Below are 57,671 nucleotides of genomic sequence, written 5' to 3' on the forward strand. Positions count from 1 at the left end.
GGGCTCGGGCTCGGGGGGCGCGGCGGAGGGTGGGGCGGGCTCGGGCTCCGGGGGCGGTTCGGGGACGGAAGACGGAGGCGGGGCAGGGGCGGGCGACGAGGACGGCGGCGTGGGGCCCGGTGCCCGCAGCCCGGGCGGGGTGAGGGTCCGTAGCGCCGAAGCCACCCGCTCGTCCAGGCTGTCCCCCGCCGTGCACGCCCCGGCGTCAAGGACCGCCCCGGCGTCCGCCCCCTCCTCTCCGACCCCTCCGTCCCCTCCCTCCCCGTACAACTGCCGCCACCACCTGTCCTCCTGGCCGCGCCGTGCCCCCTGGTCGGTCATGGCCCGTATTGTCCCGGGCGGGGCGCCGTGGAAACAGGGCGCGCGGGCGGGTTCCGGACGGTCCGGAGGCGTTCGCCGGAGCGCGCGTCCGGGCGGCTTCCGGCAGGCTTGGGCCATGAACGAGCGCAGCGCGGGGGCCTCCCCGGCCGTAGCCCCCCGGCCAACGCTGGGAGGTGCCCCCAGGGGGAGCGCCGTCACATGAGTGTGTGGCAGCTGGTCGCCGTCGGCCTGGTCCTGCTGCTCGGACTGGTCGGGGTGCTGGTCCCCGGTGTTCCCGGCCCGCCGATCGTCTGGGCCGGTGTGCTGTGGTGGGCGATGACGGCACAGACCCGCACCGCCTGGACGGTACTGATCGCCGCCACCCTCGTCCTGCTCCTCAACCAGGCCCTCAAATGGCTGCTCCCGGCCCGCAGTCTGCACACCGTCGGCACGCCGTACCGCATCCTGTTCCTGGCCGGGACGGCCGGCATCGTCGGCTTCTTCCTCCTCCCGGTCGTCGGCGCCCCGCTCGGTGCGGTCGGCGGCCTCTACGTCCTCGAACGCCTCCGGCTCGGCAGCCACGGCGACGCCTGGGCCTCCACCCGTACGGTCATGCGGGCGGTCGGCCTGAGTGTGCTGGCCGAACTGTTCGCGTGTCTGCTCGTGGTGGGGGCGTGGGTGGGCGCGGTCATCGCGGGCTGAGCCGAGCCGCCGCGCCGTCCGTGTGCCGTACGGCCCCCGGGATGTCGCCCTGCGGCCGTATCCCGGCACGCCACAGATGGTGCAGCGCATACGCTCCCCAGGGCCGCCAGGCGTCCGCCACGCCGGCCGCCACGTCCGGGTCGCCCATCCCCCGCATCCGGATGTACGCGGCGGCCCGCGGCCCGACGCCGGGGAGCGCGGCCAGCGCCCGTTCGGCGGCGGTCCGGTCGGCGCCCGCGTCCAGGACCAGCGTCCCGTCGGCGAGCACGGTGCACAGCGCCCGCACCGGCTCCGGGACGTCCGCACCGGCCAGCTCGGCGGGCGCCGGGAAGACATGGGCGAGCCCGCCGTCCGGCGTGTCCAGCGGCTTTCCGTACGCCCGTACCAGCCCGGCGGCGCGCTCCGGCGGCCCACCGAGCACCGTGCGCACGGCCAGCTCCTCCGGATCCGCGGCCCCCGGGGAGCGCAGTCCGGGGCACTGCGCCACCAGGCGCGCAAGCAGCGGATCGGCGCCCAGCCGCTCGGCGACGGCGTAGGGGTCCGCGTCCAGGTCGAAGAGGCGGCGCAGTCGCTGTACGGCCGTCGACAGGTCCCGCAGATCGGTCAGCCGCAGTCGGCACTCCAGCCAGCCGCCGTCCCCGCCCCGGTCGGCCGGGCACACCAGCCCCGCGGGCGAGATGCGCCGCATACGGGCGCCACCGCACTCGTCGACCTCGGCGATCGCGGTGCCGTGGGCGAGCCGCAGCGTACGGCGGTAGGTGCGGCCGCCGCGCGGTCCCGGTACCTCCTCGACGCCGGGCACCGCCCGTACGGCCAGGAAGTCGAACATCTCGGCCTCGGCGCACGGGCCCCGGTAGGCCAGCCGCAGCGGGATCCCGCCGGCCGCGTTGCGCGCAGCGCCATCGGCCGCATGGCGCGCAGCGCCGCGGGTCGCGGTGCGGGCGGTGCCGCGGGATGCCGCCGCCCGCAGTTCGCTCGGTGTGCCGGCGTAGATCTCCCGCATGGTCTCGTTGAACTGCCGGATGCTGGCGAACCCGGCGGCGAACGCCGGCTCGGTGACCGGCAGCTCGGTGGTCTGCAACAGGACCCGCGCGGTCTGCACACCACCTCGTACCGGGTCTCGTCATCCATCGTTGTCCATCGTTCTCGACGCCACGGGCCCAGTGTGCGCCGTACGCGTCCGCATCACTGGCGGGATACGGACGCGACACTGAACGGCGCGGGCTGCTCCGCTACTTGGTTACTCCCTCACTCCCCACCGCCCCCGCCCCTCTTCCGCTCCATCATGTGCCGCCCGAGGGCCTGCTTCTGCTTCCAGTCCCGCCGCAGCACGGCCCGCGCCCGGGCGTCCGTCTTGGCCACGATGCGCAGATTCTCGCGCTGGAGCTTGCGGTAACTCTCCAGCCGGCGCGGGGACAACGCGCCGCTGTCGACGGCCTCCATGACCGCGCAGCCGGGCTCCGCCCCATGCGCACAGTCGGCGAACCGGCACCGCTCGGCCAGCGCCTCCACATCCGAGAACGTCCGCGCCAGCCCTTCCTCGGCGTCCCACATCCCCACGCCCCGCAGACCGGGCGTATCGATCAGCACGCCGCCGCCCGGCAGCACCAGCAGATCCCGTGTGGTCGTGGTGTGCCGCCCCTTGCCGTCCCGGTCGCGAATCGCCCGTACGTCCTGGACGTCGGCCCCGACCAACGCATTGGCCAGTGTGGACTTGCCCGCGCCGGACCGCCCGAGCAACACCGACGTACCCCCCGCGACGACCGCGGCCAGCACCTCGACCCCCTCCCCGGCGGCCGCACTGACCGCCAGCACCTGCACACCGGGAGCCGCGTCGGCCACATCCGCGACCAGATGCCCGAGCCCCGCCGGATCCGCCACCAGGTCCGATTTGGTCAGCACCACCACCGGCTGGGCGCCGCTCTCCCAGCCCAGCGAGACGAAGCGCTCGATACGCCCCAGGTCCAGCGCCTCCGCCAGCGATACCGCGATCACCGCATGATCGACGTTCGCCGCGAGAATCTGTCCCTCGGACCGCTTGGACGACGTGGACCGCACCATCGCCGTACGCCGCGGCAGCAACGCCCGTACGACACCGTCGAGATGGTCGCCCACGCGGCCGTTCTCGACGTCGATGACGGCCCAGTCACCGGTGCACGGCACCCGCATCGGGTCACTGGTCGCCACCAGCGCGGTGTCCGCCAGTGCGGTCCGGACACCGTCGCCTTCGGCCACGACCGCATCCACCCGCCCGCGGTCCACGCGGACGATACGGCCGGGCACGAACCCCTGCCCGGCAAAGGGGGTGAAGCTCTCCGCGAACCCGTCGTCCCAGCCATAGGCGGTCAGCGGGTGCGCAGCAGCAGAGATATTGGCGTTGAACAACGCAAGGGCCCTTCGAGAAGGAGCGGCCCCGGCTGCGCGCGCCATGCGCGGCACACTGAAGGAAAGTCGAGTCAGCCGGAGACCACGGGAATGGAATTGATGATCTTCTGGATGCGGGCAGCGCCCATCGCCATGACAGTCATCAGTACTCACCTCCCGGATTGCTCAACAGCAGACGAAGACGGCGTACGACCGCCGTCCCCAATGACAACGACCCTAGACCGGCCTCGCGCTGCGGCGCCAATGATTTTCCGCGCCGGCTAGTCCAGCGCTGCCCGGCAAGCGGACACCAGCCTCTGGCCGTCCGAGTCGGTCAGCCCGGCGTTGAGTGACAGCCGCACCATGGAGCGCCGCCGCACCGTCGCAGGAGGGCAGAACACCGAACCGAACACCCCATGCCGCTCCAGTTCGTCACGCAGCTTCATGACCTCCCGCTCCCCGCCCGCTTCGACGGCGATGATCTGGCTGCGTGAACCACGGAGGTTCAGCCCCGCGTCCGTCAGCCCGTCGCGCACCAGAGCCGAGACCGCGTGCAGCTGATCACGCCGCCACTGCTCGCCCCGTACGACATCGAGGGCTGCGGCGAGCCCGGCCACGTCGTGGGGCAGCAGGGTGGAGCTGAAAATCGCGGGGTACGAGGCCATCTTGAAGTAACGCGTGAATTCCGGCTCGCCGGAAGCGATGAATCCGGCCCGTCCGGCAAACGCCTTGGAAAGGCTCGCGGTGATGAAGTGCACCCGGTCGGAGATACGGAGTTCCGCCGTCATTCCCGCGCCTCGCGGACCGCAGGTGCCCAATGAGTGCGATTCGTCGACCACCAGAACGCAGTCGTCGGCAGACGCGATTCCCGCCACCTCGGCGAGCGGGCAGACACTGCCGTCGGTGCTGTAGATCGAGTCGACCAGGATCACCCCACGGCCGTATCGGGCGATCATCCGTGCCAGGTGGTCCGGATCGTTGTGGCGGAAGGGGTGCAGCGGAGCCTTTGCCGAACGGGCCCCGGACCACAGGGACATATGGGCGAGCATGTCGATGTAGACGGGGGTGTCCGGCCCCGCGATCGTCTGGAGCAGTCCGGTGTTGGCCGCCCAGCCCGACTGGCACAGGATTCCGGCCCGATAGCCCACATGGCCGGCCAAGCTCTGTTCGAGCGCCAGCTGCGGATCACCGTCGTCCAGCAGCGTGCCCGACATCAAGGTGGTGTTACCGCACGCTGTCAGGGCTTGCGTCATCGCTCCGGTGATCCGCGGGTCGCGCGCCAGTGCCAGGTAGTCGTTACTCATCACGCGCAGCGCGTCCGCACCCGGCACCGCCCCGGCGAAAATCCATCTGCCGTCCCATGTGTCCCGCACCCGGGCCGAAGAGAAATGCTCCATGCGTTCCCGGAATCCAGCCGGAAGCCGAGGATTTTCGCTCATTCTTTCCCTTTGTCAACTAGCCAGAGAGTCGTTCCGCCGTCCGGACGATGAGATACACGCCCCACACGCGGCATCATTCTTCCCGGCGCGCTCTTCAACAGCGCCCAGCCGACGGTGGATTCGACCTTCGAGGTGAGATGCATGACAACAGTTGACGGAGTTCTGGACCGAAAGTTGGACCGGGTGTACGCGATGCTCGCCGCCGACCGTGAAGGCGGGATCGTCGAGAGCGAAGTGCTGTCTCTGGCCGACAATTTGGGTGCCGCCTTCGGCCTGCCCACGGACGCTCCCAAGGTCAGCCGACTTCGGTCCGCCTTGGCGGAGCTCTGGCAAGCGGACGTGCGGCACATGGACACCGACGGCAACGGCCTTGTGGACCGCGAGGAGTTCATCGTCGGCATGCGCCGCTCGGCCGCCCACGACCAGGAGAGCTACCTTCGGCGGCTCGGCGCAATGGTCGACGCATGGATGAGCATTTGCGACGCCGACGACAACGGCGTCATCGACCAGCAGGAGTTCACCACCATGTACGCCCGCACCCTGGGCGCTTCTCCTGCCGACCTCGCAGTGGCCTTCGCCAAACTGGACCTGGACGGTAACGGCACGCTCGACAGCCAGGAAATCCGCAAGGCCACCGAGGAGTACTACACAAGCGAGGACCCCGAGGCTCCGGGCAACTGGCTCTTCGGCCCCTTCTGATCGGACTCAAGGTCCTTGCGCCACCACTCCCGGCCGCTCCGGCTCCTGGCCCGCTTGCCCGGGACGGATCCGAGGGCGCTTCCCTCGGCAGGGAACAGCGGATCCACCGGGGACTCCGTCCTGACCTCGCAGCAGGCGACGGAGACGGGAAGAATTCGCCGGAGCCCCCCTCCCCCGGCCGGGCCGTCGCTTCCCGTCTCCGTTCCATGGGGCTAGACCTGCGGGGGGAGGGTGAGCCAGAGGGCCTCGGTGCGCGCGCACAGCTCACCGTCGCGGGTGGCTATCGCGCTTCCCACCATGTGCTTGCGGCCCGATTTCGAGATGACCCAGCCGAAGGTGACATGGTCCTCGCCCAGGACGACGGGCTTGGTGACGGTCGTGGCCATGTAGGCGGTCACCGTCTCGTGCGGTGCGTCGCTGAACAGTCGGCAGGCCCAGCCGCCGGGACAGTCCAGTGCCCCCCATACCTGTTCGGCGGCCAACGTCGCACCGCCCTGGCCGAGTTCGGGATCCGGCGTCCAGGGGGCGACCACCATGCGTCGCTCGGGAAGCTGCGAGAAGTTCTGCCGCAGCCCCTGGCCCGGCGCCCGGTCTCCGCCGCATCCGTAGCAGTCGCGGGTGGTGAACGGGGAGTCCGTCAGGGGATGCCGCTTCGCGGCCGCGACCGCGTCGTCCCAGGAGGGAACGGACGGCGGCAGGGCCACCTCGTCGCATTCCTGGGCCGTGAGAAACACCCCCTCCGCATCGGCCAGTTCGTACCCCTTGTCCTCGGTGCTGCGCAGGGGCACGGGAGAACCTAGCGGCATCGGCCGGCGGAAACTCACTTTCACCGAAGCGGCGGAAAGATTCCGCGAGAGGATCCCTGCCGCATAGCCGCCGAACCCCACGCCCGGAAAACCGTAGACGTGCGGGGGTATCACCACTTCCACCGAATCCTGCGGTCGGTCGTGCGCCACTGGTTGACTCCTTATGTCGCTGTGCCTCGTGTTCGCTGACGTGCTGGGAGCATGCCGGAAGTTCCGGGGCCAGCGGCCGAAAACGCGCTCAACATAAGTGCGCGGAGCGCGTAAAGGCAGGGACGACCGACGGCACTCATGGGGAGATGAGCACAACTCATCGCGGTTGACCGGCAGTTCGGCACATGGTCGGCTGAACTCCGCCCGGCATGGGGACGAGGGACAGCCCCCTCGCCCGTGCCGCCGGGTCCTGCCGGTCGGCCCCCCGGAACATCCTGGCTGCCGCCGTCGAGGGCTCCCAGGTGGACTTCGCCACCGCGCAGACCATCGAGGCGCGCCCGCATGGACCGGCGGTGTCCTCCAGTACGTCAACGGATACCAGGGTGGGCCAGGGTCGGAGGACCGCGTCGGGCTCCCCGGCTTCGTGGCACGGGCACGCGCGCTCGCCGCCACCTACGGCGAACGGTTCACGCCGCCCGCCCTGCTGGTCGAGAAGGCCGAGAAGGGCGAGCGGTTCGGAGACGGCTGACGTAGCGCGCTTCGGTACGTCGGGGTCATGTGCCGGGTCGGACGCCGGGTCATGCGCCGGGTCAGACGAAGATCACCACCAGCGCGATCAGTACCAGTACGGCGATCACCACGACGAAGGCCCCCACCACACAGCCGGGATGGTCCGTCAGCCCACCGAATCGGGACGGGAAGGCGGGGGGTTGTGGTGGCATGGCCAGGGACTCCGAGGGAGCGAGGGGCACCGGGTCGGCGTGGGCCGGCCGGGGAGCGGCGGGTGGCTCGGCGTCTCTCCGGCTGATGACGTCGCGCAGAATCTGCTGCCACAGGGCGGGCGGGAAGTCCGGGGCCCGGCCGTTGCGGGGCGCGATCACGCTCTCCCGGAGCCACTCGCTCGCGGCGGGGCGGCGGTCCAGGCACATGCGGTGCAACAGCTCCTGCACCTCGCGCAGATGGCGTTCGTGACCGGCCACCGGGGCGACGGCCCAGCCGAAGAGGTCGGCCGCCCGACCGGCCGGGGCCGTCCTCGAAGCGAGCCCCGCGCCCTGCCCGTTCAGGGTGAAGTACTGGCCGTTGCGGAGCACCTCCGTGCACAGCTCATGCCGCATGGCCATCGGGCGCACCTCCACGCGGCGCTCGTCCCCGAGCTCGTCCAGCAGCAGTTCCTCGGAGTCCGGCGACAGCTCGCGGGAGCGCAACTCGTCCAGGAGCAGATCGTCGGACAGTGCCCGCAGGCGCTCCGCCAGCCGCCTGCGCTGCGTGAGGTCCCCGCGCCGGTACAGGCACAGGTCCCCGTGGAGTGCGCGTGCGTCGTGGGGCGCCGCCGCGGGATGGCCGGCGTCGGGCGCCGGTCCCCAGGTGGGGGACGAGTGCGGGGAGCGCGGAGGTGTCAGGGACGGCTCGGGCGCGGGTGGCGCCGGGGGCGGAGACGGCGGTACGGGCGCAGACGGCGGTACGGGCGCAGACGGCGGTACGGGCGCAGACGGCGGTACGGGCGCGGCCATCGGCGCGGGAGAGGCCGGCTCGGGTGGGGGCGTGGTCCGCCGGTCCGTGAGCGGGACGGCCGTGGGCGGGGCGGCCACCGGCGGGGCGGCTGGGGGCTGGGCCCGCTGCGGCTCCGGATCCGGAAGGCGAGGCAGGCCCAGCTGCGGCTCCGGATCCGAAAGGCGGGGCGGGCCCGACTGCGGCTCCGGATCCGAAAGGCGAGGCGGGCCCGACTGCGGCTCCGGATCCGAAAGGCGGGACAGGCCCGACTGCGGCTCCGGATCCGGAAGGCGGGGCGGGGAGGCCACCGGGGCGGTGCCGGCCCGGCGGTCGGCGTCCAGGATCTCCTTGAGCAGAGTCCGCCGCCGCGCCCAGTCCAGCCCCGCCCCGCCCCTGAGCCGCTCGACCAGCTGCGGCACACCGGGGTCGTCCTCCGGGTGCGCCAGCAGGTGTTCGACCAGCAGGTTCGCGGCCCGGTGCTCGAACTGCGGCTGGGCCGGCCGGCGGACCATGACCCGGGCCAGCGGGCTCGGCCCGCCCGCGTCCGGTTCCCAGCGCGGTACGCACATCAGCCGCAGCGGATGGGTGTCGACCGTGTCGTACGTGGCGAACGTCCACTCGTGCCCCAGCCAGGAGCCGAAGAGCAGGAACAGGCCCAGGTAGACCAGCGGTGCGGGGTCCCGGCCCGGCCGGCCGGACGGCTCGTCCTCGTCCTCGTCCATGAGCAGCGATATCCGCCGGGACGGATCGCGCAGCCACTCCGCGGTGACCAGGATCAGCGGGTGCTGGACCGTCGGCAGCCGCTCCGCCATCTCCGGCAGCCACCGGCGGGCCAGCGCGTCGAGCTCCGCGCACTGCACCGGCCGCAGTTCCCCGGTGGCCTCCTCGGCGGACTCCCTGTACCCCCAGCCGCCGTACGCGAGTCCGAGGCACTGGCGGGTCTTCAGGGTCCCCGCTTCGCCGATCAGGACGTGGCTGACCGTGCTGGGGCGGCCGCCCCGGTCGGTGGTCGGCCAGCGCTGGACGAGCATCACCTCACCGTCGCGGGAGACCGTGCGCACCACGCTCGGCCGGGGGGCGGCCGCACCGGACACCCACAGCAACGGCCCCAGTTCCCGGCCCAGTTCCTCGGCGCGCTCGGCCGCGCAGGAGTGGGCGACGGCCTTCATGCCGGTGCCCTGGCGGCCCTGGTTGCCGTCCCAGCGGAAGACCACCTGGTGCACCTCGTCCATGGGTCCGCCGGTGTCGACCGGCGGCCGGTGGAACGGTCTGCGCTCCTGGAAGTCCCTCATGTCGCTTCCCCTCCCCCGGATCCCCCGGGTCCCACGGCGAACGCCTCGGCGCCGCCCGGCACTTCGATCAGCCCGTGCATGGCCAGCAGCGACAGCAGCGGCTCCAGTACGCGCCGGGGCCCCGCGCCGGCCGGATAGCGGCCGTGGTCCTCCTGGCCGCCGGTGGCCGATGCGATGTGCAGGGTGCAGCGGCGGATCGCGTCGAAGGGGCGCAGCCACGCCTGGCCCGCGTGCCGGCGCAGCAGCCCGTAGACGTCCCGGCTCTCCGCGCGCACCCGCGCGGGGTCGAGCGAGGCGGGCGGCGCCTCGCCCAGCCACCGGTCGACGGGCGGCTGGAACCGCAGCAGGTCGGCCTTGCCGAGCACCATCGCGGCCGCCACCTCCAGATACGGCCCGGACTTGGGCAGCCGGTCCAGGACCGTGCCGAAGGCCAGATCGCCGTCCCGGTTCACCTCCAGGCCCCAGCGTTCCCGGGCGTGGTCCAGCTGTGGCAGCGGCAGCGCCAGCGCCGGGTCGACGACGAAGACCATGGCGTCGACGCCGAGCAGGAAGCGCAGCGCCGCATCGGTCCGTACGAGGTCCTCGCCGCCGAGGTCGAAGAAGGCGACCGGCCGGGTCTGCCCGCGGGCGTCGGTGAGCAGAAGGGACTCCACGAAGCGCGCGAAGCCGTCCAGGCCGAGGCCACCGGTGTGGTCCAGCACCCTGCCGTTGCGCAGCGGCTGCACGCGTTCCCGTACGAACCGCGCGTGCTGCTCCGGGTTGACGGACTGCCACTTCAGGCCGAACGGCTCCAGACCGCCGTCGGTGATCTCGGCGATCATCTGGGTCAGCAGATGGCTCTTGCCGGTGGAGGACTGGCCGACCATCGCGACCGTCAGCGGACGGCCGTAGGTGAGGTAGGGCACCGGGATGAAGTGCTCGGGGAAGTCCGGGTCCGCGGTGCACTTCTGGACGGCGGAGCGCATGACGTCCTGGCGCCGCAGGGCGTTGCCCAGGCCCGAGACGTCCAGCGGCTGGTACTGCATCTTGCTGTCGGTGACGAACAGCGAGGTGAGGTCGAGCTGGAGGGGCTCCAGGCAGTACGGGCAGAGCGTCTCGGCGTTGCCCCGCTTCTGGCCCGCCCCGGTATCGCCGGGCGGCTCGGCGGCGGCCGCCTTCCGCTTGAGGCGCAGCGCGTTCTCGTACGCCTTGTGGTGCGGGCGTGTGTCGTCGGCGGCGGGGGTGAGTGTGAGGCGTTCGGCGGCGCCCGGAGCCAACAGGTCGAGCAGCCGGGCGGGCGTCGGCCGGTCGGCCGCGAGCGGGGCGAACGCGCCCGGCAGCGTCCCGGCGAGCACCCGGTGCCCGGCCAGGTCGGCGGGCGCCCGGTCGGCGGGGCCGGGCCGGCCGGTCACCAGCTGGTAGAGCACCTGGGCGGCGCTCCACACCGCGTCCCGGGAGTCGACCAGGCCCTCGCCCCGGCGCTGTTCGGGCGAGCAGTAGGGCGCCCGGCCCCACCGGACCCTCGGCCGTCCGGCGCGGGCCACCCCCTCCAGCCCCCACAGCTGGACCGAGGTCCCGTCCCAGAGCACGGTGGCGGGCGAGATACCGCGCAGGACCAGGCCCTGGCCGTCCAGCACGCTCAGCGCCAGCAGCAGATCGCGGGCGAAGACCCGCTGATCGCTCGCGGACATCACATGGGTGCGCGCGGCGGCGGTGCCGCGGGGCGCGGCGTAGAGCAGGAACGGCTCGGCGGCGTCGAGTTCGTAGCCGATGATCTCCGGGAAGAGCGCGGCGAACTCCGTGTCGTCGAGCACCCGGTGCAGATGCAGGGCGGTGCCCGCCTCCGCGTCCAGCAGGGCGCGCGCCGCGGGGTTCGCCGCGTCGGCGGCGGTCAGCCGCACCTGGACGAACTGCTGCCCCTCGTCGTCGAGCAGGCCGTTGCGGATCCGCTGGGGCAGCAGCGGATCGCGGCGGGATTCGCGGCCCAGGCGGACCGGGGCGGTGCGGCGCCGTCCCGAGGGGGCGGTGAAGGCGAGCGTGGTCCGCTGCGCGCTGCCCGGCTCGGCCACGTCGGAATGCGAGGTGCTGGTCACCAGCGGTCGCCGTCCCTTCGCTCGTACGCGTCCACGGGGTCGGGGCTCTGGCGGGGCCGGACGGTGTCCACCACGCCCATGCGCAGTGGGGTGAGCCGGATCAGCCCGGCGTAGCGCCCCGACGCCGTCCACAGCGCCTCGTGCGGCTGGCCCGACCCGCTGGTCCGCCAGGCTTTTTCGACCTCGCCGCGCACGGCTTCGGGGGCGAATCTGAGCCACACCGCCGCCGCCGGATCGCGGTTGAGCAGCGTGCCCTGCTCGGGTGAGGACAGCTGCACCACGGCCTGCCGGTCGGCCTCCGCGCCGACGAGTTCGGCCACCCGCTGCGGGTCGGTGCCCAGCAGGCTCGCCGAGGTGGCGCGGGTGCGGTGGGCGGCGGCGAACGGGGGCGGGGCGAGCACCCCGTTGCGCTGGAGGTGCAGGCGGGCCGTCGAGAGCAGTTCGTGGACCCGTTCCTCGGTGCGCCGGACGGCGTGGGCGCCGGCCTGGCCGCGTTCGACGGCACCCCAGTAGGGCGCCATCGCGACCACGGCGGCGTCCGTCAGATCACCGGCCAGGGTGGCGACCAGCTCCGGTCCGCCCTCGCCGCTTTCGCGGTCCAGCCAGCGCGGGGTCCCGGCGGTGCGGTCCGCCCACGGGTCGGCGGGCCGGGCGGTCTCCTTTTGTTCGGCGGACTCGTCCCAGGAGGGCCCGTCGTCCCAGGCGTAGGCGCCGGCCCAGTCGCCGTCGGCGTCGTCGGAGGCGGGGAGGGACTCCGTCTCCAGGGCCGAGGCGCTGGAGAGCCAGTCGTCCGCGGCGGGCGGCTCGGTGCCGGACGTGCCGGGGACCGTGGGCCGCTCCGGCTCGGGCACCGCCTCGGCGTCCGCGGCGGCGGCGGTCGCCCGCAGCATGCCGGCCACGGACCGGGCGGCGTCGGCGCAGTACAGGCGCTCGTCGGCGGCCCAGTGCTCGCGGACCGCCTCGGCCAGCAGGGCGTCCAGGCCGTCGAGCGCCCGGCGCAGCACGGCCGTTCCGTGGCCCTCGGCCCAGGCGTCGGCCGCCATGCACCACAGACGGCGCGCCGTCTCCGCCGCGGCGCACAGGGCCACCGGCCATGCGGTGCCGCTCAGCCAGAGCGGCGGATCGGTCGCGTAGGCCACCGCCACTCCGGCCACCGCGCCGCCGAGCGCCGCGGCCCAGGGGCCCACGCCCCAGCGGCCCGGCCGTCCCGCGCCACGCAGCCGGGCCGCGCCGAGCGCCGCCAGACCGAAGAACACCAGCGGAACGACCAGCGCCAGGGGCAGAAAGGGGCCCTGCCACAGCGCGCCCAGAAGCCCCGTCAGGGCGGCCACCGGCAGCGCGGCCGCGGGTTGTGGCAGCGGGCCGTCGGCCGCCGCGGACCGCCGGGCCACCGCGTCGGCGGAGTGTTCGGCGAGCCTGGGCAGCAGCGCCGAACCCGGTACCGGCTCCACCCGTCCGGCCAGCCCGGTGAAGCGCTGGGCGACCGCGCGCAGCGCGAGCCCCTGCCCCAGCAGCTTCCCGGCGAACTCCCGCAGGCCCTCGCCGATCCGCTCGCCCACGCCCTCGGCCGAGGGCACCCGCAGGCCGAGGGCCGCGAGCCGGGCCGCCGTCTCGGCGGCCGACGGTACGGTGCCGGAGCCGGAGCCGCTGTGCAGCGCCGTGCCGACGAGGTCCCGGTAGTCGTCCAGCGCCTGGCGCGCCCGGTCGAGGTCCGCCTCGAACGCGATCCGGCGGCCGGGCCGCAGCAGCCCCGGGACGGCCCGCAGTCCGGCGAGCGCGTCCTCGGCCTCCACCAGGGCGTCGGCGCAGGCGCGATACGCGTCCTCGGCCACCCCGGCCGTCTCCCGGTGCCGCACACCGCGGCCGCCCCGGCCGGCCACCAGCCCGCGCAGCGGCTCGGGCAGATCCGCGGCGGACCAGCCGGCCGCCGGCAGATCCGGGCCGAGGGCGGTGTCCTCGCCCGCGAACCGGGTGAGCGCGTCGCGCCAGGCCCGGTCGCGCACCTCCGGCGGCAGGTCCTGCTCCAGCAGCCGCACGCCGGGCGCGGCGACGGCCTCGGGCAGCGACCCGAGGTCGTCGAGCACCCGCAGGAAGACGTCCGGGACCGACAGCAGGTCCACCAGGACCGCCAGTGCCGCCGGGTCGTCGGGTTCGGGCCGCTCCAGCGCCGTGGCGGCGGAGCGCAGATCGCCCGCCCACAGCAGGGCGGTGCCGGAGGCCCGCAGCATCGCGGGCCGCACCAGCCGCCGGTCCGGCTCGTACGCCTCGTCCTGGCCGGCGTACGCTCCGGGCGCGCTGCCCACCAGCAGGACCAGCATCCTGACCTCGCCCAACGCGCGGTAGGAGGCGAGCAGTTCGTACTGCCGCTGGTGGTCGGTCAGCCCGGCCGGGGTGTCGACCACCAGGAACAGCGGGTGGTCGGGTTCCGGCAGTCCGGCCCGGCCCAGCTGCCGGGCGACCTTGGCGCGCAGGGCCGGGGCGGTGTCGAGGGCCGCCGCCCCGCTGCGCAGGTCCAGGTGGACGACGGCGCCGATCTCCTCGGGCGGGATCACTCCGCATCACCGTCCCAGGGGTTGCGGCCCGAGCGGTCGCGGTCGCGGTCGCGGTCACCGTGCGGGCCGGGGTCGCCGGGGTCGTCCCACGGTGCCCACGGCCGGTCGGCGCCGGCGGAATCGGCGGAGTCGGCGTGGCCGTTGACCCGGTCCCGGTCCGCGAGGGGCCGCCGGGCGCCGTCACCGGACGCCTCGCGGTCGCGGTCGCGGTCGCGGTAAGCGTCACCGTGAGCGTCGTTGCGGGCATCGCTGCGGGCGTCGTTGCGGGCATCGCTGCGGATGTCGCTACGGGCGTCGCTGTAGGCACCGTTGTAGCCGTCATCGTCGCCATCGCCATCGCCATCGCCATCGCCGTCGCCGTGCCCGGCCCGCGGCGCGGTGCCCCAGTCGTCTTCCTTCGGCGCGGCCCGCCGGGGCTCCCGCAGCTCCTTGCGCAGGCGCGGCTTCGGCGCGCCGCCGCGTACGTGCTCCAGCAGCGTACGCAGGGTCGGCTGAATGGCGCGCTGGTCCCCGAACTCGGTGTCCAGTGCGGCCGGCAGGGTCTCGGCCCAGAACTCCCACAGCGGCCGCACCCAGCCCTCGACCCGCTCGCCGCCGCGCTCGCGGCGCTCCTCCAGCAGCTCCAGCTGGCGCGGGGCGATCTTCTCGACCAGCTCGACGAAGAGCGGATGCGGATCGCTGCCGCTCCTGGCGAGCCCCACCGGCTGAGTCCCCATCAGTTCGCGGCAGTAGTCCTCGACGATCCGCTCGTCGTCGAGGACCGTCCAGCGTTCGTACGAGCGCAGCAGCTCCGCCCAGCTGGAGACGCCGCCGGGGAAGTCGCCCAGCCGCAGCCGGACGCCGGGCACGTTCTCGCCCGTCTCGGGGAACAGCCGCAGCCGCACCCGGTCGGGCGAGGCGGTGTCGCCGTCCACCACGTCCACCTGGCCGTTCCACATACAGCACAGCAGCCGGTGCAGGATCGCGCGCCGGTCCTCCTCGCAGCTGACCATCCAGCTGTCCCGGAAGCCGAGCCGCTGGCGCCACCGCAGGACGTCCTGGGCCTGCTCGGAGTCCTTCGCCCTGGCCCACTGGCGCAGCACCTTGCGGGCCTCGGGCACCTGGGTGAGGCTCATCTCGCTGCGGAAGAGGACCACGGTGATCGAATCGCTCTCCACCCCCCGGTATTCCACCGAGTTCTTGGCGTCGGAGGGCAGCCGCAGCGCCTTGCCGAGGTACTCCTGCACCTCGTCGACCGCCTGGACGCGCGGGTAGGTGACGAGCACCCGCAGCGGTCCGGTGCCCTCCGGGGTGAAGCCCACCGGCAGCAGCCCGGTCAGCTTGCGGCCGAAGAGGTCGAGCGCTTCCTTGCTGACCTGTTCGGTGGCGTCCGCATCGCCCGCCGCGGCGGCCAGCAGGGTGCTCATGGACGGCAACAGCGGGCGCTCCTCCAGGTGTTCGCCGCTCTCCGCGAACAGTCGGGTGATACGGCCCTCCAGCTGTGCCTTGACGACCGCCACCGCGCTGTCCGGGTTACGGCGGCTCTGCGCATGCACCGAGCGCCAGGTGTCCCCGTCGATCATCTTGAGCAGCAGCGTGGCCTCGTCGTCGTGCTCGCGCAGCCCCTCCCGGCGGATCAGCCGGGTGACCAGGTCCTCGTAGAAGTGGTTGAGGGTGCGCTGCGGCGGCAGCAGGTACGAGATCCCGGTGCGGTCCTCGTAGAGCTCCAGGCCCTTTTGCGCGGAGACCTTGCGTTCCTGGTCGGAATGCTTGCGGAAGCCGTTCACCAGCCTCCCGAGGTCCATCCCGGCCGCATCCGCCTGGGACTGCCAGCGCTGCTGCTGCTCCCGCCACGCCTCGTGCCACACGATCCGGCTGCGCCACTGGTACCAGAGGTCCTGCTGCTGGAGGGCGGCCTGCACGTCGTCGTCGCCCCAGCGGGCCGGGGACATCCCCGCCATCCGGCCCTTGATCCGCGGCGTCTTGGGCGGCTGGTCGCTGATCCCCGGGGGCCGCTGGGGGGCGACGGAGCGGCTGGCGAGCATGCCCAGGAAGCCGAGCCGGGCGATCGCGTCGTCGCTGTCCGGGACGCCGCGCACGACGCGCTCGGCGAGGAAGGGGTCCACGCTCTGGAGGAGCTTGTCGATGGCCGGGCGCGGCGCGAACCGGTCGGCCATGGAGGCGGCCTGACGGTCGGCGAGGGACTGGAGGTCGGTCAGCAGCCGCTGCATGTCCGCTATCCGTTCGCCCAGCGCCTGCTCGATGGCCTTGCTGCCGCGCGGCAGCGGATCGGGCTCCGGTACGGGCAACTGGCGGCGTTCCCAGAGCTCTTCGAGGTGGGAGTCGGCGAACAGCTGCCGGATCAGCGGCACCGCGGACTCCCGCAGCGTGGTGCGCGGCCGCTCCACGAGATCGGTGACCGCCTCCCGCAGCAGCCGGCCGGCCACCAGGTCGGCCAGCTGGTCCATGGGGGCGGTCATGGAGGCCACCAGGCTGGTGGAGACGCCCTGCCGGCCGATGCCGGTGGGCGACATGGCGCTGCGGTGCACCCCGCGGTTGATGAAGCTCGCGGCGAACGTCTGGAAGTCGTCGTCGGCCGCCGTCATCCGGCCCCGGGAGCGGCCGTCGCCCAGCTCGGTGCCGATCAGCGACATCACCAGGGAGACGATGGATCGGCGCAGGTCGTCCTGGCGGATGCCGGCGGTCGGGCTGAAGAGGAACGCGGTGGGCAGAATGCCGGTCCGCAGCCGGATCGGGGTGGTGCCCGGGTAGCGGATGCCGAGCCCGGAGTCATGGTCCAGGTCGCCGATCTCCGCCCCCTCCGTCGGCGCGTTCTGCCCGTCCACCAGCCGGAACAGGTCCACCAGTGCACGTGCCGCGTTGAGGTCCGCCTCCCGTCCGCCGCCGGCCGACGAGGAGAACGAGGACGGCATCACGACCAGCGGATAGATCTTCACCCCGTCGAACCGGCGCATTTTGAACGCCTGGTTGATCAGGTGCAGATAGTCCAGGAAGATCCCGGCGCCGGTGCCGCCGGCCACCGAGAAGGCGACGAACACATCGCAGCCGTTGACCTTGCCGCCGCCGAGTTCGCTCAGCTCACCGGCCGACTTGGCGATGGCGTCGATCGCCTGCAACAGCGGCTCCAGGACCGGGGCGAGGCTGTGCCGGAGCGTGGCGAACAGGGCGGCGCGCCCGACGGTGGGCAGCTGGCCCGCGCCGTTGTGGAGCGGGGTGACCTTGGGCTCGTCGATGCGCGGCGGCAGCCAGTCGGCGACCTCGTCGCGCAGGCTCGCCCGGAGCATCTTGGTCACTTCCGGTGAACTGTCGAAGTTCGGCAGCAGGTTGTGGGTGGCCCGGGAGGTACGGGCGTAGGCGGCCCGCAGCGAGGGGTCCACGTTGAACTGCGGCAGCCGCTGGAGGTCGGATTCGCTGTAGTCCGCGTACACGAACTGGAGGCAGTCGGGGAGCTGGTAGGGAGCGTGGCCGCTCAGATGGCTGAGGGCGACGCCGTCCGGACCGCACAACTCGGCGCGCAGCTTGCGTTCCAGTTCGGCGCCGACCAGGCCGCCGGTGCCGCCCAGGCCGACGAAGAGCATCGGCTGGAAGATTTTCATGGGGTGCCTCCCGCTTGCGGCCGTATCGGCGGCCGGTTCGTCCTCGGTCCGTCTGTGGATTGCCCGCGGCACGGCGGCCGCGGCGCTGTGTGCGGGGCGGGCCGGTGACCGTACCGGCCCGCCCTTCGCCTCACCGGTACGACTCGTAGGCGCTCGCGCCGCCGCCCTCGGGGGCCACGGGCGCGGTGGGGGTCGTGGTGGTCCGGCTCCCGGGCCGGGAGGGCCGTGGGCGGCGGCCCTTGGGGGTGCGGGTCTCCTCGCCGAGCGAGAGGCTCAGCGCATCGGTCAGCGGGGCACTGCCGTGGGCGGGCAGCCGGGTCCGGCCGCCGCCGCGCTTGCGCAGCCACGCGCCGCCCTCGGGGCTGCGCTGGACCGCGTACGGGCCGTGGCTGCGCCGTTCGATGCGCGGGCTGTGGTGCGGTTCGACGACGGCGAACTCGTACCACTGCTTGTGCCCGTGCCCGGCCGGGTGCGTGGCGAGGACGTCGCCCTTTTCGGAGACCAGCTGGAGCACCAGGCCGTACGGGTCGCGGCGGCTGCGGCGCTGCCGCAGCCAGGCGAGGGCCGCCGCGACGGCCGACGCGAGCACCGCGGCGGCGGTCACGAACGCCCACCAGTACTCCTCCCAGACGCCGGGCTCCGGCGTCACCTGCACGCTGAGCGGGGAGCGCACCAGGGGCCGGTCGTGGTCGGTGGTGTCGACGACCGTGACGGTGCCGCCGAGCCGCAGGCCGTCGCCGAGGTGGTCGCCGAAGGCGGTTGCGGGGGCGACGGCGAGCGTCACGTTCCGGGTGCCGGACTCGCCGGGCTTGACGGTGATCTCGGCGGGGCTGATCGAGAGCAGGCCGGGTTGGAGGTCGGCAACGGACAGCCGCAGGGTGTGCGGGCTGTTGCCGGTGTTGTGGACGGCCAGCGTGCCGGCGACCGTGGTGCCCGGGTGGGTCGTCGCCGGGTGCAGGGTGAGCGCGGTGGTGACGGGCAGCACGCCCGGTGCGACCTGGCCGCTCTCGCTGCGGGTGTCGGCGCTCAGCCCGGAGGCGGTCAGCGTGCCGCTCACCTTCAGCGTGCCCTTGGCGCTCTTGGGGATCGTCACGGAACCGGTGAAGGAGCCGTCGCTGCCCTTGGGGTCGGGCCCCTTGCCGTCGTCGGTGAGCCGCAGCATCTGCGGGGCGAAGCCGTCACCAGTCAGTTCGCTGCGGACCCGCAGTCCCGCGTAGTCGGCCGGGTCCTTGATCTCGTAGCCCTCGCGGGTCTGGAGCCGCATGGTGACCGTGGCGCGCTGGCCGGCCTGCGGCGACGGCGGGTCCATGGTGAGGGAGCCGCGCAGTTCGCCCTGCCACAGCACGCTGACCCCGACGGGCAGCGAGCGGTGTCCTTCGGGGGCCTCGGCCTTCACCTTCCAGACGCCGGGCACCGGGTCGGTGATCTTCAGCGCCTCGACGGCGTCATCGGCACCCGCCAGCTCGAACCGCGACTTGTGGTACGTCCCCGAGGTGGGGACCTGGTGGCCGCTCGGGTCGAAGTAGGTGATCGACACCGCGGGGTCGCTCTTGTCGACGACGATGCTGCCCACGGTCGCCAGCGGCGAGATGCCGACCTCCAGTGTCGCGGGCGGCAGTTGGCTGGTGCCCTGGTCGTAGCGCAGGCAGTGCGCGGCGGCGAAGATCTTCTCCAGCACCGGGCCGACGTCCTTGGCGCCCGAGACCTTGTCGGCCTGGGGGCGGGCGGAGGGCAGTTCGACACAGCCCTTCTGGTAGCCGCCGGCGGCCATGTGGTCGAGCTGTGCCTTGTCGGGGGCGGGTCCGAAGCCCAGCGGCCAGATCTGCACCCCGTGCGCGGCGGCGTCCTTGAGCTCCAGGTCCAGCTGCCGCTGCCCCTCGTCCTTGCGGTGCGCGGGGTCGCCGTACTGGGGGCTGCCGGTGACGTCCAGCTCCCCGTCGGTGAGCAGGAACAGCACCCGGGGCGCCGACGGGTCGGTGCCGGTGCTCAGTTCGTGCACACCCTGGCGTATCGCGCTGGGGAAGTCGGTGCCGGTGCCCTCGCCCTTCTTGCGGCTGCGCAGCTTGCCGACGCATCCGCCGATCGACTCGCGCCCGGCCGCATCCAGCGCGGTCCGCCGGCACACCGGGTCCACCGCGTGCTGGTCACCGGATTCGGCGGCGGCGAAGCCGAAGACCGTGACATGGGAGGCCGAGGAGACATCACCCACCGCGATGCGCGCCGCGGCGGCCTTCTCGGCCGTCATGTCCTCGGCCGCAAGGCTGGCCGACTCGTCCACGGCGACCGCGTAGTTGACCGACTTGAAGGCCGGTGCGGACGCCGCCACCGGCACCGGTTCCTGGCCGGCGGGTGCCAGCAGGGATATCAGCACCACGGCGCCGCCCAGCACACGGACCGCACCGCGGCGCGCCCGGCCCCTTCGTTCCCGCCGTCTTCTCCTGACTGTTCCCACGGCCGTCCCCTTATTTCGTCTTGTGCGTTGTGTGCGTTGTGCCGCGCCGTCGCCGACGGCGCGGGCCGGCCACCGGTCAGCGCGTGGTCAGACTCCAGGCCAGTGCCAGCGCCGCCGACGGGGCCAGTGCGCCCACCGCCCAGCGGATGGCCCGGTATTTGGCGGACAGGATCGCGCTGACGTCCACGGCCTGGACGAGCAGCCAGCGGGCCGGATCGCGCCCGGCCTCGGCGACCTCGGCGGACAGCCGCGCCAGATCGTGGGGAGGCAGCAGATCGCCGAAGAACGTCACCCCGTCCTGCGTGCGGATCGTCGTGGTGCGCGGCATCAGCGCCCGGACCAGCGCGGTCACCGCGACCGCCCAGAGCACTCCCGCGACGATCAGCGGAATGTCGGCGGGCCCGCGCCAGTCGGGCGCGCCGTGCCCTCCGATCAGGAAGGCGGGCAGCGCCAGCGCCCCGGAGAGCAGGACCGCCGCCTTCGAGTCGGCCCGGCCGAGGTCCTCCCGGACGGTGTTCAGCAGCCGTTCGGCGATGCGCTCCCCCGTCCGGTCGTGGCCGTGCTGACCCCCGTCCGGCACCGTCACGACCGGATCGGGGGAGGTCGGTGCCCCGCCGTCGGCGGTCATCAGTCCTCCTCCGCCCAGGACCATCCGTCGTCGCGGCTGCGGCTGCGGCGGCGGGGCGGCTCCGGTTCGGCGTCCTCGTCCTCGTGCGACGGGGAGTCCTTGTGCAGCGGGGAGGGGCGCCCGGCCCGGGTGGGCGGTTCGTCGGCCACCCAGTCCGGGACGAACGGCTCGGGCTCGCCCGGCTCCAGCTGCGGGGTGTTCCGGCGCGCGGGCAGCGCGCCGATGGGGCCCTGGACGCTGTGGCGGCCCCGGTTGAGCAGCTGGAGCGCCTGCGTCTCCACGTCGGTGGAGTGGATCTGGCCGCTCTCGACCATGGCGAAGAGCCGGTCGACCCGTTCCTTCTCGTCCGCTCTGCCCTCCTGGCGGATCTTCTCCAGGAACTCCTTGGCAGCCTCGGGTTCGGCCGCCAGCATGTAGCTGAGCTGGTCCAGCTCCCCGCCCTGCAACATCGTCCGGAACGTGTTCTGGTGCACCCGGGTCACCTCCGCCGAGGCGTGTGCATCGCGGATGCCGTCCATGTGATGGATCGTCTTGTCGTCCACCCGCAGGCGGACGTACAGCCGCACCCGCAGGCCGAGGTCGGCGCCCAGGTCGTCCCAGCGCCCGCTGGCGCAGTTGCGGGTGATGGCGCGGTCGGCCTGTTCGGCCTTGGCCACCGGGAACTCCGCACTGACCTCGCGCAGCCGCTCCAGGGTGGGGGCGGTGAGCCGCTTGGCGACATCCGTCACCACCTCCGTCGCGGCCAGATGCGGGTCGCTGACGGTCCAGTGGATGTCCACCTCGGCCTTGAAGAACGTGGTGCCCCCGGCGGCCGGCAGTTCCATGTGGAGCGTCGTCTCGAAGGTGCCGAGCGCGATCTCGCAGACGGTGTGCGGCCGGGCCAACGCCCGTTTGTCGTGGTGCCGGATGCCGGAGACGGTGGCCACGCTGTAGCCGCCGTTCCGGTAGAACAGCACCGAGGCCGTCCGGGCGCTCGTATGCCGGAAGGGGCCCGCCGGCGCGTACTCCCGCAGGAACGGGCCCGCCGGCCCGGTGCCGGCCGCTTCCCCGGCCACCGCCGCGTCCTCGTGCTCAATCATGGCTCTCCTCCTGGTCCCTCTCGCCCGTCCGGTCCCGCTCCCCGACGGCGAGCCACCACAAGGAGCGCGCCTGCGCATCGGGGAGCGGATTGTCCGGATCGTTCATCATGCGGCGCAGCAGCCAGTCCAGCCGCCGGCGGTCGTGCGCTTCGGGCATCAGCACGGGCAGCAGCGCCGCCAGACCCGGCTGCGTCCACGGCGTGCCGTCCTTGCGCACGGCGGAGCGCAGCAGGGCCTCCAGCGCGTCCATCGCCACCTCCTGTGACCGCGCGGTGTTGAGCGCGGTCCACATCAAGTCGGCCATCGGACGCACGAGTTCGGGCCGCGCGGCGGCGAGCGCGAGCGGCAGCGGCCAGTCGCCGCGGTCGCCCGGCGTGGGGGCGGGTTCGTCGTGCAGCACCTCGTCCACATCGGTCACGGCGAGCCGGACGGTGGTCACCAGACCGAGGTCCTGGTACGCCTCGCGCTTGTGGTGGGTCCACTCGGCCATCCGCCGCAGCACCCTCGCACTGTCCGGGAGCGCCAGCAGGCGGACGACGTTGAACGCGGCGACGGCCAGCTGTTCGCCGTCGTCGCGCACCCCGATCCGGGCCAGCGCGTCGAGGGCGTCGTCGGTGGTGGCCGCGGCGTTGCCGTAGCCGAGCGCCATCGCCGCGGTCCAGCGCAGGGACTTGGTCCCGTACCGGCTCCAGTCGTCGACGAGTTTGCGCACCGCCTTGTGGTGCGAGGCGTGGCCGGCGGCCTGGTCGATCGTGGTGGCCGCGAAGATCTTCCGTCGCTGGGTGGACGCCTCGGCGAGCGGGCGGATCAGCTCCGCGTACCCGTGGTCGAAGTCCCGTACGCACAGCTCCCCGGCGGCCACCGCGGCGCGCATCCACACCTGGGGCCGGGGGTCGTCGGCCAGCAGCCGCAGCCAGCGGACGACCGGTGCCCGGACGGGGAAGTGACGGTCCCAGATCTCGGCCAGCACCGCCGACGGCAGCGCGGCACCGCGGTACCAGATCAGCTGGGCGGCCACCTCGGCGCCGGCCACCTCGACCCGGCCGTCGGTCAGTTCGGCCCGCGAGAGCGCCCGGTCGGATTCCGGGTCGTCGCAGAACAGCGGGCGGGCGGGGGTGGTGTCCGGATCGCTCTGTACGGACAGCTCCCAGGTCAGCAGGTGCGCGGCGGCGGCGACGGCGCTGTGCGAGGCCCCGCCCAGTACGGCGAGGGCGATACGGAACGCCACCGGGTGGAACAGGGCCGCCGTCCCGGGCCGCCGTACCGTGCTCCCGTCCGTGGCGGGCGGGGGCACGGCCAGCGCCCGGTCCACGCCGGCGAACCACTCATGGGCCTGTGCCGCGGCGAGGCTGCGGCAGCCGGCCAGCAACTCCTCGTAGGAGACGTCCTCCAGCAGATGCCCGGCCAGCAGCGAGGCCAGCAGCTCGGCCTCGGCGGGGCGCAGGTCCGTCAGCCCGACCGCGTCCCTGACCTCCTTGCGGTCCGCCAGCTCCTCCGCGCGGCTCAGCAGTTCCGCGATCCGCGCACCGCCGTCCGGCGCGCCGGGCCCGGCCGCGGCGGCATGGTCCTCCAGCCGCTCCCGCAGCCGGGTGGTCAGCAACTCCTGGGTGGGCACCGGCGGGCAGAGCATCCCGTACCGCCCGGCCAGCAGCGGGTTCGCCGTCGATCCGACCGTCACGACGATCACCGCGAACGAGGCGCGCTCGTCCAGTGCCGCGGCCAGCCGGTCCAGATCCATCGCGTCCGGCGGCTGCGCACCGGGGGTGGTGAGGGCGAGTTCGAGCAGGTACCCGGTGCCGTGCCGCTTCTCCAGCGAGCCGGCCAGCCCGCGTACCCCGCCGTCCGAGCCGTTCCCGCCGTCCGGATCGACCCGCAGCACCCGGGGGCCGGCGCCGGACTCGGTGCCCTCCTCCGCGGGCGCGGTGACCTCGTCGAGGAGGGACAGCGCGGTGCTGGTGCGTCCGGTGCCGGGGGCGGCGCCGAGCACCAGCAGCCGACGGGCCCGGAGCGCGGTGCGCAGCCGCAGGTACCCCTCCGGCTCCACATGGACCCGGCGCAGCCTGCGCAGTTCCTCGTCGGGCACCGGGCCGCTGCGCAGCCCCGCGGTGGACTGCCGGGCGTCCATCCGCAGATGGATGTCGCCGATATGGGCGCTCTGGATGAACGAGCGGTCGAAGCTGTTCAGGTCGCGGCCGGTGTCGAACAGCATCCGGGTGGAGCGCCGGGCCCGCGAGGCGGCGGCGAGGTCGGTGGGCCCGTCCTCGCTCTCCTCCCCGGCGAGCGGGTCGCGGGTGTGCTCCTTGAACCGCCCCGCGGCGCGCTCCCGTTCGTTCTCCTTCTCCGCCGCCTCGCTGTCGGCGGACTCCCCGCCGCCGTCCCCCTTGCCCTCTTCCGCGCGCTCCTTGCCGTCCCGCTCCTCGCCCCTGGCCTTGTTGCCGGCCTCGGGGGACGGTCCGTCGGACGCCTTGTGCGGTGCGGGGTCGGCGGAGCCGCCCGCCTGCTGTTCGTCGGCCATCTGCCTCAGCCCTTCCGCCGCTCGGCGTCGCCGGTGGTCCGTCCGATGTGTACGGGCTGGTGGTAGACGTTCTCCCGGTGCTGGGACATGTCGCCGTGCACGGTGTAGCGGGCTCCGGAGGCGCCGGGTCCCTCGCCCGCGTCCTCGTCCTCGTCCGAGCCCGCGTCCTCGTCGCCGAACGGGTCGGCGCCCTCGTCCTGCGCACCCCTCCCGGACGTCTCCGGCCCGCCCGACTGCGGCCCGGGATCCTGCGGATGGGATCTCCCGGACGTCTCCGCGGCCGGCGGCGGATCACCGGCGCCGGGATCCGCACCGTCGGGGATCGCCGGCGCGGCCCGGCCGGGCAGGTGGAACCAGGCGGTGACCTCGCCTTCCTTGAGCGCCAGCCGGGCGGACGCATAGCGCGCGGGTTCGATGAACTTGCCGCCGCTGCTGACCACGTCCTCGTACAGCGCCTGGGAGACCACCAGTACGAGGTCGGCCCGCTCGGCGTCCAGCAGCTGCCGGGCGACGGGCGAGTCGGCCAGCCGGCAGGCGAGGTCGACCGCGCGCCCGCAGATGCCCCGGGGGTCGTGCCGGACCGGGCCGACATGCATGCCCACCCGCAGACCCAGCGGTACCCGCAGGGCGCGGTTCTCGTCCCGCAGGTTCTCGTGCACCTCGACCATCCACAGGCCGAGCAGCCGGGTCACCGCGATCCGGCCGGCCACCGACAGCAGCACCCCGTCGCCGCGGTCCTCCATGTGGACGGCGTCCCGCACGACCTTGGCGTGGGCGAGCGCCGCTTCCAGGACCCGGTAGATCCGGGCGCGCATCCGCGGCTTGTCCACGTCGTCGTACTCCCCGGACCGCCGGGCGTCGACGCTGATCACCAACTCGTAGCGCGCTTCGGCGACATCCATCGCGTCGTGGTCCACCTCGTGCCCCCTGTCCTGTTCACTTGCCGTCCCCCCTCAGCTTCGGGCCCGGGACGAAGGCCGTCTGTAGCCGTTTACACACGGCAGGGCGGGGAGTTACCCCTGATGGCCGTCCGCGAGGAGGGCGAGCAGCGTGGGGTCGAGGACCTCCACCATCCGGTTGCCGGTGCGCACGATGTGCTGGGCGCGCAGCAGCCGCAGGGCCTTGGCGACGGCTTCCCGGGTGGCGCCGACGGTGGCGGCCAGCTCGTCCTGGGCCAGGTGGACAACGGTGCCGGTGTGCAACGGGCCCGGCCGGGAAGTGGCGTAGGGGCCGTCGGGCTCGGGCCCGGACAATTCGGCGAGCCGGCTGGCCAGTCGCTGCAACACGGTGAGCGAGGCGAGCGCGGACCGCTCCTGGTCGGCGCTGCGGAGCCGGAAGGTGAGCTGACGGATCACCAGACCGCTGACCCGGGGGTGCAGGGCGAGAAAGCGACGGAATGCGTCGCCGGGTATGAGCTGGGCCTCCACCGGGCCCAGCGCCCGCACGGTGGCGCTGCGCGGATGACTGTCCAACGCGGCCATTTCACCGAGCAGTTCGCCCGGCCCCCGCAGTCCGAGAATCAGCCGGGTGGCACCGCGGTCCGTCGATACGGAGACGGTCGCCCATCCCCGAAGGACGATCAGGACGTGGCTGGACCGGTCGCCCTCCGCCAGAAGATGGGCATCGGCGGCATAGCGCTTACGGATCCCGAGGGCCATCACGCTCTCGTTTTCCTGAGCTGTCAGAGCCCGCGCGAACGCCAGCTCATCGCCGAGCAACCCCATCCCCACTCCCCCCACGGCAGTCAGAACGGCTGATTTTCGTAGGTGTTGATGCTCCCAGAACGGGACTCCAAGTGGCTTGAATCGCGCCACTTTGGACATACCGGTCGGTAGTCAGCGAACTGCCAGCTGGCCCACGTGCACGCCCCGCGCGGTCGACGCCTTATTGCCACTTCATCCCCACCCGCACCAGCTCAGGGGGGCCACCGGGCGACAGGCTTGGCGAAAACTCAGGTTTCCGCCAACGCGGTTCGCGCGGCGTCCGATCAATCGCAACGCAGGCCACACCAAAGGGAGTCGGCCATTCCGCAATGCCCCCGTACCGCCCCAAAACCGGCCACCCCACGGCGCGCCGACGGACCGAGTCCGAAGGGCGAGTCCGAAGGAGGGGGCAGGGGCGGCCGCGGCGGCCGTCACCCCTTGGCGGGGCCCAACTGGACGCAGCGTTCCCCGGGTTGCGGGGCGAGGAGCGCCGCTACTCCGCCGACCTTCAGGCCCTCCAGGTAGCCGGAGTTGAAGGCGTGGTTCATGGCGCACACCAGCTCGGGAGCCTTGGCCGCCAGGGGGTGGAACGGGCAGTTGTGCAGCCGGAGTTGGGTGGGGGGGCGGACCGGTTCGAAGCCGTGGTCGCCGGACACGGCCTCTTCGCCGTCGTCACGGTGGTCCCGGTCCTGCTCACCGCTCTCGGCATCGGCGGCAGCTGACCGATGGCCTGTCCGGTGGCTCGGCGCGGGCCCGCAGCGCCCATCCCTCGGGCCCTGGCCCGGCATCCGCTCAGTAGTCCAGCCGCGGCCACCAGTCGTCGCGGCCCTGCGGGGTGAGGTCGAGCAGGTGCCAGACGGGGGCGAGCAGGTCGATGCCGCGCTGGTCGATGTCGGCGGACAGGCGGGGGTGGGCCGAGTAGAAATGGCGAGGGGTTCCGTCGGGGTCCCGGGTGAAGACGGAGAGGGTCGAGTCCTGCGCGCCGTCCTCGTCCTCGCTGCCGAGGTCGTATTTGAACGTGCTGTCGCCGCAGCTCAGCAGCCTCAGCCGGTGCCAGCCGCGGTCGCGGGCGTGCTGCCGCAGGGCGGGCGGGTCGGCGGCCGCGGCGATGGCGAAGTCGATGTTCCGGACGATGTGGTGGGCGATGCCGTTGTAGCCGTCGATCCACAGGGTGCACATCGGGCAGGGCTCGGTCTGCTTCTTGCCGTACATGAGGTGGTAGACGATCAACGGGCGGTCCGGTGCGGTGAACAGCCCGCTCAGGGAGACCTCGCGGACCGGCTCGTCGCCCGCGTCGAGATCGGCGGGGCCTTCGACGAAGACGTAGTCGTCGACGGCCGGCCCCGGCGGGAGCGCGCGGCGTTGCGCGGCGACGCGTTCGCGGTGACGCATGAGGTCGGTCTCGGCCAGCCGGAGCTCTTCCCGGGCGGCAAGGTAGTCCGCCGATTCGCCGGGCAGTCTGGTGTGCCGCATGGCGTCCTCCTGGGGTGGCGACCCCCCTGACCTCCCAGTCTAGGGCGCGGGGCACCGCCCACTGGAAGAAGATCGTGCGCCTCGCCTTTCCCGGCGGGCACTGACAGGCGAATACCGACACGCGCCGAGGTGGCGTCAGGCGGGCTGCGGGGCGGGCGTCGCCGTGTCGCACCGAGAACGGTGAGCCGCATGGCGCGCCCTCCAAGTGCCACCCCGCGGGCGGGTGGGTGAGTGCTCACTCACCTCGTCCGCCCTTATAGTGAGTGAGCACTCACCCTCGCGTCAAGCCTGTTGGAGCACGCATGGACCAGAAGCCGACCCGCGTCCGTATCGTCGACGCGGCCCACGAGCTCATGCTCGGCATCGGCCTCGCCCGCACCACCACCAAGGAGATCGCGAAGGCGGCCGGCTGCTCCGAAGCGGCGCTCTACAAGCACTTCGCCAACAAGGAAGAGCTCTTCCTGGCGGTACTCAACGAGCGCCTGCCGAAGCTCGGTTCACTCCTCGAACGCCTTCGCTCCGAAGGCGTTCGAGACCCCGACCGCACCGTCGAGCAGAACCTCACGGACATCGCCCACGAAGCAGCGCTCTTCTATGAGCAGACCTTCCCGATGGCCGCGTCCCTGTATGCGGAGCCCCGCCTCAAGCGCCGCCACGACGACACCCTGCGCGAGATGGGCACCGGCCCGCACCGCCCGATCGAGGGCCTGGACGCCTACTTGAGAGCCGAACAGGAGGCAGGCCGCATCAGCTCCCAGGCCGACACGTTCGCCGCCGCCTCCCTCCTCCTGGGCGCCTGCGCCCAACGAGCCTTCGCCTACGACATGTCCCCCGAGGCCAAACCCCCACAGCCGGTGGACGCCTTCGCCGCCCGGATCGCCCGCACCCTGCTCACGGGGATCGCATAAGGTCTCCTTGCTCTGAGCGGTCAGAACGGTCGCGGCCGGCGTCGCGCCCCCGGCGCAGCTGCGGATCGCCCGGTCCGCTTCGGCACCACGAAGCGCAGCCCGTCGACCGAGGCCAGCCCTCTCGCCCCAGAACTTCACGATCGGCTGTTCCCCGGGCCGGGGCACGGTCGTTCGCGGCGCCAGGCGGCGGCGAAAACGGTTTCCCGGCCGCATGCACCGGATGAGAGGTTGGGCCGTCAGGCGCCGGTATACGGAAGGTGAGCGCGTTGAAGATCGCGGTGGACGACCTCTCCGGGCCCGAGATCGCCCGGTTCCTGCGGGAGCACGTCCGGCAGATGCAGTCGGTCACGCCGTTGGAGAGCAAGCACGCCCTCGATCTCGACGCCCTGCGCAGGCCGGACATCACGTTCTGGTCGGTGACGGACGGGGACGCCCTGGTGGGCTGCGGTGCGCTCAAGAGGCTGGACGCGGGGCATGCGGAGCTGAAGTCGATGCGTACGGATCCGGCGCGGAAGCGGAGCGGGATCGCCTCCCTGCTGCTGGAGCACATCATCGTGGAGGCCGGGCGCAGGGGCGTGCGGCGGCTGAGTCTGGAGACCGGCGCGGCCGCGTTCTTTCTGCCGGCCCGGAGGCTGTACGAGAAGTTCGGGTTCCGCGAGTGCGAGCCGTTCGCGGACTACCGGCCCGATCCGAACAGTACGTTCATGACCAGGGTGGTCCGAGTGGTCTGAGCGGTCCGAGTGGTCTGGGCGGTCTGACGCGAGGGGCGCTGCCCCTGCGGGCCGGAACCCGTTCGGCGTAACAGCCGTCGCCCCGCCGGCCACCCCATGGCGCACTGGGAGGAGCAGGGGGAGCAGGCGCGGCGCGGCCGCCGCGCTCCGTCGAAGGAGTGTCGCCATGACCCTCTCGCCTTTTCCGGCCGTCCCCTTGGACATCGAAGACGACCTCGCCGTCCTGCCGTTCGCCGCATTCTCCCGGCAATTCGCCCAGGCCCTGGCGCCGCTCATCCGGTTCACTCTCGGGCCCGCTCTGCGCCGCCACCCGAAGTGGGGGCGGCGAATGCCGTTCGATGTGCTGCCCTACGGCTCGGCGCCGTCCTCCGGGCATGTGTGCCGGCCGGACATTCTCCTGACCGCGCAGGGCCCCAAGGTCTGCGAGATGGATTTCGTTCCGGCCGGACGCGGCTGGCTGCTGGCCGCCCTGCCCAGGGAGTCCGACCGGCTGGCCGTCCTCGAGGAATTCGCCAAGTGGTACGCCGCCCTGGGGGAAGACCGCGTCTATTACGCGACCGGGACGGTGACCCAGAGCAGAGAAGAGACCGGACTTTTCGCCAGGGCCATGCGGGACCTGGTCGGCTTCGATATCCGCGCGGTGAACATCGATACGGACCGTATCGGCACCGACGGGCTGGTGGACCGGCTCTTCTACCGCTCCGAGCTGGCGCAGCCGCTCACCCTCGGCCGTCACCGCGTCATCACCGCGGAGCCCTGGCTGGACTCCAAGATGATTTTTGCCGTACTGCACGACCGGGAAATGACCGCGCTCCTGGAGGAATCCCTGGGCCGGGAGAATCTTTCGTTCCTGCGGCAGACGTGCGTCGAATCGTATCTCGTGGAAGATGTCCGGGAAGGGGCCCGGGAAGATATCCGGACGGCCGACGGCGGCGCCTTTCCCGGTCTCCAGGACCGCGGCGAGTGGGTGATGAAAGCGACCGAGGTCGAGAACTACTGGAGTTGGGGATCGCGCAGCGTGGTGCTGGGCAGGACGCATACCCAGGAACAATGGGATGCGTATCTGAGGGGGACGAGTCCCCATCAGAAAATGCTCGGGCACCGGCCGGTCCTCCAGCGGTTCGCCGAGTCCCTGGACTTCGCGAGCCTGTGGAATGCCGTCATCGACGGTTCCCTGGAGACGTCCGATCCGACGGCTCTGGGAAAGAGCCGCGATCTGACCACTCGTCGGCCCGCCCGTGCACCCGTCGTCGGGCGTCTGGGGATCTCCTTTCTCGTCAGTCATGTCACGGGTGAGGTGGGTGCCTCGCCGCTGGGAAATCTGTGTCTGCGGCAGAATCCGCTGACGCATATGGAGGGGGATGCGCTGTCGATCGCGTTCCGCCCGTCGCCGCGGGCGGCCCGCTGAACCAGCCGTCGGCCCGCCGAGCTTCAGGGCGGTGGCCCGCCCGCTGAGCCTCAGGCCAGCAGCGGCCCGCCCAGCGCCTGCTCCGCCCAGATGATCTTGCCCTCCGGTGTGTACCGCGTGCCCCAGTGCTGGACGAGCTGGGAGACGAGGAACAGGCCGCGGCCGCCTTCGTCCTCGGTGGCGGCGTAGCGCAGGTGGGGGGAGGTGCTGCTGGTGTCGGAGACCTCGCAGATCAGGGTGCGGTCGTACAGGAGGCGGACGCGGATGGGGCCGGTGGCGTAGCGGATGGCGTTGGTGATGAGTTCGCTGAGGACGAGTTCGGCGGTGAAGGCCGCCTCCTCCAGGCCCCAGCGGCTGAGCTGGCGGTTGAGGTCCGCCCGGGCGTCGGCCACGGCCGCCGGGTCGGAGGGGACCTCCCAGTCCGCGATGCGCTCGGGGTCGAGCACGCGGGTGCGGGCGACGAGCAGGGCGATGTCGTCACGCTGACGGACGGGGAGCAGGGCCCCGAAAACGGCCTCGCAGGTCTCGTCGGGGGTGCGGCCGGGGTGCGCCAGGACGGTGGCGAGGGTCCGCAGGCCGGTGTCGATGTCCCGCTCGCGGTCCTCGACGAGGCCGTCGGTGTACAGGACCAGGCTGCTGCCCTCGGGCAGGTGGATGTCCACCGCCTCGAAGGGCAGACCGCCCAGGCCCAGCGGCGGGCCGGCGGGCAGTTCCGGGAACTGCACGGTGCCGTCGGGGTGGACCAGCGCCGGCAGGAGATGTCCGGCGCGGGAGAGGCTGCATCTGCCGTAGGAGGGGTCGTAGATCGCATACAGGCAGGTGGCGCCCGCCAGCACGGCGTCCTGGTTCGCCGTGACCGCCTCCTGGTCGATACGGGTGACCAGCTCGTCCAGGTGGCTGAGCAGTTCATGGGGCGGCAGATCGAGGGTGGAGAAGTTCTGCACCGCCGTACGCAGCCGGCCCATGGTGGCGGCGGCGTGCAGTCCATGGCCGACGACATCGCCGATGACCAGAGCCACCCGGGCACCGGGCAGCGGAATGACGTCGAACCAGTCGCCGCCCACCCCGGTCTGCGCGGGCAGATAGCGGTGGGCGATGTCCACCGCGTTCTGTTCGGGCAGTCCGCGGGGCAGCAGGCTGTGCTGAAGGGTGACGGCCATGGCGTGCTCGCGGGTGTAGCGGCGCGCATTGTCGATGCATACGGCGGCCCGCGCGGCCATCTCCTCGGCCAGGGAGATATCGCCCTCCTCGAAGTGCGGCCGGTCCTGGGCGCGCCAGAAGTTGGCGATGCCCATGAGGACGCCGCGCGCCTGGAGCGGAACGGTGATCAGCGAACGGCAGCCGTACTGCACCACCCGCCGGAAGCGCTCGACGTCCTGGGAGAACAGGTCGGCAGCCTCGGTCAGATCGCTGACGAGGACGGACCGGCCGGTGACGAAACCGGTGGCCATCGGGGTGGTCGCGGGGAAGGTGTGCAGCTCACCGGCCCGGTAGAGGGGGTGGTCGTCGCGGATGCCGGCGAGCGCCACCCGGCGCAGTTCCGGCGCCGCGCGGTACGAGCCCACGGGCGGCTCCGCGCCGATGAGGACGGGTTCGGCGAGGTCGACGGTGACATAGTCGGCGAACCAGACCACGGCGACCTCGGTCAGCTCCTGGGCGGTGCGCTGCACATCGAGGGTGGTGCCGATGGTCATGCTCGCGTCGTACAGCAGCCGCAGCCGGCTCTGGGCGGACTCGGCCTTTCCGGCGAGGGCCAGCAGTTCGGTGGAGTCGCGCAGGGTGGCGACGCTGCCGGGCGGGCCGCCGCGGCGGTCGGTGGGCCGGTTGTTCACCGCCAGCAGCTGGTCGCCCACGGGGAGCACCTCGTCGGTGGCCACCCGGCCCGAGACCAGCAGTTCCGTGATCCGCTCGGAGAGTCCGAGGTCGCCGACGCGGCGCCCCTCGACGTCCGGGGTCAGGCCCAGGAGCCGGCGCGCCTCGTCGTTGGCGAGCAGCACCCGGCCGCTGCCGCTGACGATGATCACGCCCTCGCGTACGGCGTGCAGCACCGCGTCGTGGTGCTCGTACATCCGGGTCATCTCCGCCGGGCCGAGCCCATGGGTCTGGCGCCGCAGCCGGCTGCTCGCCAGCGCCGTACCGGCCGTGGCGAGGGCCAGCCCGGCCGCACCGGCGCCGAGGACGACCGGCAGCTGGCGGTCGATCGCGCTGCTGACCCGGCGGACCTTCAGACCGGAGGACACCATGCCCACGACCCTGCCCCTGGCGTCCATGACCGGGACGACGGCCTGCACCTCGTGGCCGAGGGGGCCCTGGACGGTTTCCAGGGTGATGCGGCCGGCGAGCGAGGGCTTGATGGTGCCGACGAAATGCTTGCCGATCTTGCTCGGCAGGGGGTGCGTGAAGCGGATGCCGTCGCGGTTCATGACGACGATGAAGTCGACGCCGCCCCGCTTGCGGGCCGCCTCGGTCAGCGGCTGGAGCACCTTGGAGGGGTGGGGGCCCTGCATGGTCGCCACCAGACCGGGGCTGTGCGCGAAGGCTTCGGCGGCGGCGAGCGAACGGCCGCGCGCTCCCTCGAACCGGTCGGTGCGGGACTGGATCAGCAAGGTGGTCACCGCGGCCACGATGAGGAGCAGGACCACCGTGATCTGGAGGACGAACATCTGTCCGGCCACGCTGCGGATGCTCAGCGCGGAGCGCACGCGCCGCGCCGAGGGCGTCGGCGAGCCGTCCCGCCGCTCCTTCCGGTCGCCGCGGCCCGGGCGCCGACCGGTGACCCAGCGCCCCGAGGGTGGCCACGGGAAGCGGCCGGAGATTCGGGCCATGCCTCATGTGTACCCTGCGCCCAATCCGTCCTATACGCACCACGCCGCTTATCGCATGACTGTGCGACGGAGTCTCGGCGGTCGATGCGGCCGCGACGGGGGCGATCGTGGTCATGCGGTCACTCCCTGTGGCGGACCTGGAGGGGGCGGCGGAACGGACGGTCTCGTGCCTCCCCTCGTCCGTTTGGCGCAAGCGCGCGTCCCCCGACGGGAGGACGCGCGCTCGGGAAGGTGTGGCGGGCGTCAGCCGCTCTGCTGCAACCGGCTCAGCGACGCCACCAGTTGGTCCACCTCCTCCGCCGTGTTGTACAGCGCGAGCGAGGCGCGCGCCGCGCTCTTCAGGCCGTAATGGGCCAGCGCCGGCTGGGCGCAGTGGTGACCCGCGCGGATCGCGATGCCGTCGCGGTCCAGCCAGTCGGCGATCGCCGCCGGGTCGTGTCCGGCGAGGGTGAAGGTCAGAACGGCGATCCGGTCGGGGGCCGAGCCGAGCAGTTCGAGCCCCGGCAGGGCGGTCAGGGCCCGGCGGGCGTGGTCCAGCAGCGAGGTCTCGTACGCGGCGACGGCGTCGCGGTCGAAGGAGGTCAGCCAGTTCAGCGCGGCCAGCAGGCCGACCACGCCGGCGATGTGCCCGGTGCCGGCCTCCAGCCGGTGGGGAACGGGGGCATAGGTGGTACGGGTGAAGTCCACCGATTCGATCATGTTGCCGCCGCCCTGCCACGGCGCCATCTCCCGCAGGATCTCCGGCTTCGCGTACAGGGCGCCGATGCCCGTGGGGGCGAACAGCTTGTGGCCGGAGAACACGTAGAAGTCGGCGTCCAGCTCCTGCACGTCGACAGGGAAGTGCGCCACCGCCTGCGCCCCGTCGACCAGCACCTTGGCCCCGTAGCGGTGCGCGAGCGCGGTCATCTCGCGGACCGGGGGGACGGTGCCGAGCACATTGGACGCCTGGCCGACCGCCACCAGCCGGGTGCGCATGGACAGCAGACCGGCGTAGGCGTCCAGGTCGATCTGGCCGTCCGGGCGCAGCGGTACGGGGACCACCCGGGCCCGGGTCTCCTTGGCGAGCAGCTGCCAGGGGACGATGTTGGAATGGTGTTCCAGCACCGGGACCAGGATGTCGTCGCCGGGGCCGAGGTTGCCCCGGCCCCAGCTCTGGGCGACGAGGTTGACCGCCTCGGTGGTGCCCCGGACGAAGACGATCTCGTCCGGCGACGGGGCGCCCAGGAACCGCGCAACGGCCTCCCGGCCCGCTTCGTACGCCTCGGTGGCCTCCCGCGCCATGGTGTGCGCGCCGCGGTGGATGTTGGAGTTGGCCGTGCCGTAGAAGCCGGTCAGCGCCTCGATGACCTGGCGCGGCTTGTGGGTGGTGGCGCCGTTGTCGAGCCAGACGAGCGGATGGCCGTTGACGGTGCGGTGCAGGGCCGGGACGTCGCGGCGGGCCATCTCCGGGGAGAAGGCCGCCTGCTGGGTGGGGAGCGCGGCGGAGCCGGTGGGCGGCGCAGCGCTCTGCGGCTCCGGCGGCGCGGTGGCCACCCGGCCAACCTCAGGAATAATCATGGTAGTTGGACACCTCGACGTTCTGGAGCACCGCCAGCGCGTCCTCCACCAGCACCGCGCTGTTGAAGTACGCGGTCATCAGGTACGAGGTGATGCCCTTCTGGTCGGTGCCCATGTTCCGCATCGCCAGGCCCGGTTCGACCTCGTCCGCGACCTTGGCGGGGCGCAGCCCCACCACACCCTGCTCGGCCTCGCCGACGCGCATCAGCAGGATCTCGGTCGTCCCGATGCCCGCCCCGCCGGAGAACCGCACCTTGTCGGAGGGGAGCAGCGGGACCCCGCGCCAGCTCAGCAGCGGGCTGCCGAACCGGGTGTCGATCACCGGGGGCACACCCCGGCGGGTACATTCCCGGCCGAACGCGGCGATGGCGCGCGGGTGGGCGAGGAAGTAGCCGGGGTGCTTCCAGACCCGGGAGAGCAGTTCGTCGAGGTCGTCGGGGGTGGGCGAGCCGGTGCGTGCCTGGACGCGCTGCCCCGGGGCGACGTTGTGGAAGAGGCCGAATTCCGGGTGGTTGAGCAGCGCGGCCTCCTGGCGCTCGCGCAGCGCGTGCACGGTGAGGTTGGACTGGGCGCGGGTCTGGTCGATGGGCCCGTTGTACAGGTCGGCGACCCGGGTGTGGACGCGCAGCACGGTCTGGGCCAGCGTCATGTGGTACTCGCGGGGCGTGTCCTCGTAGTCGACGAACGTCCCCGGCAGGTCGGGTTCGCCTTCGTGGCCGGCACTGAGGTCCACCGGCACCTCGCCGCCCGGCTGCACACCGTCCGTGTGGAGGTAGGCGTCCAGCGCGTCCCGCAGGCCGGCGTCGCGCTCGCCCAGCCCGGCGAGCACGCTGCGTTCCAGGCACAGCGCCACACCCGGGGTGAGCGCCTTGACGCGGTAGGGCAGGGGTTCGGCGCGGGTCCAGGCGTCGAGGTCGAAGAACTGGCCGTCGCCGATCACTTCGAGCACCGCGTCCTCGCCGTAGCGGCCGCTGGCCCGCTTCTCGGCGCGGCCCTGGACGAGGACCCACAGCCGTTCGTGGGCGTCGCCGTCCTGGGCCAGCATCTCCCCGGGGGCGAAGGCGACCTCCTGGAAGGCGTCGGCGAGTTCGGCCAGCAGGTCGTCGTCGGCGTCCCGCAGATACGGCAGCTCGCGCAGGTCGCCGGGTATGACGCGCGGCGATCCGGCGTCGGTGTGGGTGCTGATGCGGTCGTCGCCCAGGACGTAGGTGCGGCGGCGGTTGACGCGGAAGACGCCGGATTCGACGTCCACCCAGGGCAGGGCGCGCAGCAGGTAGCGCGGGGTGATGCCGCGCATCTGGGGGGTGGTCTTGGTGGTGGTGGCGAGCTGCCGTGCGGCATCCGGGCCGAGACTCATCCGATCGTTCACGGGTCCTCCTGGGAAAGGGGGTGGACGGTGACACGCGGAGCGGGCATGCCGGAGTGACGGCCGACGGCCGGTGGTGGGGCATGCCGGAGCGCCTCCCGATCGTGTGGCCGGCCGCCGCCACCGGCAACCTGCCGCGGTCCGTCACCCGGCCGGAAACGCGCCCTGAACTGGGCCGTCGATTCCGTACAGGTGACCGACTACCGTGCGTGGCAGCCCCGCCACCACATGGGGAGCCGACGGAATTTCCCCTTCCACCTGCCGGGCTGACGCCCCTCCGCACCCCACAAGAGACCTGATTTACCCTCATAAGCCTGCTTTGGCGCAGCTAAAGGGGCGCTTATGGGAGGGATTCCGGCCCCGTCGACGCCGTCGCCCGGGGCGCCCCGGCGCGCGGGGCGCCCCGCGGCCCTCACCTGGGCAGGGCCTCCGGATAGAACTCCCGAGGCCGCCCGTTGGTGTCCTTCAGCCGGCCCAGCAGGCTCGCCGGATATTCGATCAGCCAGTAGCTGACCGCCGCCACCGGCAGCGCCGCCAGCACGACGAGGACGACGGCGAGCGGGAAGCCCGCCTGGCCCGCGGGCAGCAGACCGGCGTCGTGCAGCTGCACCATCACCGGCTCGTGCCAGATGAACAGGCTGTAGCTGACCAGCCCCGCTGCGGCGAGCCAACGGCCCGTCAGCACACGGTTCCAGACGGTGTGCCGGCGGATGTGGAGGGTGCCGAAGAGCAGCACGAACCACAGCGCGGAGGCCAGCGGGTGGTAGAAGGTGAAGGCGACGTTCTCCGGCGCGGAGACCAGGGAGAGGGCGTAGAGGCCGGCCAGGGCGAGGGCGCACACCGGGAGCGCCGCGCGGGCGGTGAGCCGGCCCCGCCCGCCGAGGGCGACGGTCAGCACGGCCAGGCCCATCCCGGCCGCGAAACCGCCGAAGCGGGCCTGCGGGCCGAAGTAGACCGCCCAGTCGGTGGACGGGACGCCCACCCCGTAGTGCGCCACCGCGATCCACCCGATCGGTACGGCGAAGAGCACCCCGCAGCCGGCCGCGCACACGGCGATCCGGGCACCACGGCGGCGCAGCGGACGGCAGGCCCGTACGGCCAGCGGGCCGAGCGCGATCAGGACGCCGTAGAACAGCACCTCCAGGGACAGCGACCAGGTGGGGCCCAGGGTGTAGAAGATCCGCTGCCCGTCGAAGACATGGGTGAAGGTGAGGTGCTCGACCAGGTCCTGCCAGTCGCCCGGCAGGGTCGGGTTGCGGCTGGCCCAGACCACCAGGACCGCCAGGACGTAGAGCGGCAGGATCCGGATCGCGCGGCGGAAGAGGAACAGCCGGGCCGGGCGGGTGGAGCGGCCGTCGATGGCGGCCCGTGCGTACGACAGGGTCAGCAGGTAGGCGGAGAGAACGAAGAAGAGGTCGATGACCTCGAAGGAGAACACCGCTCCCAGGAAGCGGTTGCCGACCGGCGGATGGCTGCCGTGGGCGTCGTAGCGGAAGTACTGCTGCCAGACGTGGAAGACGACGGTGCTCAGGGCGGCGAGGCCGCGGAAGCCGTCGATGTCGCGGGCGCGGCTGCGGGCCGGTGCGCCCTCGGGCGGTTTGGGTCCCCTGACGGGGCCGGGGGCGAAGGTTGCGGGCGAGGTCACCGTCGGGCCACCGCCTTCGCCGTGGCCCGGGGGGTGACCCGCCACTGCCTCTCGCCCAGCGCCTCCTTGAGGTGGGCCTGCCGGACGACCATGTTCTTGAAGTGGCTGTAGAAGACGGTCGAGACGAGGAAGTACGACCAGAACCAGCGGCGCCGGGCGCGCAGTTCGGGGACGGCCAGGCGCCAGGCGAAGAGGGCCTGCACCGGTCCGGCGGCCAGGGTCAGGACCATCGCCAGGACGCACACCGGCACCGCCCAGTCCAGGCGGTCGAAACCACCCTTGCGCCAGGCCGAGTAGAGCAGGATGGGCAGGATCTGGAGCGTCAGCCAGGGCTGCGCCTCGCGCCAGCCGAGCAGCAGTGCCAGGCCCAGTTTCTGACGGGCCGTGAAGACGGGTGACCGCAGCCCGTGCCAGAGGTGTTTGAGGGAGACCTGGAGCCAGCCCTGGGCCCAGCGGGAGCGCTGGTTCCACAGCGCCGCAAGGGTGGTGGGGGCCAGTTCGCGGGAGATGAGGGTGCGGTCGACGGCGAAGCGGGCGCCCTCGTTCAGGGCGCGCAGGGTGGAGTCGATGTCCTCGGTGAGCATGGAGCCGTGCATCCGGGTGCGGGCCAGCAGATCGGTGCGCCAGAAGCCGTTGGAGCCGCCGAAGACGCCGAAGCCGTACAGGCGGGTGCGGCCGGGGTGGCTGACCGCGTAGATCGCCTCGAACTCGGCGGCGACCAGCCGGGCGACGCGGGAGCTGTCGCCGTTGCGGATCACGCAGTGGCCCTGGACGACGTCGTAGCCGTTGGACAGCCAGTGCCAGGCGTGCTGGAAGGCGGTCGGGGCGGGGTGGTGGTCGGCGTCGAAGATGCCGACGAATTCGCCGCGGACGCGGGTGACGGCGGCGTTGATGTTCTGCGCCTTGGAGGTCGAGCCGGCGACCGGCAGCAGGACCAGGCGCGGATCGCGGGCGGCGATCTCGCGCAGGGTGTCCTCGACGGGCAGCGGGTGGGGGGTGTTGTAGGCGAGGACGATTTCGAGCTCACCGGGGTAGTCCAGGCGCAGGAACGATTCGACGGTGTCGACGATGGTCGCGGCCTCATTGGGCAGGTAGGCGGCGATGACGGCGCTGGCGGGCGGATAGGGCGCGCCGGGTGTCTCGGGCCGCGGGACGGAGTCGAGTGCGTAGAGGCACTCCAGGACGATCAGGAGGGCGGAGAGGACGAGTCCGCCGACCACCGCCCAGTACATGTCCGAGCCCAGGTCCCAGCCCAGTGCGTAGGTCTGCCGGTAGAGCGCGAAGGGGACGCCGATGCCGAGCAGCAGCGCGAGGAGCGGGGAGAGCGAGGCGAGGGCGGGGCGGATCAGGGAGCCGAGGGGACGGCGCCGGAGGCGGTGGGCGGCGGGGCGCATCCAGGGGGCGTAGCGCACCGGGCGCAGGTCGCGGTGGCGGAGCGCTTCGACGGCCGCGTCACGGGCCTTGCCCAGGGCCTGGGTGCCGTTGTCGCATGCGGCCAGCGGGAGGTAGCCGACCGCCGGGGTGAGCCGGACGTTCTCGTCGGCGACGATGAAGCGGGTGCCGGCCACGGTGGTGGCGAATTTCTCCAGGCCGTGCCGGGCGGTCTCCTCGTCGACGCCGGGCAGCAGCATCAGCAGATGGCCGTCGTCGTTCCACCCGAGCCGGTCGCAGAAGCTGCCGGTGCGCTCGGCGACGCCGGCCAGCCGCTCGGCGATCTCGCGGCGCACCCGGGGCCCGAGCCGGGTTTCCAGGGCGTCGGTCTCGGCGACGGCGACGAGCGCGAGGACGCCGCCCCTGCGGCCGGTTTCGGGGCGCTGGAGTTCGCGGTCGAGTTCGTCGCGGAAGTGCGGGTGGGAGTAGAGGCCGGTGCGCGGGTCCTGGAGGAGGTTTTCGACCGGTACGGGTATCCGGCGCAGTTTCGCCTCGATCCGGGCGGAGAGTTCGACCGGATCGGATGCCTCGGGGATGCAGTCGTCGGCGCCCTCGCGCAGCAGATGGGCGACGCCGGCGGGTTCGGTGCCGGCGGTGACCATCAGCAGCGGCAGCGCCCGTCCGGCGGGGACGGTGCGCACCTCGCGGATGACGTCGAGTCCGGGGTGGCCGTGGGCGGGCCGGCCGTCTCCGCCGGCGGGGTCGTGGCGTTCGTCGAGGGCGACGATGGCGTCCGGCGGGGCCTGTCCGACGCGGCGGGTGACGTCGCCGGGCGGGGCCTGGCTGACATCGTGTCCGGTGGCGCGCAGGGTCTGGGTGAGCCGCTCCAGCCGTGGTCCTGGAGTGCCGACGACCAGGACGTGTCCGCCGGGACGGGCCGGGGCGGTGTCGGCGTCGGGGGTGTGGTCGTGGTCGTGGTCGTCGGCTGTGCCCAGCAGGGCGGTGGGTGAGCCCTGGGAGCGTATGGGGTGCGAAGTGAGCACCATCGGGGTCCTTTCTGGCAACGAGGCATGCCGAAGCCGGTCCGGGAGCGCGAGGTGCGGCGGTTCGGACCGGGGCGGCAGGGGCGCGAGGGCGTCGATGACGCCGGCCGGGCCGCGGCCGTGGCGGGCCGCCGGGTGACGTGGGGAGTCGCCCGGGCGATCAGCGAAGGGCGCGCGGTGGCGCGGGGATCATGAGGGGAGAGCGCCGGGCGACACGGAGGCGTCTGTCAGATTCATGACAAACACCGCTTTCGCAGGCACCGGCAGCGACTGTCTCTCCGCGGATCGACCCGACGCACAAGGGCGCACGGCCAGGGAGCCAGAGGCTGATGAGCCAGGAAATGCGCGGACGCATTCCAGCATTGATCGCATATGAAGGGTCCCATCCTGCATCGGATTGTGGGGGAGGACCGGATTTCAGTTGTGCCAAAGGATGCCGCGTGACGGGCCTTCGGGCAACGCCACCCTCGCTGATCACTGTGACGCCGCATCTTCGCCCACGTAACGCTCTCATTACGTCCCGCCGTCATCGCGGTCTCGATGTGCGCTACCACCCCGTACGTACTACTCCATCGGCTATACACGGTAAGGAGGTTGATGAGCGATATCGGACGATAAGGACCAATTCCCTGCGCAACCTTCACCGTTCACCCGTCAGCCGCCCCGGCGCCTTCATTTCCCAGGAGATCTGGAGGTTCGTACGTCTGCACCGTCTGTTAATCTGCCCGCTCCTGGATATTCCTCCATCTCCCGCTCCCAAGCACCCCTTCGCTTCGCCGGGTGCAGCGAGGTGTCCCGCACGTGTACAGCACTCCGTTTTCCCCGCAAGAAGCCCGTTCGGCGCGGGCCCGGGTGGGCCTGACCACCGCTCAGGTCGCCCAGTCCATGGCGGCGTGCGGCGCCCCGGCCCGCCCCGAGTCGATCGAGGCATGGGAGTACGGCTCCCAAGTACCGACCGAGGCCCAGCTCTTCGCGCTGGCCGACGTCCTGTGGTGCGCGCCCACGGTCCTGATGGGCGTGGAGCCCCGGACCCTGGCCGAGCACCGGATGGCGCGGCAGCTGAGCGCGGAACGGCTGGCCCAGCTGATCGGCATGGACCCGGGCGCCTACCGGCTGGCCGAGGAGGCACAGCGCTGGAACGGCGACTACCGCCGGACCAAGGCGCTGGTGGACGCGCTGGGGCTGTCGCTGCGCAAGCTGATCGGGGTGATGGGGCAGGACGACGAGCTGGCCGGGCATCTGCGGGCGGCCATCGAGGGGCGCTGGAAGTCGCATGTCTCTCCGATCATGGAGATCACCACGCTGAACAAGACCCGGGTGAGCGATGCGCTGCGCACGATGCACGGGGAGTTCGCGGAGTTCGCCGAGCGCTACATGGGGCATGTGGTGGCCCGTAACGACGACGCCCGGCTCAAGGAGGTGGCGGCCGAGCGTTCGGCGTATCTGCGGCGGCTCGTCGACCACTTCTGGGATCTGATCGGCGAGGCCGGTGAGGTGCCGCCGTTCAACTCGGTGACGCACTGAGCGAAGCGGCGGCGCCGGGAGTGCGCCGGACGCGGGCGGCGCTGTCGCGGCCCGCGTCCGGCGGTGGCGTCAGTACGCGGCGACACCCGTCGACGGGCCGCCCGGGGCCGCGGGGCCGTCCGCTTCGTCGTCCTCGATGTCGTCCCAGTCGATTTCCCTCGACGAGCGGCGGGTGAGGACGTTGAAGAACAGATTGAGCAGGATGGCGGTCAGTCCGCCCAGGGTGATCCCGCTGTCGAGGATCGCCTTCACATCGGCCGGCATCCGGTCGAAGAACGGCGCGACCGCGGTGGGCAGCAGCCCGGCGCCGAGGCTGACGGCCAGGATCAGGGCGTTGCGCTCCTCGCGCAGGTCCACCTTGCCCAGGATCTGGATGCCGACGGTGGCGACCATGCCGAACATCGAGACGGCGGCGCCGCCGAGCACCGGGTGCGGGATCACGGCGACCACCGCGCCGACCTTGGGCAGCAGCCCCACGCCGACCATGATCAGACCGGCCGCGACCACGACGAAGCGGCTCATCACCCGCGACATCCGCACCAGACCGATGTTCTCGGCAAAGGCCACATAGGGAAAGGAGTTGAACACTCCGCCGAGCACGGTGGCGACACCGTCGGCGCGCAGCGCATTGGCCACGGTGGTGTTGTCGACCCTTTTCCGGGTGATTTCCCCGATCGCGTACACGTCTCCGGTGGTTTCCACCATCGTGATCAGCATGACGACCACCATGGCGATGATCGGGAACAGCTGGAACTTCGGCATTCCGTAATGGAACGGGGTGCTGACGCCGAACCAGCCGGCATGGCCCACCGCGCTGAAATCGACATCGCCGAGGCTCCAGGCGACCCCGGTACCGGCGACCAGCCCGAGCAGAACGGCCAGACTGCTCAGATACGGCTTTCCGATCCGGACCATGAGCAGAATGAACAGCAGGGTACCCAGGGCGTATGCGAGGTTTTTTCCGGAGGCGTATGCGGGGTGCCCTATCAACTGCGCACCGCCGGCCGCGTCCTGGAGTCCCTGGGGTATGAGGGTCAGGCCGATGATGGTGAGGATCGTGCCGATGACGACCGGCGGGAAATACTTCACGAGTTTGCTGAAGAACGGCGCGAAAAGGAACGTCGCGATTCCGGCGGTGATGCAGGCGCCGTAGACGACGAGCAGTCCGGCGACGCCGCCGCCCGCGCCCAGGCCGATGGCGATCATCGGGGAGACCGCGGTGAAGGTGACGCCCTGGACCAGCGGGAGCCGGGCGCCGACCTTCCAGATGCCGAACGCCTGGATGATGGAGGCGATTCCGCAGGTCAGCAGGTCCGCGTTGATGAGGTAGACGAGTTGGTCGTGGGTCAGCCCGAGGGCGTTGCCGACGAGCAGGGGGACGATGACGGCCGCGGCATAGAAGGCGAGGACGTGCTGGAAACCGTAGAGCGCGAGTTTGCCGACGGGGAGCACCTCGTCGACGGGATGCGTTCCTTGGCCGGAGAACTGCGGGGAGGATTGTCGGGAGGATCGTGCCATCTCTGCCTTGCCTTCACGAGGTAGGTGAATAAGAAGGGAGACCGGCTCCGCCAGGTCCGGAGTCGTGTCCGGACGGGATGGCGGGACCGGTCGGGTCCTACAAAGCCGACGGTGAGCGGTGTTGCCGACACCACGTAGCCCTGCTGCGCATTGTGTCCCGGTTCGACAGGACTTCCTTTGATTGGCCGGGCAAATTCCGGCATTTCCTTGGAATGTGCGGGTGGACCGATCGGGAGCGCTCACCTTAGTTGACCTGGGGCATTTCTCGCGAGTAACCGGCGATCATCTCGTCAAGAGGCCGCCCCACCTGCGAATTTGCGCCCTTCGCCGGTCCGGGCGAACAGGCGGGGCCCGGCCCGCCGCCGTAAAATCCTGATATGGCCATGCGCCCGGACGCCCCCGCGCCGGCACTCCTCGTCGAGGCCGACGGCGGCTCGGTGGTGATGGATCCGCGCCGGACGTACCACGTGGGCCGCGACCCCACCGGTGAAGTGGTCCTCCACGACGCCCGGGTCTCCTGGCACCACGCGGTGCTGCGGACCGACCACGGCCACTGGCTGCTGGAGGACGAGCACAGCACCAACGGGACCTACGCCAACGGGCGGCGGGTGGTCCACTGCGACGTCGGGCCGGGCAGCGTGATCCGGTTCGGCAATCCCACCGACGGGCCGTGCGCGGTGCTCAGCGGCGCGCCACCGCCCCGGACGGACGCGCCGCGGCCGTCCGCCGTCTCGTATCCCGCCGCCACCCGCACCTTCCGGCAGCCCAGCTCCGTACGCCCGCTCCCCCGCGCCGCCCGGACCACCCGGATCGGCCGCGCACCCGGCAACGACCTGGTCGTCGACGATCTGGCCGTCTCGCGCCGGCACGCGGAGCTGCTGACCGGACCGGACGGCTACGAGATCGTCGACCTCGGCAGCCACAACGGCACGTACCTCAACGGCCAGCCCGTCGCCCGCGCCGCGGTCGTCCCCGGCGACATCATCGGCATCGGCCACTCCGCCTTCGCGCTCGTCGGCGAGGAACTCCAGGAGTTCATCGACACCGGCGAGGTCTCGCTGGACGTCCAGGACCTGGCCGTCCACGTCGACCGGGGCCGCAAGACGCTCCTGGACCGCGTGTCCTTCCCCGTGGGGGAGAAATCGCTGCTGGCGGTGGTCGGGCCCAGCGGAGCCGGCAAATCGACGTTGCTCAATGCGCTGACCGGGCTGAAGCCGGCCGACCACGGCGCGGTGCTCTACGACGGACGGGACCTCTACCGCGACTACGCCGAACTGCGCCAGCGCATCGGGCTCGTCCCGCAGGACGACATCCTGCACTCCCAGCTGACCGTGCACCGGGCCCTGGGCTACGCCGCCCGGCTGCGCTTCCCCGAGGACACCGCGAAGGCCGAACGGCAGGCCCGGGTGGAGGAGGTCATCGAGGAACTGGGCCTGACCCAGCGGGCCGGCCAGCCCATCCACAGCCTCTCCGGCGGCCAGCGCAAGCGCGTCAGCGTCGCCCTGGAGCTGCTGACCAAACCCTCGCTGCTCTTCCTCGACGAGCCGACCTCCGGGCTCGACCCCGGAATGGACCGCTCGGTGATGCACATGCTGCGCGGGCTCGCGGACGACGGCCGCACCGTCATCGTCGTCACCCACAGCGTGCTGAGCCTGGACGTGTGCGACCGGCTGCTGGTCCTCGCCCCCGGCGGGCGGATCGCGTACTACGGGCCGCCCGAAGAGGCCCTGCGGTTCTTCGGGTTCACCCAGTGGCCGGAGGCGTTCGAGGCCTTCGAGGCGGATTCCGCACGGGACTGGGCGGGGCAGTACCGCGCCTCGCCGCTGTACCGCCGCTATATCGCCGGCGACTCCCGGCAGCCGCGGCACGCACCCGAGGCGCCGCGCGGCCCGGTGGCCGCGCCCAAGGCGCAGAGCTGGGGCGGGCAGCTGCGCACGCTGATGGGGCGGTACGCGGCGGCGCTGAGCGCGGACCGCACCTTCCTGATCATCATGGTCGCGCTGCCGTTCGTGATGGGCGCGATGGCGCATGCGCTGGCGGGCCGCGCCCTGACCCGGGACTCGGCGCTCAACGCGCTGCTGATCCTGTGCGTCGGCGCGGTGCTGACCGGCGCCGCCAATGCCGTACGCGAACTGGTCAAGGAACGCACGATCTATCAGCGGGAGCGGGCCGTGGGCCTGTCCCGCTCGGCGTATCTGATGTCCAAGGTGCTGGTGCTGGGCGCCGTGACGGTCGTCCAGGCCGTGGTGCTGACCATGGTCGGCCTGTTCGGTGTGCGGCTCAACGCCCCTGCCGGATCAGGGGTGTTGATGCCGCCCCTTGTCGAAATCACCTTGGCCGTGGCGCTGTTGGCGTTCACGGCGATGATGCTCGGCCTCTTCGTCTCCGCGCTGGTGCGCAAGGAAGAGGTCACCATGCCGCTGCTGGTCCTCCTGGCGATCGTGCAGGTGGTCTTCTGCGGTGCGCTGTTGAAGCTGTCCGGGACACCGGGGCTGGAGCAGCTGTCGTGGCTGGTGCCGTCGCGATGGGCGCTCGGCGCGATGGCGGGCACCATCGATCTGCACCGGATCGTGCCGCAGGGCATCACCGCGGACCCGCTCTTCCAGCACCGGCCGGGGATCTGGCTGCTCGACATGGCGATGCTGATCGTGCTGTCCCTCGTCCTCGGCTTCCTGGTCACCAAGCTGCTGCGGCGGCGTGAGCCCGAGATCATGCGCAAGTAGCGTCGAGGAGCCGCCTGTGACCGCGCCTGCATTCCTTCCCAGCCATATCGTCCCGCCGGACGGGATGGCGGCCTGGTCGGCGCCGGACGCCGCCCGGCCGACCGTGCCGCTGGACCCGCTGCTGCCCGTCCAGGTCGTCGACCGGCGGGGCGACTGGGCGCTGGCGCTGTGCTCCAACGGCTGGTCCGCCTGGGTGGACGGCCGGCTGCTGCTGTCCGTCCCGCGCGATCCCCCCGCCGCCGGGGCGGCGCCCGCCCGGACCGCGGACCCCCGTCCGCTGCTGGGCGCCGTCGAGAGCGAACTGGCCCGCTACCGCCGCCTGGTCGAGGAACTGGCCGCGGGCCGACTGGACGGCGAGTCGTTCGGGTCACGGACCCGGGGCCTGCGGGTGGGGGTGGTGGTGGACGGCGACGCGGTGTGGCTGTACGACGCGCGGCACGAGCGGTGGTGCTACTGCGACGGGGTGTCACTGGAGACGTATGCGGTGACGGCGGAGCCTTCGGTGGAGGGGGGCGGGACTGCGGGGGACGGCGGGGACGGCGGCGCGCCCGAGGCCCCGGACCCCTCTCCCGCGTACGGTGACGCACGATGAACGCCGGGGAGCCGGACCACCCCGAGCGTTCGACCGCGCCCGACTCCTCCGGGATGCGCGGGCGCCGGATCGCCGGATACCTCCTCCAGGACGAGATCGGCCGTGGCGGCATGGCGGTCGTCTACAAGGCGGAGGACCTGCGCCTCGGCCGCACGGTCGCGGTCAAACTGCTGGCGCCCGAACTGGCCCGTAACGACACCTTCCGCAAACGCTTCGTCCACGAGTCGCGGGTGGCCGCCGCCATCGACCATCCGCACATCGTGCCGGTCTTCGAGGCCGGGGAGACCGAGGGCGTCCTGTTCATCGCCATGCGCTACGTCAAAGGGCGGGATCTGCGGGCGCTGCTCGACCGCGAGGGGCCGCTGCCGCTGGAGACCGCCTGCCGGATCGGCCTCCAGGTGGCCTCCGCCCTGGACGCCGCCCACGACCACGACCTGGTGCACCGCGACGTCAAACCCGGCAACATCCTCATCGCCGAGGGCACCGACACCGACCGCCCCGAACACGCCTACCTCACCGACTTCGGACTGACGAAGAAGTCGCTGTCGCTGACCGGCTTCACCAGCGTCGGACAGTTCGTCGGCACCCTCGACTACGTGGCCCCCGAACAGATCTCGGGCCGCCCGGTGGACGGCCGTTGCGACGTCTACAGCCTGGCCTGCGTCCTGTACGAGATGCTGACCGGAGCGCCCCCGTTCCGCCGCGACGACGACATGGCACTGCTGTGGGCGCACCAGTACGACCCGCCGCCCGTCCTCTCCGGGCAACGCCCGGACCTGCCACCGGGCGTCGACACGGTGCTGACCCGCTCACTGGCCAAATCCCCCGAGGAACGCCACGAAACCTGCCGCGAGTTCATCACGGCCCTGCGCGCAGCAGGCCGCCACGCCACCACGGGCACCCGTCCCCCACCCCCCGCCACCCAGGTCGACGCCTCCTCCACCCCCATGTCCCCCGCCACTCCCCCACCACCGCCGCGCTGGGCGACGCCGGTGTTCCCGGGGCGGTGATCCGGGGGCGGTGATCCGGGGGCGGTGATCCCGGGGCGGTGATCCCGGGGCGGTGATCCCGGGGCGGTGATCCGGGGACGGTGATCCGGGGGCGGTATCGGGCCCGCTGCGCGTTTCCTGCCCACCCCCGCGGACAGCCTCAGGCTGGGGGCCGTTGCTCCCCCACCTCCCCCCGATGCCGTACCCGCCGTGCCAGCAGGCTGCCCACACCCCCGGTGACCAGGCCGGATGCCGCGCCCGCCAGGAGCAGGCGGGGCAGTTGCGGGAGCAGGACGACTTCGCCGCCCAGGTTGCCGCCGAGGTTGCCGATGCCGATCAGGGAGAGGCCGTAGCGGGCGAGGATGCGGGTGAGGAGGCCGACGGCGAGGAGGGTGAGGGCGAGGGCCACGGCCATTTTGGTGGCGTGCCGCCAGGTGGGTGTGGTGGCCGGGGAGCGGACCGCGGCGAGGAAGGCGGCGGTGAGCAGGACCACTGCGGCCAGCGCCACCAGGAGCCAGCCGCGGGCGTCCCGGGCGACGACGGCGCCCAGGTCGAGGGTGCGCTGTCCGTGGCGGGTGCGCAGGATGTCGTCGAGCACCTGCGGGACGGGCAGCCCGATGGCCTTGTCGACATGGCCGCTCCAGGCACCGCCGGTGCCGATGCCCAGCGCCAGCCAGGCCAGGTTCGGCAGGCCGAGGAAGACCACCGCGACGGTCTGGGCCGGGTGCCCCTCGGTGATCAGTACGACGACGGCGGTGATCAGGCCGACGGCCACATAGGTGAGCAGCGCCAGTGCCATGGCGAAGGCGGGCGGCCGGAGGGCGGTCGCCAGGCGCAGCAGCGGGGAGGAGAGGGGAGCCCGACGGGAGACGAGGAAGGTGAGCGCGAGCAGCGCCAGCACCCAGAGCAGGCCGGTGCCGAGCGTGGCGGGTACGTCGGCGCCGAAGCCGACGGTGGGGGTCGCACCGATCTCCGCGCCGATCCGGTCGGCGAGGTCGTTGCCGACGGAGATCGTGAAGGTGTGGTGCGCGGCGAGGGCGACGCACAGCAGGAGCAGCAGCCAGCACACGGTCGTACGGGCGAGGCGGGCGAGCAGTTCGCGGCCGGTGGCGACCGCCCGGTGGCGTAGCGGGCGCAGGAAGACGGCGGCGGTGGCCAGGGCGCCGGCCAGGGTCACCGACAGGGGTACGGCATCGAGGACGGCGTGGGCCTGGGCGATGCTGCCGGCGTCGCCGGTCAGGTCGATCGTGCCGCCCGCCGCGACGGTGACGGCGGCGGCCACGACGTGGGGGAAGGCGTAGCCGGGCAGGTCCCCGGCGCCCGCGGCCTGGAGGCCGATCGCGGCGACCACCCACATGGCGATGATGCCTGCGGCTGCGGCGGCCAGGGCCTGTCCCCAGAGGCGGAGGGGACCACCGGGTGCGGGGCCTTGCGGCTGGCTCACGCGGTCTCCTGCCGACGCCGAAGGACGGGCCGGACCCTGGGGCCGGACCGGGGGACGTCCCCACGGTAAGCACAGGCGGTCCACCCCGCTTGCGGACGACGCCGACCACCGGCACACAATGGCACGAATATTGACAAAAGCGGGCAGAGGGAGAGTTCGCTGCGCCGGATGGGCCCGTATGTCCAGCTGCGCCGGATGGGCTCGCGTGCCCCATGAGCCGTAGGCACGCTGCGCGCCGCAACCCCTCTGCACGTTGCGCGTCGGAAGAGACACCGGAAGAGGGAGCCGTGACATCTGCACCGCCGCCCGACAGCCACCCGACCGGTCCGCCGTCGGGCCCGCTCTCCGGCCCCTCGTCGGGCCCCTCGTCCGGCCCGGTCTCCGAGCCGACCCGGGCCGGTGGGCCGCCCACCGAGGTGGACCGGCCGCGCGGGCCCGGCGGCGGTGGGCCGGGGGACGGCGGGGGCGGGGGCGGCGGTGGAGGCGGCGGGGCCGGGGGGCCGGGCGGTGGGGTGCCGTGGTGGCGGTCCGCGCCCCGGGTGGCGATCGTCGCGGCCGCCCTGGTGGCGGCCGTCGTCGTGATCGTCGTCCTGACCCGTCCGGGCGGCGGCGCGGGCGAGGTGGTGCTCCAGCCGGCCGCCGCGAACGGCCGCGACCCGTTCACCCGGTCGTCGGCCACCGAGTCCTCCCCGCCGCCGTCGCCGAGCGCCTCACCCGGCACCCCGTCGGGCGCCACGACCGGCGTCCCCAACTACCGCGGTTCCGAGCCCGGCCTGTACGGCGGCAGCCGCAACGCCGCCAGCTGCGATGTCGAGCAGCAGATCAGCTTCCTGGAGGCCGACCGGGCCAAGGCCCTCGCGTTCGCCGGCACGGAGGGCATCGACGTCGGCGCCGTACCGTCCTTCCTGCGCTCGCTGACGCCCGTACAGCTGCGCAAGGACACCCTCGCCACCAACCACGGCTTCCGGGACGGCAAGGCCACCGCCTTCCAGTCGGTGCTCCAGGCTGGCAGCGCCGTCCTGATCGACTCCCGCGGATTGCCGCGGGTGCGCTGCGCCTGCGGCAATCCGCTGGCCGAGCCGGAGCCGCTGTCCAGCGAGGCGAAGACGAGCGGTACGGCCTGGCCCGGCTACCGCGCCGCGAACACGGTGGCCGTGTCGCGGGCCACCACCGAGATGCGCTCCTTCGTCCTCTACGACCCGGAGACGAACCAGTACTTCGACCGCCCCCGCGGCACCGAGGGCGGTTCGGACACCTGGGCCCCCTCCCCCGGACCGACCACCGGGTCGCCGTCCCCGTCGCAGTCGCCGGGCTCCGAGACGCCCTCGAACCCGTCCACCTCCGAGTCCTCCCCCAGCGCGCCGGAAACGACCGGCACCACCTCGGGCACGGGCTCCGAGACACCCACCACGCCCTCGCCCCAGGAGACGGGCGGGGAATCGGGGCAGAGCAGCTGATGCGGTGACGGGCCCGGCCACGGCCGTAACCGGTCACCGCGCCGAGGCCACTTCCTGTTACGGAACAGTCCGTTACGGAACCGTGTCATAGATCGCCGATCCCCCCAGACAACCTCCGAAACAGACAAACCCTCTTCATCTGTGGCGGTTTTCCCGCCGTCAGCTGTCTGTTTTGGAGGAGCTTCGTGCACGCCGCACCCCGCCGCCACCCGGCCCGTTTCCTGCCCGTGCTGCTCGCGACGGCCACCGTGCTGACCGCATGCGGCGGGGGCGCCGGCGCCGCCACGTCGAAGGCGGACGAGCCCGCCGCCAAGGTGAGCGTCACCCCGGCCGCGGGCAGCAAGGCGGCCGCGCTCGGCTCGCCGATATCCGTGCGGGCCTCCGGCGGCAAGCTCACCTCCGTTGACGTCAAGGACGACCAGGGCTCCCGGGTCGAGGGCAAGCTGGCCGCCGACGGCACGACGTGGAAGTCGGCCGGCAAGGTGCGCCCGAAGACCACCTACACCGTCCGCACCCGGACGACGTCCGACGGCGGCAAGGATTCCGCCGTCACCTCGGTCTTCACCACCGAGCAGGCCGACAAGGTCAACAAGCTCACCAACACCCCGGGCGGCGGGCAGACCGTGGGCACCGGCATGCCGATATCGATCCTCTTCGACCACCCGATAGCCACCGGCCGGCGGGCCGAGATCGAAAAGGCGCTGAAGGTCACCACCCAGCCGCACGTCCAGGGCGCCTGGGGCTGGGTCAAGGACTACTCCGGCAAGGACCGGATCGACTGGCGGCCCAAGGACTACTGGCCCGCGGGCACCAAGGTCTCCGTCAAGGGCGCGCTGGCCGGAATCGACTCCGGCTCCACGGGCGGCTGGTTCGCCCGGGACTACAACTTCGGCTTCTCCATAGGCGCCGACCACAAGGCCGTCATCGATGTGCCCTCGCACACCCTGACCATGTACGAGAACGGCAGGAAGGTCGGCAGCGTCGTCGGCTCCGCGGGCTCCCCGCAGGACCCGACCCGCGGCGGTGTGCACACCGTACGCAGCAAGAACGCCGCCGAAACCATGGACTCCTCCACCATCGGCCACGGCAAGGAGTGGATGCTGGACTCGAAGTGGGTCACCCACCTCACCGCCTCCGGCACCTTTCTGCACTCCGCGCCCTGGAACCACCAGATCGGCGTGGCCAACACCAGCCACGGCTGCTTCGGGATGACCACCGGCGACGCCAAGAAGGTCTTCGACTTCCTGACCATCGGCTCCACCGTCGAGGTCAAGGGCACCAGCAACCCCAACAGGACCGACGTCGGCAACGGCCTGGAGGTCTGGCAGGAGTCCTGGCAGCAGTGGCAGCAGCGCAGCGCGCTGAAGTGACCGCCGGCCCGGATGCCGGTCAGCGCCGGTGCCGGGCCAGGGTGCGGGGCCGGGTGAGCAGCAGATAGCCGGTGGCCACGACGGTGACGGCCTGGGCGAGGGCGGCGAGTTTCTTCTCGCCGGTCCAGGCCGGGTCGTACATACCGGGCAGCGGGCCCAGCCGGCCGACGTCGACATAGCGGTAGAGCAGCAGCAGGACGAGCCCGCCGCCGGCGACGATGCAGGCGAAGGCGTCGGACGCGGGCCGGCGCCACAGCAGGACGAGCAGCGCCGCGAGCGCGGCGAGGGCGGCCTCGACGCGGAAGAGCGTGCCCTCGCTGAGGGTCGCCACGACGGGGTCGTGCTCGGCGGCGAGATCGGCGTGGACATAGGCGTTCACGGCCAGCCCGGCCGCGGCCACCAGCCGTGCCGCGATCCGTGTGACGAAGTGTGAGGCCACCGCTGCCGCCCGCCTTTCCGGTGCTCAGCCGCGGACGGTGAGCTTGCCCTTCATGTACTCGTGGATATCGCAGAAGTACGGGTAGCTGCCCGGCTTGCCGGGCGCCGTGAAGGTGGCGGTCGCGCCACCCTTGATGGTGCCGGTGTCGAAGCCCCCCTTGCCGCCGGAGGCGGTCACGGTGTGCGGCGCGGAGTCCTTGTTGTCGACGGTGATCTTCACGCCGGGGCGCACGGTCAGCACGGCCGGGACGTAGGTGAAGTCCTTGATGATGATGCGGATCGCGCCGCTCGTGGCGGTCGACTGTGCGGGCGAGTGAGGAGTCGCGGTCGACCCGCCGCCCTCGCCCGTGGTGGTGCAGCCGGTCAGGGCCGTCGCGAGAAGGAGGACGGCGGCCGCCACGGCGCGGTGGGACCGGCGGCACGGCGAGAAGGGCATGGCGGCTCCCTGGGGTCGTCGCGACCCACTAGACACCGGCCGCCGCCGCCGGGCGAGCCGAAGCCGTCGTTCGGCGTACCCGCCGCCCGTTCACCGGTGGGCGCGCCGGGGACGGGGGATGAGCATGCGCCGGGGCCGGTACATGGGTACCGGCCCCGGCGTCCGGTCGCTCAGCCTGTGATGAGGGCCGGGTCGCTGACGCCCGGCTGCCCGTTCTCGACGTGTCCGGCGAACCGGCGCAGGTACGAGAAGTCCCCGTCCGAGGAGACCGACACGTCGTACCAGCGCTTGCTGGCGCGCAGGTCCACGGTGTGCTTGACGGTGGCGCCGACGCGCACCGTGAAGGTCTCGCTCGCGCCGCCGTAGGCGTTGGTGACCGTCAGATGGCAGTCGGCGCCGGCGGTGTTGGTCATGGTCAGGGTGACGTTCCCGGTGGCCGCGTCATGGCGGGCGGTGACCTCGGGGCCGGCGGTCTTGCCGGTGCCCTTGAAGACACGGAAGAAGCCGTTGGGGCCGTGCACCGTCAGGTCGTAGACACCGTTGGAGTACTTGGTGTTCCAGGTGTCGGAGATCTTCTTGCCGGCCTGGGTGGTGTAGGTCCACGGCCCGTCGCCGCGGTTGCCGGCGGTGACGGTGAAACAGGCGCCGGCCTTGTCACCGGCGCTGAAGGTGAGGGTGTACTTGCCGTCGCCGGGCGAGCCCGCGCCGTCGGTCAGCGGTGCGTAGCGCAGCGGGCGGGTGGGCCGGGAGCCGGTCTCCTGCTTGGGCAGCACGGGGTTGGCGGGCGGCTTGGGGACGTAGCTGTCGTGCCGCTTGTTGTCCGGCGGCTGGTAGGCGTGGGTGTCCGGCAGCGGGGCGGGCTTGGGGTTGTCCAGGCCGAAGTCGAAGGCGGCGGTCAGATCGCCGCAGATGGCGCGGCGCCAGGGCGAGATGTTGGGCTCGTGGACGCCGAAGCGCTGCTCCATGAAGCGGATGATGGAGGTGTGGTCGAGGACCTCGGAGCAGACGTAGCCGCCGGTGCTCCAGGGGGAGACGACGAGCATCGGGACGCGCTGGCCCAGACCGTAGGGGCCGGCGGTGTAGCCGGCGTTGCCGGAGAAGTGGTCGAGGGACGAGTCCACGGTGGACAGGCCCTGGTTGGCGTCGGCCGGCGGGAACGGCGGCAGGACGTGGTCGAAGTAGCCGTCGTTCTCGTCGTAGGTGATGAACAGCGCGGTCTTGCTCCACACCTCGGGGTTGGAGGTGAGCGCGTCCAGGACCTGCGAGACGTACCAGGCGCCGTAGTTGGCGGGCCAGTTGGGGTGCTCGGAGAACGCCTCGGGGGCGACGACCCACGAGATCTTGGGGAGCTTGCCGGCCTTGACGTCGGCCTTCAGGTGGTCGAAGTAGCCGTCGCCCGCCTTGGCGTTGGTGCCGGTGCGGGCCTTGTCGTAGAGCGGGTCGCCGGGCTTGGCGTTGCGGTACTGGTTGAAGAAGAGCAGCGAGTTGTCGCCGAAGGTGCCGCGGTAGGCGTCGTCGATCCAGCCCCACTTGCCGTTGGCGTCCAGGCCGTCGCCGATGTCCTGGTAGACCTTCCAGGAGACGCCGGCCTTCTCCAGGCGCTCGGGGTAGGTCGTCCAGCTGTAGCCCGCCTCCTCGTTGCCCAGGACCGGGCCGCCGCCCGAGCCGTCGTTGCCGACGTGGCCGGAGAACATGTAGTAGCGGTTGGGGTCGGTGGCCCCGATGATCGAGCAGTGGTACGAGTCACAGATGGTGAACGTATCGGCGAGCGCGTAGTGGAACGGGATGTCCTTGCGCGTCAGATGGGCCATCGTGCCGGTCCCCTTGGCGGGGATCCAGTTGTCGTACTTGCCGTCGTTCCATGCCTTGTGGCCGCCGGCCCAGTCGTGGTTGAGGCCCTCGATGAACTGCATGCCGAGGTTGTCGGCGTCCGGGTGGTAGGGCAGGACGTCCGTGCCGCCGTTGGCCTGGTGCCAGACCGACTTGCCGCTGGGCAGTGTGAGCGGGCGCGGGTCGCCGAAGCCGCGGACGCCCTTCATGGCGCCGAAGTAGTGGTCGAAGGAACGGTTCTCCTGCATCAGGACGACGATGTGCTCGACGTCCTTGAGGGAACCGGTACGCCGCGTGGCGGGGATGGCCGCGGCGCGGGCGATGCTGCTGGAGAGGGCGGTGGCACCGGCGGTGGCACCGGCTATCTGGAGGAAGCGTCGCCGGTTGACGTCAGGCATGAGTGCGAAACCTCGTCGTCTGTGGGGGATTTCGGGGATCGGTCGGGTGCAGCGGTGTGCGGGTCTGTGCGGACACGGGACTGAGCAGAGTGTTCCAAGAGGAACGAGTGCCAGGGAAGGGGGGGTATCGCAGATGTGACATCACGCGGTACGTGGGGCGAACTTGCTGGTCGGGGCGGCGGTGGCGGCCGCCCCCGCATCCGGGGGCGGCCGCCGGTGTGCTCAGGCCGGTGCCGGCTGCGGCACCGCCGCGGCCGGGCCGAGCCGGCCGGTACGGTGCAGTCCGTACAGCGCGGCGCTGCACACCAGGCCCAGCGCCCAGAGGGCGATCCAGGGCAGCGCGGGCAGCCCCGCCGCGCGGGAGGCGTCCAGGGCCGCGCCGGTCAGCAGGTTGCCCAGGGTGATGCCGATCCCGCAGATGGTGTTGTAGAGCCCGTAGTGGGTGGCGACGAGGCGGTCACCGCACAGCCGGACGAGGGTGTCCATCTCGAACGGGTAGGTGATCATCGTGCCGACGGCGAGCAGCAGGGCGGCCAGCGCCGGCGGCAGCGCCGCCAGCGCCCAGCGGGCCACGCCCGGTCCGGGCACCGGTAGCGCACCGGCCGCCAGGACCGGCACGAACGCCAGCCCCATCGCCAGCAGCCCCCAGGCCAGGGCCCGGCCGGGCGCCAGGCGGGCCTTGCACCAGGCCGTCACCCTGGTCTGCCCGGCGATGGTGCTCAGCCCCGACACGGCGAACAGCGCCGCCACCGCGGCGGTGCCGAACCGCCCCTCGCCGCCCAGGCGTTTCACCTCCAGCGGCAGCGCCAGATAGACCTGGAACGAGAGCACATAGGCGCCGGTCATGGCGCCGGAGAAGAGCAGGAACGGCCGGTTGGCCAGCACCCGCCGCCATTGGGCGCGCACCGTCCCCGCGCCGTCGCCGCGCGCCTGCCCGTCGTCCCCGCGGGCCGGCAGCGCGCGGATCTGCACCAGGCTCAGCACCGCGAAGATCCCGGACGCGACCAGGCAGGTGACGCGGAAGTCCAGCCCGGTCAGCACCATGCCCACCAGCGGGCCGAGCAGAATGCCCGCCTGGTAGAAGACGTTGAACAGCGCGAACGCCTCCAGCCGGCGCTCGCCCGCCCCGGCGGCCAGATAGGCCCGTACCGCCGGGTTGAACAGCGCCCCGGCGAGCCCGGTGGCCGCGGACGCCGCCAGCAGCGCGGGCAGCGAGTCGACCAGGCCGAGGGTGGCGAAGCCGACGGTGCGCAGCACACAGCCGGCCACGATCAGCGGCTTGTACCCGAACCGGTCGGCCAGCGTGCCGCCGACCAGGAACATCCCCTGCTGGCTGAAGTTGCGGACGCCGAGGACCAGCCCGACCAGCCATCCTGCCAGTCCCAGCGTGCCGGACAGATGGGCGGCCAGATACGGCATCAGCATGTAGAAGCCGAGGTTGATGGTGAACTGATTGGCCATCAGGAGGCGGACGCTGCGGTCGTAGGACCGCACCTGGACGAGGAGACCCTTCACCGGCCCGCCTCCTCGGTGCCCGGGGCGCGCAGGGTGAGCGGATCGACGACGGCGGCACACCGGCTCCAGGCGGTGACCTCCCTCTCGTCCGGCCGCGCCACCGTCTGCGGCCCCTCCGCGGGCGGCGCGTCGAGCAGTCCGTGGGCGGCGCAGTACGCGTCGTCGTAGACCGTCTCCAGATAGCGCTGCGGCCCGTCCGGGAAGACCGCGGCGATACGGGTCCCGGGCGGCTCGGTGCGGCACAGCCAGCCCGCGACCAGCGCGACCGCGCCCACGCTCCAGCCGCCGGTGGCGTAGTGCGAGGCCGCCAGCCGTCGGCAGGTGTGCACCGCCTCGCCCGGTGCGACCCAGTGCACCTCGCTGAACTGGTCGTAGGCGACGTTGCGCGGATAGATGCTGGAGCCCAGGCCGCGCATCAGCCGGGGCCGGGCGGGCTGTCCGAAGATGGTCGAGCCGATGGTGTCGACGCCGACGAGCCGCAGTTCGGGATAGAGCTGGCGCAGCACCCGGGAGATGCCGGCGGAGTGACCGCCGGTACCGACGCTGCACACCAGCAGGTCGACATGGCCGAGCTGTGCGGCGAGTTCGAGCGCCAGCGGCAGGTAGGCGGCGGTGTTGTCGGGGTTGTGGTACTGGTCGGGGCACCAGGAGCCGGGGTGCTCGGCCAGCAGGCGGGCCACCCGGTCGCGGCGCGCCTGCTGCCAGCCGCCGCTGGGGTGGGGTTCGGGGACGAGGTCGATCCGCGCGCCGTAGGCGGTCAGCAGGCGGGTCATCGAGGGTTCCAGGCCGGGGTCGGTGACCAGGGTGACGGGGTGGCCGTGCACCATCCCGGCGAGCGCCAGGCCCAGCCCGAGGGTGCCGCTGGTGGATTCGATGATCCGGCCGCCGGGCCGCAGGGCGCCGCGGGCGCGGGCGCGTTCGACCATGTGCAGCCCCGGGCGGTCCTTGATGCCGCCGGGGTTACGGCCCTCCAGTTTCGCCCAGAACCCGCGGCCGGGCGGGGTGAGCGGTGCGGAGATGTAGAGGACGGGGGTGTTGCCGACGAGGCCGGACATCCCGGGGGCCGGGGGGCCTGGGGTGCGGTGGGTGGGGTCGGGGCTGGCGGGAGGCGTGGTCAGGGTGGGAAGAGAGTGCATCGGTCGCTCTCGTTCGGTGTGCGGGACAGGGACGCTCCTCTCGCGCGCCGGCCGGTCGGGCACGGCGCGCGGCGGCCGGCGGGGTGACCGGCCGCGCGGGCGGCTCCTATATCCGGCACCTGCACAGGACGGCG

At 72.4% G+C, this 57,671-nt stretch carries 40 protein-coding genes and 3 pseudogenes (1 of these 43 running past the window's edge); 13 read left to right on the forward strand and 30 right to left on the reverse strand.

Annotation, left to right across the window (positions count from 1 at the left end):
* A pseudogene (locus SNA_RS43535) lies at nucleotides 1–321 on the reverse strand (protein phosphatase 2C domain-containing protein); the annotation flags it as partial.
* 198 nt (nucleotides 322–519) lie between these two features.
* Here SNA_RS43535 and SNA_RS28755 point away from each other — a divergent pair.
* A complete protein-coding gene (locus SNA_RS28755) occupies nucleotides 520–1,002 on the forward strand; it encodes a DUF456 domain-containing protein (RefSeq protein ID WP_030070957.1) in 483 nt (160 codons plus the stop codon).
* On the opposite strand, the pseudogene SNA_RS28760 reads toward SNA_RS28755, so the two are convergent.
* From SNA_RS28760 to cqsA, 3 genes and pseudogenes are all read right to left on the reverse strand, one after another.
* A pseudogene (locus SNA_RS28760) lies at nucleotides 989–2,098 on the reverse strand (AlkA N-terminal domain-containing protein); the annotation flags it as partial. The gene SNA_RS28755 and the pseudogene SNA_RS28760 sit on opposite strands and share 14 nt — an antisense overlap.
* Before the next feature lie 152 nt (nucleotides 2,099–2,250).
* Entirely contained in the window at nucleotides 2,251–3,432 is a 1,182-nt protein-coding gene (rsgA, locus tag SNA_RS28765) for a ribosome small subunit-dependent GTPase A (RefSeq protein WP_104532098.1), read from the reverse strand.
* A 215-nt stretch (nucleotides 3,433–3,647) separates the two neighbouring features.
* Entirely contained in the window at nucleotides 3,648–4,805 is a 1,158-nt protein-coding gene (gene cqsA / locus SNA_RS28770) for an alpha-hydroxyketone-type quorum-sensing autoinducer synthase (RefSeq protein ID WP_044367496.1), read from the reverse strand.
* A 141-nt stretch (nucleotides 4,806–4,946) separates the two neighbouring features.
* Here cqsA and SNA_RS28775 point away from each other — a divergent pair, with 141 nt between their 5' ends.
* Complete coding sequence (locus SNA_RS28775; protein WP_030070951.1) at nucleotides 4,947–5,504, forward strand: EF-hand domain-containing protein; 558 nt, start codon at nucleotides 4,947–4,949, stop codon at nucleotides 5,502–5,504.
* Nucleotides 5,505–5,716: 212 nt separating this feature from the next.
* Here SNA_RS28775 and SNA_RS28780 read toward each other — a convergent pair whose 3' ends face one another.
* On the reverse strand, nucleotides 5,717–6,292 hold the full coding sequence (locus tag SNA_RS28780; RefSeq protein ID WP_078970276.1) for a PaaI family thioesterase: 576 nt from the start codon (nucleotides 6,290–6,292) through the stop codon (nucleotides 5,717–5,719).
* A gap of 499 nt (nucleotides 6,293–6,791) precedes the next feature.
* Here SNA_RS28780 and SNA_RS40625 point away from each other — a divergent pair.
* A pseudogene (locus SNA_RS40625) lies at nucleotides 6,792–6,989 on the forward strand (hypothetical protein); the annotation flags it as partial.
* 61 nt (nucleotides 6,990–7,050) lie between these two features.
* On the opposite strand, the gene SNA_RS38705 reads toward SNA_RS40625, so the two are convergent.
* The 12 genes from SNA_RS38705 to SNA_RS28840 all read right to left on the reverse strand — a co-directional run bounded on the left by SNA_RS38705 (nucleotide 7,051) and on the right by SNA_RS28840 (nucleotide 27,313).
* Complete coding sequence (locus SNA_RS38705; RefSeq protein ID WP_052809005.1) at nucleotides 7,051–9,243, reverse strand: hypothetical protein; 2,193 nt, start codon at nucleotides 9,241–9,243, stop codon at nucleotides 7,051–7,053.
* Entirely contained in the window at nucleotides 9,240–11,315 is a 2,076-nt protein-coding gene (locus SNA_RS28790; protein ID WP_078970277.1) for a protein kinase family protein, read from the reverse strand. Before SNA_RS28790 ends, SNA_RS38705 begins: the two co-directional genes overlap by 4 nt.
* On the reverse strand, nucleotides 11,312–13,867 hold the full coding sequence (locus SNA_RS28795; protein WP_044367497.1) for a hypothetical protein: 2,556 nt from the start codon (nucleotides 13,865–13,867) through the stop codon (nucleotides 11,312–11,314). Before SNA_RS28795 ends, SNA_RS28790 begins: the two co-directional genes overlap by 4 nt.
* Nucleotides 13,864–17,463 carry a tubulin-like doman-containing protein gene (locus SNA_RS28800; RefSeq protein ID WP_044367499.1) on the reverse strand — a complete coding sequence of 1,200 codons (3,600 nt, stop codon included), beginning with the start codon at nucleotides 17,461–17,463 and terminating at the stop codon, nucleotides 13,864–13,866. The genes SNA_RS28795 and SNA_RS28800 overlap by 4 nt, the downstream gene beginning before the upstream one ends.
* A 130-nt stretch (nucleotides 17,464–17,593) precedes the next feature.
* Nucleotides 17,594–19,852: a VWA domain-containing protein gene (locus SNA_RS28805; RefSeq protein ID WP_241779880.1), complete on the reverse strand. Its 2,259-nt coding sequence runs from the start codon at nucleotides 19,850–19,852 to the stop codon at nucleotides 17,594–17,596.
* A gap of 139 nt (nucleotides 19,853–19,991) precedes the next feature.
* Nucleotides 19,992–20,543 carry a Pycsar system effector family protein gene (locus SNA_RS28810; protein ID WP_030066226.1) on the reverse strand — a complete coding sequence of 184 codons (552 nt, stop codon included), beginning with the start codon at nucleotides 20,541–20,543 and terminating at the stop codon, nucleotides 19,992–19,994.
* Nucleotides 20,543–21,622 carry a hypothetical protein gene (locus SNA_RS28815; protein WP_044367504.1) on the reverse strand — a complete coding sequence of 360 codons (1,080 nt, stop codon included), beginning with the start codon at nucleotides 21,620–21,622 and terminating at the stop codon, nucleotides 20,543–20,545. The genes SNA_RS28810 and SNA_RS28815 overlap by 1 nt, the downstream gene beginning before the upstream one ends.
* Nucleotides 21,615–24,137: a hypothetical protein gene (locus SNA_RS28820; RefSeq protein WP_044367506.1), complete on the reverse strand. Its 2,523-nt coding sequence runs from the start codon at nucleotides 24,135–24,137 to the stop codon at nucleotides 21,615–21,617. Before SNA_RS28820 ends, SNA_RS28815 begins: the two co-directional genes overlap by 8 nt.
* 5 nt (nucleotides 24,138–24,142) lie before the next feature.
* The gene (locus SNA_RS28825) at nucleotides 24,143–25,054 is read right to left on the reverse strand and encodes a nucleotidyl cyclase domain-containing protein (protein ID WP_030066230.1); all 912 of its coding nucleotides are present in this window, start codon (nucleotides 25,052–25,054) and stop codon (nucleotides 24,143–24,145) included.
* A 96-nt stretch (nucleotides 25,055–25,150) separates the two neighbouring features.
* Entirely contained in the window at nucleotides 25,151–25,861 is a 711-nt protein-coding gene (locus tag SNA_RS28830) for a Crp/Fnr family transcriptional regulator (protein WP_044367509.1), read from the reverse strand.
* Nucleotides 25,862–26,271: 410 nt separating this feature from the next.
* The gene (locus SNA_RS28835) at nucleotides 26,272–26,496 is read right to left on the reverse strand and encodes a helix-turn-helix domain-containing protein (protein WP_030066231.1); all 225 of its coding nucleotides are present in this window, start codon (nucleotides 26,494–26,496) and stop codon (nucleotides 26,272–26,274) included.
* A 136-nt stretch (nucleotides 26,497–26,632) separates the two neighbouring features.
* Entirely contained in the window at nucleotides 26,633–27,313 is a 681-nt protein-coding gene (locus SNA_RS28840; RefSeq protein WP_044367511.1) for a DUF899 family protein, read from the reverse strand.
* A 302-nt stretch (nucleotides 27,314–27,615) separates the two neighbouring features.
* Between SNA_RS28840 and SNA_RS28845 the strand changes: the two genes are divergently transcribed.
* The 3 genes from SNA_RS28845 (at nucleotide 27,616) to SNA_RS28855 (ending at nucleotide 30,360) form a co-directional block, all read left to right on the forward strand.
* Nucleotides 27,616–28,221, forward strand: coding sequence for a TetR/AcrR family transcriptional regulator (locus SNA_RS28845; protein ID WP_030066233.1), 606 nt, complete (start codon nucleotides 27,616–27,618; stop codon nucleotides 28,219–28,221).
* Between the two features lie 266 nt (nucleotides 28,222–28,487).
* Nucleotides 28,488–28,952 (forward strand): GNAT family N-acetyltransferase, encoded by a 465-nt coding sequence (locus SNA_RS28850; protein ID WP_030066234.1) that lies wholly within the window; start codon nucleotides 28,488–28,490, stop codon nucleotides 28,950–28,952.
* A gap of 166 nt (nucleotides 28,953–29,118) precedes the next feature.
* Nucleotides 29,119–30,360: a hypothetical protein gene (locus tag SNA_RS28855; RefSeq protein ID WP_030066235.1), complete on the forward strand. Its 1,242-nt coding sequence runs from the start codon at nucleotides 29,119–29,121 to the stop codon at nucleotides 30,358–30,360.
* Between the two features lie 50 nt (nucleotides 30,361–30,410).
* Here SNA_RS28855 and SNA_RS28860 read toward each other — a convergent pair whose 3' ends face one another.
* From SNA_RS28860 to SNA_RS28880, 5 genes are all read right to left on the reverse strand, one after another.
* Entirely contained in the window at nucleotides 30,411–33,185 is a 2,775-nt protein-coding gene (locus SNA_RS28860) for a SpoIIE family protein phosphatase (protein WP_044367513.1), read from the reverse strand.
* A gap of 243 nt (nucleotides 33,186–33,428) precedes the next feature.
* Entirely contained in the window at nucleotides 33,429–34,742 is a 1,314-nt protein-coding gene (locus SNA_RS28865; protein ID WP_030066238.1) for a cysteine desulfurase, read from the reverse strand.
* Nucleotides 34,729–36,111, reverse strand: a complete 1,383-nt coding sequence (locus SNA_RS28870) for a family 2B encapsulin nanocompartment shell protein (protein ID WP_030066239.1) — start codon at nucleotides 36,109–36,111, stop codon at nucleotides 34,729–34,731. The genes SNA_RS28865 and SNA_RS28870 overlap by 14 nt, the downstream gene beginning before the upstream one ends.
* A gap of 409 nt (nucleotides 36,112–36,520) precedes the next feature.
* Entirely contained in the window at nucleotides 36,521–37,753 is a 1,233-nt protein-coding gene (locus SNA_RS28875) for an acyltransferase family protein (RefSeq protein WP_241779881.1), read from the reverse strand.
* On the reverse strand, nucleotides 37,750–40,170 hold the full coding sequence (locus SNA_RS28880) for a glycosyltransferase (protein ID WP_241779882.1): 2,421 nt from the start codon (nucleotides 40,168–40,170) through the stop codon (nucleotides 37,750–37,752). The genes SNA_RS28875 and SNA_RS28880 overlap by 4 nt, the downstream gene beginning before the upstream one ends.
* A 24-nt stretch (nucleotides 40,171–40,194) precedes the next feature.
* Here SNA_RS28880 and SNA_RS42875 point away from each other — a divergent pair, with 24 nt between their 5' ends.
* Nucleotides 40,195–40,362 (forward strand): hypothetical protein, encoded by a 168-nt coding sequence (locus SNA_RS42875; RefSeq protein ID WP_157880137.1) that lies wholly within the window; start codon nucleotides 40,195–40,197, stop codon nucleotides 40,360–40,362.
* A 606-nt stretch (nucleotides 40,363–40,968) separates the two neighbouring features.
* A complete protein-coding gene (locus tag SNA_RS28885) occupies nucleotides 40,969–41,691 on the forward strand; it encodes a transcriptional regulator (protein ID WP_241779883.1) in 723 nt (240 codons plus the stop codon).
* A gap of 69 nt (nucleotides 41,692–41,760) precedes the next feature.
* Here SNA_RS28885 and SNA_RS28890 read toward each other — a convergent pair whose 3' ends face one another.
* A complete protein-coding gene (locus tag SNA_RS28890; protein WP_037790122.1) occupies nucleotides 41,761–43,209 on the reverse strand; it encodes a nucleobase:cation symporter-2 family protein in 1,449 nt (482 codons plus the stop codon).
* Nucleotides 43,210–43,586: 377 nt separating this feature from the next.
* On the opposite strand from SNA_RS28890, the gene SNA_RS28895 reads away from it, so the two are divergent.
* From SNA_RS28895 to SNA_RS28905, 3 genes are read left to right on the forward strand one after another with little or no spacing between them, the layout of a single operon-like run.
* On the forward strand, nucleotides 43,587–45,932 hold the full coding sequence (locus SNA_RS28895) for an ABC transporter ATP-binding protein/permease (RefSeq protein WP_030066244.1): 2,346 nt from the start codon (nucleotides 43,587–43,589) through the stop codon (nucleotides 45,930–45,932).
* Nucleotides 45,933–45,948: 16 nt separating this feature from the next.
* Nucleotides 45,949–46,524: a hypothetical protein gene (locus SNA_RS28900; protein ID WP_030066245.1), complete on the forward strand. Its 576-nt coding sequence runs from the start codon at nucleotides 45,949–45,951 to the stop codon at nucleotides 46,522–46,524.
* Nucleotides 46,521–47,534, forward strand: a complete 1,014-nt coding sequence (locus SNA_RS28905; protein WP_030066246.1) for a serine/threonine-protein kinase — start codon at nucleotides 46,521–46,523, stop codon at nucleotides 47,532–47,534. The genes SNA_RS28900 and SNA_RS28905 overlap by 4 nt, the downstream gene beginning before the upstream one ends.
* 139 nt (nucleotides 47,535–47,673) lie before the next feature.
* Here SNA_RS28905 and SNA_RS28910 read toward each other — a convergent pair whose 3' ends face one another.
* Nucleotides 47,674–48,957 carry a streptophobe family protein gene (locus SNA_RS28910; RefSeq protein WP_052809006.1) on the reverse strand — a complete coding sequence of 428 codons (1,284 nt, stop codon included), beginning with the start codon at nucleotides 48,955–48,957 and terminating at the stop codon, nucleotides 47,674–47,676.
* 287 nt (nucleotides 48,958–49,244) lie between these two features.
* Between SNA_RS28910 and SNA_RS44430 the strand changes: the two genes are divergently transcribed.
* On the forward strand, nucleotides 49,245–50,414 hold the full coding sequence (locus SNA_RS44430) for a DUF6777 domain-containing protein (RefSeq protein ID WP_044367515.1): 1,170 nt from the start codon (nucleotides 49,245–49,247) through the stop codon (nucleotides 50,412–50,414).
* Between the two features lie 185 nt (nucleotides 50,415–50,599).
* The gene (locus SNA_RS28920) at nucleotides 50,600–51,784 is read left to right on the forward strand and encodes a L,D-transpeptidase (protein WP_241779884.1); all 1,185 of its coding nucleotides are present in this window, start codon (nucleotides 50,600–50,602) and stop codon (nucleotides 51,782–51,784) included.
* A 19-nt stretch (nucleotides 51,785–51,803) separates the two neighbouring features.
* Here the strand turns inward: SNA_RS28920 and SNA_RS28925 are convergent, their stop codons facing one another.
* From SNA_RS28925 to SNA_RS28950, 6 genes are all read right to left on the reverse strand, one after another.
* A complete protein-coding gene (locus SNA_RS28925) occupies nucleotides 51,804–52,223 on the reverse strand; it encodes a hypothetical protein (RefSeq protein ID WP_030069041.1) in 420 nt (139 codons plus the stop codon).
* Between the two features lie 24 nt (nucleotides 52,224–52,247).
* Nucleotides 52,248–52,658 carry a cupredoxin domain-containing protein gene (locus SNA_RS40630; protein WP_078970278.1) on the reverse strand — a complete coding sequence of 137 codons (411 nt, stop codon included), beginning with the start codon at nucleotides 52,656–52,658 and terminating at the stop codon, nucleotides 52,248–52,250.
* Nucleotides 52,659–52,828: 170 nt separating this feature from the next.
* Complete coding sequence (locus SNA_RS28935) at nucleotides 52,829–54,886, reverse strand: phosphocholine-specific phospholipase C (RefSeq protein ID WP_030069037.1); 2,058 nt, start codon at nucleotides 54,884–54,886, stop codon at nucleotides 52,829–52,831.
* Nucleotides 54,887–55,108: 222 nt separating this feature from the next.
* Nucleotides 55,109–56,401, reverse strand: coding sequence for an MFS transporter (locus SNA_RS28940; RefSeq protein ID WP_044367517.1), 1,293 nt, complete (start codon nucleotides 56,399–56,401; stop codon nucleotides 55,109–55,111).
* Nucleotides 56,398–57,456 (reverse strand): PLP-dependent cysteine synthase family protein, encoded by a 1,059-nt coding sequence (locus tag SNA_RS28945; protein WP_037792332.1) that lies wholly within the window; start codon nucleotides 57,454–57,456, stop codon nucleotides 56,398–56,400. Before SNA_RS28945 ends, SNA_RS28940 begins: the two co-directional genes overlap by 4 nt.
* A 187-nt stretch (nucleotides 57,457–57,643) precedes the next feature.
* Nucleotides 57,644–57,671, reverse strand: partial view of a hypothetical protein gene (locus tag SNA_RS28950; protein WP_044367519.1) — the 3' end only. It continues 416 nt past the right edge of the window; only the last 28 of its 444 coding nucleotides appear in the window; its start codon lies off the right edge, out of view; its stop codon occupies nucleotides 57,644–57,646.

Origin of the sequence: Streptomyces natalensis ATCC 27448 (assembly GCF_000935125.1) — a bacterium.
Taxonomy (GTDB): Bacteria; Actinomycetota; Actinomycetes; order Streptomycetales; family Streptomycetaceae; genus Streptomyces; species Streptomyces natalensis.

What these genes read in the sequence shown, in the direction of transcription:
- SNA_RS28855 (WP_030066235.1), top strand. Translation starts at nt 29,119, where the DNA reads ATGACCCTCTCGCCTTTTCCGGCCGTCCCCTTGGACATCGAAGACGAC.
- SNA_RS28895 (WP_030066244.1), top strand. Translation starts at nt 43,587, where the DNA reads ATGGCCATGCGCCCGGACGCCCCCGCGCCGGCACTCCTCGTCGAGGCC.
- rsgA (WP_104532098.1), bottom strand. Translation starts at nt 3,432, where the DNA reads ATGGCGCGCGCAGCCGGGGCCGCTCCTTCTCGAAGGGCCCTTGCGTTG.
- SNA_RS28845 (WP_030066233.1), top strand. Translation starts at nt 27,616, where the DNA reads ATGGACCAGAAGCCGACCCGCGTCCGTATCGTCGACGCGGCCCACGAG.
- SNA_RS28840 (WP_044367511.1), bottom strand. Translation starts at nt 27,313, where the DNA reads ATGCGGCACACCAGACTGCCCGGCGAATCGGCGGACTACCTTGCCGCC.
- SNA_RS28800 (WP_044367499.1), bottom strand. Translation starts at nt 17,463, where the DNA reads ATGAAAATCTTCCAGCCGATGCTCTTCGTCGGCCTGGGCGGCACCGGC.
- cqsA (WP_044367496.1), bottom strand. Translation starts at nt 4,805, where the DNA reads ATGAGCGAAAATCCTCGGCTTCCGGCTGGATTCCGGGAACGCATGGAG.
- SNA_RS28810 (WP_030066226.1), bottom strand. Translation starts at nt 20,543, where the DNA reads ATGACCGCCGACGGCGGGGCACCGACCTCCCCCGATCCGGTCGTGACG.
- SNA_RS28815 (WP_044367504.1), bottom strand. Translation starts at nt 21,622, where the DNA reads ATGATTGAGCACGAGGACGCGGCGGTGGCCGGGGAAGCGGCCGGCACC.
- SNA_RS38705 (WP_052809005.1), bottom strand. Translation starts at nt 9,243, where the DNA reads ATGAGGGACTTCCAGGAGCGCAGACCGTTCCACCGGCCGCCGGTCGAC.
- SNA_RS28945 (WP_037792332.1), bottom strand. Translation starts at nt 57,456, where the DNA reads ATGTCCGGCCTCGTCGGCAACACCCCCGTCCTCTACATCTCCGCACCG.
- SNA_RS28935 (WP_030069037.1), bottom strand. Translation starts at nt 54,886, where the DNA reads ATGCCTGACGTCAACCGGCGACGCTTCCTCCAGATAGCCGGTGCCACC.
- SNA_RS28860 (WP_044367513.1), bottom strand. Translation starts at nt 33,185, where the DNA reads ATGGCCCGAATCTCCGGCCGCTTCCCGTGGCCACCCTCGGGGCGCTGG.
- SNA_RS28775 (WP_030070951.1), top strand. Translation starts at nt 4,947, where the DNA reads ATGACAACAGTTGACGGAGTTCTGGACCGAAAGTTGGACCGGGTGTAC.
- SNA_RS28820 (WP_044367506.1), bottom strand. Translation starts at nt 24,137, where the DNA reads ATGGCCGACGAACAGCAGGCGGGCGGCTCCGCCGACCCCGCACCGCAC.
- SNA_RS28905 (WP_030066246.1), top strand. Translation starts at nt 46,521, where the DNA reads ATGAACGCCGGGGAGCCGGACCACCCCGAGCGTTCGACCGCGCCCGAC.
- SNA_RS28830 (WP_044367509.1), bottom strand. Translation starts at nt 25,861, where the DNA reads ATGGGGTTGCTCGGCGATGAGCTGGCGTTCGCGCGGGCTCTGACAGCT.
- SNA_RS28880 (WP_241779882.1), bottom strand. Translation starts at nt 40,170, where the DNA reads ATGGTGCTCACTTCGCACCCCATACGCTCCCAGGGCTCACCCACCGCC.
- SNA_RS28865 (WP_030066238.1), bottom strand. Translation starts at nt 34,742, where the DNA reads ATGATTATTCCTGAGGTTGGCCGGGTGGCCACCGCGCCGCCGGAGCCG.
- SNA_RS42875 (WP_157880137.1), top strand. Translation starts at nt 40,195, where the DNA reads ATGCCGAAGCCGGTCCGGGAGCGCGAGGTGCGGCGGTTCGGACCGGGG.
- SNA_RS40630 (WP_078970278.1), bottom strand. Translation starts at nt 52,658, where the DNA reads ATGCCCTTCTCGCCGTGCCGCCGGTCCCACCGCGCCGTGGCGGCCGCC.
- SNA_RS28890 (WP_037790122.1), bottom strand. Translation starts at nt 43,209, where the DNA reads ATGGCACGATCCTCCCGACAATCCTCCCCGCAGTTCTCCGGCCAAGGA.
- SNA_RS28755 (WP_030070957.1), top strand. Translation starts at nt 520, where the DNA reads ATGAGTGTGTGGCAGCTGGTCGCCGTCGGCCTGGTCCTGCTGCTCGGA.